Genomic DNA, 53,641 nt, shown 5'->3' on the forward strand with positions numbered 1-53,641 from the left:
TTTCAATGTCCCCTAGCCGATTTCTCGGCTTGCGCGAACCCCCCTGGGTTTTGGTGCTTGCTTGGGGTTCGCGCAACTTCAGACTACCAAAGGAACTCCGGGAAACGCAGAGCCTCTAAGAGGACGATCTCCTCTACGACTACAAACACCTCCTCAAGCTCTGGTGCAGACCTCGAGGAGCCAGCCCCCTCTTCCTGTTCGCACCTGTGGTGAGCCTGCTCGGCGTGGGGCTGTTGTATCTGCTGCTCACCGATCTGCTCTTCGCGCTGGCGGTCCTGTACGCCCGGGCTTACTGCCAGGTAACGGAGTTCGCTCCGTCGATCGAACTACCCGGGTGGGGGTTGACAAGGTATAGCTTGGGTGTTAGCGTTTGAGTTAACGTTAACTCAAAAAGTTAATCGCATAAGGACGAAACATCATTATGTCTGACGAAAAGGTTACCCTGGCTCACGTCGCCCGCCTCGCCGGTGTCTCCATGATCACGGTGTCCAAGGTGCTCAACAACAAAGGGCGCATCTCCGAGGCGACCCGGGCGCGGGTTCTCCAGGCAGCCAGCCAACTCGGCTACGTAGCCAACACCGCCGCTCGCAGCTTGCGGGGGCGCCCCACCCAGATCCTGGGGATGGTCATACCTGAACTGGTGAGCCCCTACTTTGCCGAGGTGGCACGGGCTGCGGCAGATGCGGCCAGCCAGATGGGCTACGATCTGGCCGTCTTCACCACCTCGCGTGACCCGGAGCGCGAGCGCGAACGGGTGGGCACCCTGCTAGGGGGGCTGGCCGATGGGCTGGTGTTTGTGGTTCCCATTGGAGCGGCGGGCTTTTTGGCTACCCTCGAGCGCAGCCGTGCCCCAGTAGTGCTGGTCAACCACTTCGGCCCCCCCACCCACCTCCCGGTGGTGCGTGCCGATAGCTTTGAGGGCTCTTTGGCCGCTGTGCGGCACCTGATGAACCTGGGCCACCGGCGTATCGGCTTCGTTACGGGAGCGGCTCACTCCAGCCAGGCTGCCGAGCGCCTACGGGCCTACCGGGAGTGCATGATGGCCGCCGGGCTATGGGACGAGCGGTTGGTGCGGCCTGGGGACTTTACCCAGCAGCGAGGGGTGGAGGCGGGGCATGAACTCTTAAGCCTCGAGGACCCCCCCACAGCCATCTTCGCGGCCAGCGACCTCACCGCTTTTGGGGTCATTACCGCGGCGCGCTCCCGTGGGCTGCAAGTGCCCGAAGGCCTCTCGGTAGTCGGCTTCGACAATATCCCTGCCGCTGCCCATTCTCACCCCAGCCTGACCACCGTGGCCCACCCCATTCCAGCAATGGCCCAGGCCGCTGTGGAGCTCATCGCCCGGGCGATGGCTGGGGAAAAACTGCAAGACGTGCTCATAGAGTTCCCCAGCGAGCTGGTGGTTCGGGGCTCGAGCGCCCCTCCCCCAGCGCCGAATAACCGGAGGAAAAGCCGATGAATCCTGCCTACCCCAGCAACCCCGCCCCTCCACAACGCCCGGGCTTAAAGCGCCTGGCCCGCTTGGTTTGGCGCCACCGAATCCTCTACCTCATGCTTCTGCCCGGCCTACTGTATTTTCTTATTTTCCGCTACTGGCCGCTGTGGAACGCCCAGATCGCCTTCCGCGACTTCCAGCCCACCCTAGGGGTGTGGGGTAGCCCGTGGGTGGGGCTGCAACACTTCCTCGAGTTCTTCCGCTCCTACTATTTCGGCCAGCTCCTGGCCAATACCCTCGTCATCAGCCTGGCCAAGATCGCGCTGGGCATCCCCCCCGCGATCCTCTTGGCCATCGCCCTGCACGAGACCGGCCGCCGTTTTCTCGCGCGGGTGGTACAGACCGTGAGTTACCTACCGCACTTTCTATCGTGGGTCATCGTCTACGGCATCTTGCTGGCCATGCTCTCGCCCAGCGAGGGGCTCGTCAACAGCGGGCTGCGGGCGCTGGGGCTCGAGCCGGTGCCCTTCCTCACCTCTACCGCCACCTTCCAGCCGGTGGTGGTGCTCTCGGAGGTTTGGAAGGAGACGGGGTGGAGCGCGATTTTGTTCCTGGCCGCCCTGCTCTCCATCAACCCTGCCCTCTACGAGGCTGCGGCCATCGACGGAGCCTCACGCTGGCAGCAGGTGCGCCATATCTCCCTTCCCGGGATGATGGACGTGCTGGTGCTGGTGGTGTTGCTGAAAATCGGCAGCATCCTCGACGCGGGGTTTCAGCAGATCTTTGTGCTGTATTCACTGCCCGTCTATAGCGTGGGGGACATCATCGACACCTGGGTCTACCGACAGGGCATCCAGAATTTCCAGTTCAGCTTGGCCACGGCGGTGGGTCTGTTCAAGGGGGTCATCGGTCTGGTGCTGATTGTTGTGGCCAACCGCTTGGCGCGGCGCTTCGTAGGCAGCGGGTTGTACTAGGAGGAAGCTGTGAAAAGAGCGATCTCTCGCAGCGACCGTTTGTTCGAATGGGGAATCGACGCGTTCTTGATCGGGGTGCTGGCAGTGACCCTGATACCCATGTGGTACGTGGCGATGGTCTCGCTGCTGCCTTTTGGCAAAAGCCCCAGCCTGTTCCTGCCGCCGTGGGAATGGTCCTTTGCGGCCTATGCCCAACTCATCTTTCAACCGACCATCTGGCGAGCTGCTCTCAACAGCATCTTGCTGACCTTTGGCGGAGTGGCCATCAGCCTGACGCTCACCGTCATGGCCGCCTATCCACTTTCCCGGCGGGATTTGCCCGGTAGGGGCTTCATCGTGGGCCTGATCCTCTTCACCTTCTTGTTCAATGCCGGGTTGATCCCCACGTTCTTGGTGGTCAAGGATCTGGGGTTGCTCAACAGCTACTGGGCGGTACTGCTCAACGGAGCGGTGAGCGTCTACAACCTGCTGGTGATGAAAAGCTTCTTTCAGAGCCTGCCGGAGAGCCTCGAGGAGGCTGCCCGCATCGACGGGGCCAACGACTGGCAGATCCTGCGGCACGTGGTGTTGCCTTTATCTCGGCCCATCCTCCTGACCATCGGGCTGTTTTATGGCGTGGCCAACTGGAACAACTTCTTCGAGCCTATCCTCTTTCTCTCCGACCGTAACCTCATGCCCCTACCGGTGGTGCTGCGTGACATCCTTACCGGCCTCAACGTAGCGGAGTACGTCGAGGGTGGAGCGGCTCAGGCTGCTCCGGCGGAAGCTTTGAAGATGGCGGCTGTGGTCCTGATCACGCTGCCCATGCTCTTGGTGTACCCATGGATCCAGCGCTATTTCACCAAGGGCGTGCTCCTGGGCAGCGTGAAGGAATAGGAGGTAGCGATGCGCATTGGTTTTAGGATCTTGCTTTCCTTGATAGCTTGCAGCGGCCTGGTACAGGCCCAGGCCAACCTCACCGACCTTAGTGTGGCCCTGTATGCGGCCAACCCCGAAGCGCCCGCCCCCCCGGCCAACTGGGAGGTCTACCGCACCGTGCGGGATAAGCTGGGCATCAACCTCAAGTTCACCATGCTGCCCACCGGGGCCGACGGCGACAACCGCCTGGGGGCGCTGGCGGCGGCCAACGACCTGCCCGACCTCTTCGAGGTGCGCAGCCTGGCCCTCTTCGACCGCCTGGTGCAGCAGGGCCAGCTCGCCCCGGTGAATAGCCTCTTCCCCTTGATGCCCAAACGCGCCGCCGATCGCTACGGCGACGCCAAGCGTAACCTGCTGGTCACCAGCAACGGCCAGATCTACGGCTTTTTGGAACCCGTAACCCTGAGCCGCCAGTACGGCATCTGGGTACGCAAGGATTGGCTCGACAAGTTGGGACTCAAACCCCCCGCCACCCTCGAGGAGTTCTTCGAGGTGGCCAAGGCTTTCACCGAGCGCGACCCTGACGGCAACGGACGCAACGACACCTACGGCTTTGGCGGGGTGATTGACTTCGATACCGCCGGCATCCTGCCGGGCCTGGGCCTGGGCAACCACTTCCAGTGGGTCTACGGCGCTTACGGCGTAGCGGGTACCTGGAACTATAACCCCAAGGCCTTTGCCGCCAACGTGCGCGAAGCCAATTTCCGCAAGGCCACCGAGTACATCCGGCGGCTTGTCGAGGCCAAGGTCATCGACCCGGACTGGGCCACCATGCGCCGGGCCGACCTGCGCACCCGCTGGCAACAGGGCCGTTACGGGATGTTTTTCGAGAGTGTAGGCGGCCTGCAGGCGGGTTTGCAGAACTTCCATGCCAACAACCCCAACGCCGAACTGCTCCTGCTGCCGCCGCCTAAGGGCCCCGAGGGCAAGAGCTCCATGGGCACCTACTCCTCGGCGGGGTGGCTGTATGTGGTCTCCAAGCGGGCTATGGACGCTGGTAAGGGAGCGGCCATCGCCCGCTTCCTCGAGTGGGCCCATAGCGGTGAGGGCTACTTCCTGCTGGGCTGGGGCCGCTACAAGACCGACTACACCCTGCCCAACAACGTGCCTACCGTCAACACCCAGATCCCCATCAGCGTGCGCGGGAGCTACACCCAGATGCGCTGGTTGGCCTTCAACGGTAACCCCCTGGAGATGCGGGGCCGCTACCCCGAGATCAGCGTCGGCGGGCGCAAATACGTGATGTACCAGCTTATGGCCCAGGCCCAGCGCCAGGGCAACTGGATTGACCGCACCGGCGATCTCATCGTCAAGGCGGCCCCCAACCAAGCTGACCTCGAGCGTTACGTCTCGGAGAACCTGGTGCAGTTCGTCCTGGGTCAGCGGCCCATCAACGACTCGAGCTGGAACCAATTCCTGAGTGGCCTGCGCAATGTCCGTTTCGAGCAGTACGAGGCGGCAGCCGAGAAGGCGTTGCGGGAAAGCGGATACCTGAAGTGAAGCCGAGGTGCCTGATGCGATACTTTCACACCATCCCCCAAGGTCCGGGCCTCCAGGTCCTAGCCGACGAGGCCTGCAAGCTTCTGGCTTTCGCCAAGCTCAACCTCGAGGCCGGCCAGAGCTACACCGGCCATACCGGCGGGCGCGAAGTGCTGCTGGTAGCCCTTTCCGGCCTGGCCGAGGTCGAGGTGGGGGGGCGGGTGTTCGCGCGGGTGGGGGGAAGGCCCAACGTATTCGCGGGCAACCCCCACAGCGTCTACCTGCCCAAGGGCCAGTCCTACACGGTGCGGGCCCATACCCGTTTCGAAGCCGCCCTGCCTTCAGCTCCCAGCGACCTCGAGACCGAGCCCTACGAGATTCGTCCGGAGCAGGTCAACACCGGAAAGTGGGGAACCCTGAACTTTACCCGCCACTTCCGCGAGATCCTGGTCGAGCCCGACGGACGCCCGGCCAGCCGCCTGATCGTGGGCGAAACCCTCACCCCCAGCGGCAACTGGAGCACCTATCCCCCGCACAAGCACGAAGTCGCACAGGGGGGCGAGGTCTTCCACGAGGAGATGTACTACTTCCGCATCTCTTCCCCGGAGGGCTGGGGACTCACCCGCCACTACAGCCCCGAGCGCGGCTACGACCAGACCTACGTGGTGAAGGATGAAACCCTGCTCTCCATCCCCCACGGCTACCACACCTACGCCAGCGCTCCCGGCTACACGGGCTACTACCTGTGGTTCCTGGCCGGTGACGGGCGGCGGCAGGGGGTGCGCTTCGACCCCGACCTGGCCTGGGTGCAGAAGACGGTAGGGATGGTTTAGGGCACAACGTGGCCATCGGGCATAGCAGAGGAGGATTGAGGGTGGAGATGTTTTCGATCCAAGGTCAGGTGGCCCTGGTCACTGGCGGGGCGGTAGGCATCGGGCAGGCCATCGCCATCGGCCTGGCCCAGGCTGGGGCCGACGTGGCCATCGTCACCCCTACGGCCGACGCCCACCAGACTCAGCAGGCGGTGGAGGCTGCCGGGCGACGTTTTCACGCCGTGCGTGCAGACTTGATGAAGCCGGAGTCGGCGGCGTGGGTGGTCGCCGAGGTCGAGGCTGCGCTGGGGCCCATCGGCATCCTGGTCAACAACGCCGGCATCATCCGGCGGGAGTGGGCCGAGTACTTTAGCGATACCGACTGGCAAGACGTGATCGAGCTAAACCTCAACGCGGTGTGGCGTATGTCGCAGACCGTAGGCCGGGGGATGCTGGAGCGTGGAAGGGGCAAGATCATCAACATCGCCTCGCTCTTGTCCTTTCAAGGAGGCATCCGGGTACCCTCGTACACCGCCTCCAAGCACGCCGTGGCGGGCCTTACCAAGGCTCTGGCCAACGAGTGGGCGGCCAAAGGGGTCAACGTCAACGCCATTGCGCCGGGCTATATCGCCACCGACAACACCGCAGCCCTGCGGGCCGACCCCGAGCGCTCGAGGCAGATCCTCGAGCGCATTCCCGCTGGCCGCTGGGGCGAGCCTTCGGACCTGGTAGGCGCGGCGGTCTTCCTGGCCTCGCCAGCTTCCGACTACGTCAACGGCCACATCCTGGTGGTGGACGGGGGGTGGATGGCCCGCTGAGGAGGAAGATGGAGGTTCAGGGTTTTCGTCACGAGCTGGCTCGGGTACGGGTGGTGGGGGTGCTGCGGGCCCCGTCGGCCCAGGCCGCGGTGGAAGCCGCCCTGGCGGCGGTGCGAGGGGGCCTGCGGGCCATCGAGCTCACCTTCACCACGCCGGGGGCGCTCGAGGCCTTGCACGACCTGCGCGAACAACTGCCCAAGGGGGTGCTGCTGGGTGTGGGCACGGTGACGAACGCAGCGCAGGGGCGGGCTGCGCTCGAGGCGGGCGCGCAGTTCCTGGTCAGCCCCCATCTGGGTGAAGAGTTGCTGGAACTGGCGCGCGAAGCACGGGTACCCTACGTGCCGGGCGTGCTCACTCCCACCGAGATCGCGCGGGCTAGGAGCCTGGGGGCCGAGGTGATCAAGGTTTTTCCCGCGGGCTCGAGCGGGGGAATCCCCTACCTCAAGGACCTGCTGGGGCCTTTCCCCGACCTCCAGATCCTGGCCACTGGGGGGATTAAGCCCGGTGAAGTCCCGGCCTATCTCCAAGCCGGAGTGCTGGCGGTGGGCCTGGGCTCGAACCTCTTCCCCAGGGCCGCGCTCGAGGGCGGCGACTGGGAGGGTGTGGAGGTCGCCACCCGCCGGGCACTGGAGGAGGCGGGTGTGGCATGAAGAAGCTGGATCTGATCGGCCTGGGCGAGTGCATGGTGGAGTTCTTCGCCGAAGAGCCTTTGGCCCAAGCCCGCCGCTTTACCCGCTCCTTCGGCGGAGACGTGCTCAACGCCCTGGTAGCCGCTTCCCGGTTGGGCTCACGTGCCGGATTTGTCACCCGGGTGGGCAACGACCCTTTCGGATCCGGATTGCTAGCGGCCTGGCAGGCGGAGGGCATCGACACTTGCTGTGCTCCCCTGGTCGAGGGCGAAAACGGGGTCTACTTCATCAGCCTGACGGAGCAAGGCGAACGTGAGTTCACCTACCGACGCTGGGGCAGTGCCGCCTCTCGGATTACCCCCGAGGACCTCGAGCCCGAGTACCTGGCTTCGGCCGCCATGCTACTGCTTTCGGGAATTACCCAGGCTCTCTCGCCCTCGGCCCAGGCCACTGCGCTCCGAGCCGCCGAGCTGGCCCGCTCGAGCGGGGTCTTAGTGGCCTATGATCCCAACTACCGCCCGGCCTTGTGGGATAAGCGCGGCGGGCTGGAAGCCGCTCGACAAGCTTTCCTGGAACTTGTGCCTTACGTGGACGTGCTTCTGCCGAGCTTCCCCGCCGACATGGCGTTGTTGGACACGGAGTGCCTCGACCCTCTCGCAGCCCTACAGGCTCTGAGTCATCATGTTCCAAAGGTTGGGCTCAAAGTCGGCTCTGAAGGGGCCTGGCTGGGTTGGGCGGGCCAGTTCCTGCACGTTCCTCCGGCTTTACCCCGGCATGTCCGCGACACCACCGGGGCGGGGGATGCCTGGAATGGGGTCTTCCTGCACAACCTCTTGCAGGAAACCCCACCTTTTGAAGCCGCCGCCCGGGCCAACCGCCTGGCCGCGGCCAAGCTGGCCTACAGGGGGGCCATACCCCCTAAACCCTGGCCACTGGACACACAAAGCGTCAACTGAGGGGTTTGCATGCAGTTCAACGGTGAATGGGAAACGGTTGGGCCAGGTGTCGAGCGTCGCCTGGTGGCCTTAGGTAAACGTATGATGGCGGTGCGGGTTCGCTTCGCCAAAGGCGCAGTCGGCGCTCTACACGCGCACCCGCACGAGCAACTGACCCAGGTCCTGAGCGGACGCTTTCGCTTCCAGGTAGGGGAGGAGGTGCTCGAGGTTGCTGCCGGTGATCTCTTGTGCATTCCCGGTGGCCTCGAGCACGGCACTCAGGCGTTGGAGGCAGGGGAGTTGCTGGACATCTTCTCTCCCCTGCGCGAGGATTTGCTAGGTGGCCCTACCGCCAGCCCGGAGTAAGGAGACCAGATGCGTCAGTTTCGCGATCCCCGAACCGGCCGGCTCATCACCCAGCTCACCGACCGGGGCAACAACGTGCATCTCTACTTCACCGAGAACTCCTTCGACCTCACCCGTCCCGAGATCATCTTCCGCTCCGACCGGGCTTCTAAACACCAGCGTGCTCCGCACGAAAACCCCCATTACAACCTCTTCCGCCTCAACTACCACACCGGCGAAATCACCCAGCTTACCGACGAGGATTATCCCGTCGGCAGCGTTACCAAGACCCCCGACAGCGAGCTCGTGGTCTACCTCACCGCAGGGAAGGTCAAGCTCCTGGATACCCGTACCGGGAAAATCCGCGTGCTTTACGAGGACGACGGGGGCTACAACCTCTACTCCCCCTCGATCAGCCCCAACCGCCGCTACGTGGGCTTCGCCCGCAACGAGCGGGTGCAGGCCGTCAACACCAACGTCAACTACGGGGGCTTCAAGGAAAGCTTCTACCAGATTAAAGACGGGCGCATCACCCTAGCCCGCACCGACGGCTCGGGCTGGTTCGACGCCTACTGCGACACCCACTGGCTGGGGCACTTCCAGTTCTCTCCCGACGATCCTACCCTGGCCATGTTCTGCCACGAGGGTCCCTGGAACCTGGTCACCCAACGCATCTGGCTGCTCGATCTAGTAGCCCGGCGGGTCCGGCCTATCTTCCGCCAGGATGAACCGGACTCGGTGGGCCACGAGTTCTGGACCCACGATGGACTCATCTTCTTCGATAACCGCGGGCCTGGTCATGACGGCACCATCACCTCGGGCAAAACCCAGGCGGTGGTGAGGGAGTCTACTCCGAGCGACTTCCGCCCCTATGTGGGCCTCGTAGACCGCGATGGACAGTTGGTACGCCAAATAGCGATGCCCTATTACTGCAACCACTACCACGCCAACCCCTCCAACACCTTGCTGGTCGGTGACGACGCGGATTGCTTGGTACTCATCGATATCTCTGGGGAGAAGGCGAGCCTGGAGGTGTTGTGTGAACACGGCACCTCCTGGTACACCCAGGCCAGCCACTGCCACCCCACCTTCAGTTGGGATGGGAAACGCATCCTCTACGCCTCTGACCGGGGCGGGCAGGTCAACCTGTACCTGCTCGAGCTTTGAGCACGCATCCCGCCTACCCTGCCCGGCGGTAGCGACACACCTGCGCGCCGGTGCTCGCCTGTTTGGCGGAAATGAGCTCAAACGGCAGCGGCTCGGCCATGGCCGGAAAGAGCTTCTTGCCGCTGCCGATGACCAGGGGCACGACCGTGAGCACCAGCTCGTCCACCAGATCGGCAGCCAGGAGCGACTGCACCATCGTGGGGCTGCCGTAGACGTAAATGTATCCGCCCGGCTGCGCCCGCAGGTCGGCCACGGTCTGCAGAAAGTCCTTGCCGCGGATGATCGTCGTAGGGTGCCAGGTGATGTCTGCCTCGGTGAGCGTGTCGGAGACCACGTACTTTTGCACGCGGTTGATCCAGTCGGCGAAGGCGAATCCGGACTGGCCCGGCCACGCCGCAGCGGAGACGAGGTACGTGCGGCGTCCCTGCAAGAGCGCATCGCTCTGCGCCGCGAGCTCGCCGAACGTCCCACCCATGACCTCGGGGTCGAAGTACTTTCCCATCCAGCCGCCGTGGGCGAAGCCGCTTGCCGTGTCCTCCGGCGTCGGATTGGGCGCTTGAATGACCCCGTCGAGGCTGATGAATTCGGTAATGAGCGTTTTCATGATTTCTCCATGAGACTATGGGATCTGTGCCAGCTAACCCGTCTTAAGCCGCGTTACAAAGGCGCGCCAGATTGGGACTTGTTGTTTTGCCTTTGTCTTACGCAACAACACACCTTTTGACTGTCTCCCACGTGCGGGTGGTCTGTTCTTTGCCAAAGGTCTTTTCCAATAAACTCATGAATACGGGTCCCTTGGGGTGAGGAACATAACTGGTAAATGCTTCCAGTCCCTGCACTTCGTGAATGGTGGCACCTTCATATTCTATGGGCAATTTCAGTTTTGCATCTGCCGGCTTCCACAAAAACGTCACGACCCGTTTGGCGCCTGCACGAACCTTGTGCTTGCCGAACGGATCTGAAGCAAGCAAGTTTTGCAAATGCTCCACCGACCGTACCGTAACCGGAAAACCGCGACCCATCTGCTGCTGAAGTTGTGCTTCAATTTCTTTTGCAATGGCTGCCTCATTACGGACAGAGGCATTGAAAGCCACGTTGCCGCTGGAAAGAATGGTTTTTACCTCCGTAAAGCCGGCAGATTCCATGCATCGCTTCAGGTCGGCCATCTTTAGGTTCATGGGGCTTACACCCCGGAGAAAAGCTAGATATCTTGGCATAGCATCATTTTTATCTATGATAATCAATGCTCTTGGATTTCAAACAACAGGACTTTTGTTCAAAACTGCATGTTTTTCAACCGTGTGCGCTGCGTGGTCATTCTCCGCATTAGTGGATCGTCTTGACGAGGCCGCCGTCGATGATATAGTCCGAGCCGGTAATCATCGCGGCATGGTCGGAGGCCAGGAAGACGATCAGATGCGCGATTTCGTGCGGCTCGGCGAAGCGACCAAGCGAGATGCCGCGCTCCCTAGCGAACGCGCGCATGGCTTCCTCGCCTTCGGGCAGCCTCCCCACCCACATGTCGGTTCTCGTCGGTCCCGGCGACACGGTGTTGAAGCGCGCGCCCTGCGAAGCGTAGGCTTCGGCGAGGTTTTTCGTTAGATTCGTCACCGCGGCTTTCGCGGCGCTGTAGGCGATCAGATACGGGTTCGGCATGATCGCATTCATGGTGGATACATTGACGACACTGCCGCCGTTCTTGCAAAGATGAGGCAGCGCCGCGCGTGTCACGCGAACCACGCTCATCAGGTTCACTTCAAGCATTTCGCGCCATTCGCTGTCCGTCAGCGCCGTAAAGCCGGCTCCCCTCGACGGGTCGATCGCGCCGATATTGTTCACAAGGATGTCCAGCTTGCCAAACCGGTCCACCGCTTCGGCGACCGCCTGTTCGGCTCCCGCTTCGGATGCCGCATTGACCGGAACGTGGACGACCCGCCAGGCAGACGACAGTTCATTCAGCCCATCCGACCTGCCGTGATCCAGCTCCCTAAACTTAGACACCTTTACCCTGCCTCCCGTGTGATGTCCTCAAGGTCTTTCCCCAGCGCCTCCTCCATCACCTCCCTCGGCGTCCGGTAGCCCAGCCCCGAGTGCAACCGGCTCCCGTGGTAGTAGCGTAGGCGCTCCTCTTGGTGTTTCCCTATCGGGGAAGCAGCCACCACCTCCTTTAGCTCTCCAAGGCTTTTGGCCTCCAAAAACTGGTCCCGCCCCTCCCCCTTGAACCGGGCAAAAAAGCTCTCCACCATCGGATTGCCCTTCGCCCCCCTAAGGCTGTAGGAAAGCCGCTGCCCGTCCCAGAGAAGAAGCGTCCCCACCCAGTCGTGGCTCAGAAAAGGACCCCCCTGGTCGTGGTGCACCAGGGCCTTAGGGAGCTCCCCCGTCACCTCCTGAATCCACGCCTTGGCCCGTTCCCAAACCCCTAAGGCCAGCTCCGCCGAAGGGGACGGCCCCAGACCAAAGGCCACCACCGTCCGCGTCCTGTGGTCCAGGATGGGCACGAACCAGGCCTTCCCTCCCCGGTAGGGCAGCAAGGTGAAGTCGGTGTACAGGAGTTCAAAAGGCTCCGGTTCCCTCTGCCTGAGAAGGAGGGCCCTCAGGTCTGCCCTGTCCCCGGCCAGAAGCACAATCTGCAGCAGGGGGTTGGGCTTGGGTCTCCGGGCGGTGCGCCTCAGGGAGAGGTGGAAGTCCTGCAACAGGCGGTGGACCCGTTTGTGGTTCACCGGGATGCCCTTCCTGTGGAGTTCCTGGGTGACCCGGCGGTAGCCGTACTCGGGGTGCTCCAGCAAGATCTCTTCGATGGCCCTCTTGAGGCGGAGGTCTTCCTCCTCCCGCTTCCGGTCCGCCGCCACCTTCTGCTTCTGGTAGTAGTACCAGGTGGCCCGGGGGATCTCCAGGGCGCTAAGGACGATGGGCAGGGGGGCCAAACCCTGGACCAGCGCCTCGCGGGCCAGGTTGCCCGGTTGGTCGAACCTTCCGTACGCACAAGGCCGCCAGCAACGAAGCGGCGACCAGAACCCCCAGCACCGCGTCGTAGCTGCCTGCAACTCCGTGCAGCAGCCCTGCGCCGATAGGTCCCAGGCCCTGGGTGAGCGAGACCACCAGGCTGATGCCCCCGTTGATGCGCCCGTAGCTCTCGGAGCCGTAGAGCTCGGCGACGAGCCCGGCCCTGGCCAGGGTGCCCGCGCCGTTGCTCATGCCGTAAAGCAGCACGAAAGCCCACACCCCCAGCTCGCCGGGGACCAGCAGCAGGGCCAGCGAGCCCAAGGCCTGGCAGAGCATCACGCCCAGCGTGGCACCGTAGAGCGACCAGCGCTGGCTGCCGGGCAGGAAGAAGGCTCGCCCCAGGAGCTGTACCAGCCCGATCGAGCCTACCGCCGCCGCCGTGAAGGCTGGGCTGTAGCCGCGCTCGAGCAAGAGCGGCACCCCGTGCGCTCCAATGGCGGCAGTGGTCAGCCTTAAGAGGGTAAAGGCGGTGGCCAGCCACCAGAAGGTGGCACCTGCGAAAGCGGCCCGGGCGCTCACGCTGGCTTCGGGAAGCTTTACTCCGGGGTCGCTTTCGCCGTCGGGCCACTGACCCAGATCCTGGGGGCGGCGGCGCACGACGGCGTGCAGGGGCAGGGTGAATAGCCCGAAGATCAGGGCCAGGACCACCAGGGCACTACGCCAGCCCAGGTTTTCAACCAGCAGCGTTTCCAGCGGCACGAAGACGGTGCTGGCCAGCCCGGCCACCATGGTGATGACGAAGGTGGCCCGATGGCGCCAGCGGCGAAACCACACCGCAACCACCGTGAAGGCCACCTCGTAGAGCACCATGGCCATGGCCAGGCCCATCCCCACCCACACCCCATAGAGGGCGCCCAGGCTGTGCACCTGCGACCAGGCCAGCAGCATCAGGCTGCCCAAGAGCGAGCCCAGCAGCAAGAGGCTCCGCGCTCCCCGATGGTCCACCCAGTAGCCCACCGGGATCGCCATCAGCCCCGAGACCAACAGCCCCAGCGAGTAGGCCCCCGAGGTCTGGGTCCGGCTCCAGCCCAGTTCGGCCTCCATCGGCTTGACCAGCACGCCGAAGCCGTAGTAGAGGATGCCGTAGGAAATGGTCGTGGTCAGGGCCAGCGCCCAGACGATCCTCCAGCCGTAGAAGCACCTGGGGGCTGCGTGGGGGAGCATGGAAGTGTTGTACCCCATACTCAGCAGCAGCAGTCTCGAGCCGCCACCGGGAGTTCCTGGCTTGTCTCCACGGCTGGGCCACAACAGCCCGCTGCCCGTGCCCAGTCGGCAGCTTTGCAGGTCACGCCGGGCGGGGTGAGGCGCACTACCAGCTTCTCGCCCTCTACCTCGAGCCGCCCTACGTGGTAGCGCATGGCGGGGCGGGCTGGGTTGCCGTACTCGAAGCGCACCTCCGCCTCGCCCTCTACCGCCACCGAGGCCGCCACCCGGTTGTAGATGCTCAGGAACTTCTTCACCGGCATGAACTCGGGCTTGTCCTTGGGGCTGGGGTCCATCAGCTGCACTACCGTCTCGCGCCAGGCGTTGGCCTGCCCGCCGCAGTCCATGCTCTCGTAAGTAACGTTCATGATCTCGGTGACGTGGTAGCCGGGGGCTACGCGCTGGCCGGTGTCGTACTCGAAGACCAGGACCTTGTCGGGGTGCTGGGCGAGCTTTTGCAGAAACTCCTGGGTGTTCATTACGATCATCCTCCTTCTCAGGCCACGCAGCACGTAGCCTCAACGCAACACGCACCCCCAGCCGGGGTGGACTGGGCTCGAGACCCTGCAAAAGGCAGCTTCCCCAGCAGTACTGCCCAGAGCCTCTTTCCCTGGCGCGGTACGCCGCGCAGGCGGCAGACCTCCGCACACAGCTCCCGTTGCCGCTCTCTGACTAAGACCCACATCACCTGCTCATTCATCCGCTTCCTCCTTAGATCGAAACATCGAAATCTATCGATGTGTCTGGATAAAAAAATTCACCCTCCGATGCGGGGCAAGAAAGCCCGCAGCAGGGCGAAACCCTTGGGGTCGATACGGTAATACATCCACTTGCCGCGCTTTTCCCCGATCACCAGCCTGGCCGAGATCAGGCACTTCATGTGGTGGCTGACGGTGGGCTGGGAGAGCCCGGTGACGGCCTCGAGGTCGCAGGCGCAGACCCCGCCCTTGGGGCCGCAGCAAGGCCCGGTATCGTGGCTGGCCAGATAGGCTAGGATCTTGAGCCGGGCTGGGTCGCTGAGCGCTTTGAAGACCTGGGCTGCCGCCTCGATGCTGGCTTCCGGGGTGGGGGTGGGCTCGAGTTCGATTACCGGGGGCACCGTGCTCACAGTCATAGCCTAGAACAACACATTGATAAATGTCAATATGTTGTAGTCGGTCAACACATCTGAGACTCCCTGGGGACCGACTCCTCTTGCCTCATAGCCAGGAACTCTAGGGGAGCCGGCCCGGTGGGGTCGCTCACGGTTGTAGTGGTCCAGGTAGGCCTCAAGCTCCCGCTGGAGCGCAGAAAGCTGGGCAGGCAAGGGGCGGGTGTAGAACTCCTCCCTGAAGGTCCGCTGCATCCGCACAAGGTACGCTAACGCGTGACCCACGTGCCCGTTGAGCCTGGGGCTTCTGGGCGGTAGCACAAAGAGCCGCACGCCCAGGCGTCAGCAGGTCTCCGCTCGGTGTTTCCCCCTCCGGGGGAAAGCAGCAAACTCGGCCATGAACTCGCTCCCGCCGTCCACCTAGATGGCTTTGACGGGGAAGGGGGCTTGCGCAACCGGGTGAGCACGCCAGGTTGGCCGTGGCTTTGGTGTGGACTTCCGGTCGACGGCCGAGAAGGGCTGGATCGTCTCCCCAGGGCCCAAGCTCACGGGGAGGGTATCTACTTGGACAAGATCCCCGGGGTGGTTCACCTCGTATCCTCTGGGCCTCCCCAAGGTACGGGCCTGGCCCGTGACTTGGGCGTAGGGGCGCCAGGTCTTCGGTTTTACGCAGGCGGCGACCGGCTAGCGCCAGCCGCGCCGCGCGCAGCCGCCGCTCCCCGTGCACCAGCTCGAACCCCTCCTGCGTCGGGCGCACCGGGGAAGGTGAGCAGCACGGCGGGATCGAAGTAGCGCCGGGCCTGGAAGGGCGAGGGGTGAATGGCCTCCAGCGGCGGCATCCGGTCGGCAGGGGAGGCCGGCTCGAGGGCCGCCTTGCGCTGGGCCAGCTGCATGGCCTCGCGCAGGCTGGAGGTGTCGGGGTTGGGCTTGGCGCTCACGCGAGCGCCTCGACCTCCCGGGCCGCCGCCCGCCAGTTCCAGCCCCGGTAGAACTGCACCGGCACGCCCAGCTCGGCCGCCCCCACGAAGGCGGTGGAGCTGGTCCACTCGGTGGCGAAGACCGGGATCTGCTCCTGGGTCATGGCCTCGCGCACCTTCAGCGGCATGCCCGAGCCGGTGACCACCCGGTTGATCAGCACCGCGTAGAGCAGCCCGGGGTTGCGCCGCATGGCCCGGCGCACGCTCACCGCGGTGGCCTCGACCATGCGGCGTCACCGGGATGATGGCCAGGTCGGCAGCCACCAGCGCCGCCTCCATCAGCGGAGATCCCAGCGCGGGCGGCCCGTCGATCACCACCCAGCGAGGGCTTGTTCTCCGGGGCCCGCATGACCCAGCCCACCGCCGAGGCCGCCAGGTTGACCGCGGCCGTGGTCTTGCCCACCCCGCCCTTTTGGTTGACGCCGTACCTCCCATCGACGGGCCTATCTTGACACCCCTACGCCCCCTTTTTCTATAAGCGTCGCCGAGCCTGCTCGACGAGCCGCTCCAGGCGGCTGTCGAAGCTCAAGGGCTGGGGGTCCGACCAGGTGATGCGCGAGAAGTCAGGGTGCCCCGGGTTGAGCAGGTAGTGGAAGGCCCGGGGGACGACCACCGACGGAACACGAAGCACCGCCGAGTCCCCGCCCTCGACCCAGGCGTCGCCCAAGTCCTGGGTGGAGGCCGGGTGAGGAAGGGCGTTCCAGTCCGAGGGCAGGGAGGAGGGATGGAGTTCGAGCACGGATTCGGGGGGTAGGTGGACTTCAAAGTAAACGTAGGGCTCGCCAGGGCGGGAGTTGAGGGCGTAGGCGAGCCACTCCAGCATGGCCACTGCCAGGCTCTCGCTGGTGTAGACCACCCGGGTCCCGCGGCCGTTCCAGCGGCCAGGGTGCAGCGCAGCCCCCTCCCCCGAGAAGGCCGTGGCCGCGTGCTTGAGGGCGCTGACGCGCCAGACCACCAGCGGCGCGGCCATCACTGGACGACGCCGTGCTCGAGCCCGCCCAGCAGGTCGAGCACCGCCTGGTTGCCGGCCTCAGTCCGTGCGCACTCGAGGGGCTTGGCCTGTCCCAGGGCGGGGTTGGGCGTGTCGAGCCAACGCACGGCAGCCTCCCGACTGCCGTGGAAGCGGATGGCGGCGTCAAGCAGGTTGGCGATGCGGAAGAGGTGGTCGCTGAGGGCAGGGGATAGGGTAGCCCCGGCGCGCTGCAAAGTGCGCACGTTGACCCCCAGCAGCAGGGCTAGCTGCCGCTGGGGGAGCCCCAGGATCTCGCCGATGCGCTCGAGGGAGCGGCGGGGAAAGCCCTGGCGGGTGCGGTCGCTGAGGTCGGTCAGGCTGGAGGCCTCCAGGCTCAGCAGCTCAGCCACCGGGTGGTTGTGCCGCCGGTGGCGCGGGGGCGGGGTGTAGGTCGCGAAGGTCATGTGACAAGTGTCGCCTTAAAAGCGGCAAAGGTCAAGGCTCAGGGTCACGCAGGCGCGACCTCCTCCCACGCCCGCAGGGCCCGCTCCAGCGCGTCCGGCTCCCCCAGCGCCCAACGCGCCGCGTGCTGGAGCACCTCCACCACCGCCACGTCCTCGGGGAAGCCCACCTCGTTCCCCACGATGACCTGCGGGCCGTGGTTGGCCAGGGCCTCGAGGTAGGTGCGCGCCAGCATGGCCGGGAAGGTCTCCCCCGCCGCGTAGTCGGGCATGGGCACCTGCAACCGGCGTGCCGCGCCTAGCACCGGGTGGGGGACCAGCCCCTCCCCGCCGATCTCGTTGGAGGTGTCGACCACCACCACCTTGGGGCCGAGGTCCGCGGCCAGCTGGCGCACCACGTCGCGCAGGAAGGTGGTCTTGCCCACCCCCGGCGGGCCGATCACCAACACCCCGTCGGCCCGGCGCACGAAGGGCATCACCGCATCGGCCACCCCCTCCACCACCCGCGGGTCAGCCCGGCCAGGGTGCGGTAGCGGTCGCGGATGGCGCTGATGCGGTGCAGGGTGCCGCGAACCGAAGCGCGGCTCGAACCCGCCTGCATCTTAAAGGTGCCCCCGAATGAATTCGGGGGAGGACGTCACGTACTCGAGCGGGTCCCGACCCTTCGGCTCTCGGCGGCTTGCGCGGCCAGCTGCGCGGCCTGGCGGGCGCTGGCGAAGCTAGCATCGGCCAGGAAGCCCTCCGGCCCTACCCAGTCTCCGGCCAAGAAGAGGTTTTCTAGTCCCGCTACCCGTACGCCGGGCCGACCTGAAAAGCCCCCCGTTCGGGCGGTGGGTAGAGCCCCTATCGCTGCGATGCTGGGCAGGTACTGCCGTTTGAGCGTCACCCCGCGCCAGCCCGGCTGGGCCGCATCCAAGAGGCTTTCGAGCTCTTCTTCGTCGGCTTTAGGATCGCCCGGGCTGCGCGGGTCCAGCGGTTTGAAGGCGTAAACCAGCGCCCCACCTGGCGGCGCGACCCTGGAGAATAGCGACTGCACGCTCATGAATAGCGGACGGGTGAGGTCTTGCACGACCGCGTGCAGGGAGTTGGGAAGGCGCTCGAGGGCCAGCGCCAGCGAGGCCGCCCGGGCGGGTAGCAGGGCGTCTGTGACCGCACGGAGCTCCGGCAGACCGCTTTCCTCCATCAGCTCAGCCGCTTCTTTAGGGCTGGTGGCGAGGATGATCGCGCCGACCCCCACCCGGACACCGCTTCGCAGCCGGATACCCTCCACCCGGTCTTTGCGGTGCTCGATAGCCTCCACGCGGGTACCGGTCATCACCGTGGCCCCAGCCGCTACGGCTTTTTGCCGCAGCCCGTTGACCAGGCTCTGCCAGCCGCCATCGATATACACCACTGGGTGTTTCAGCAAGCGTTGCAGCTTGTCGATCAACACCTCGGCGCTGACCAGATCCAAGGCCGCAGTGTAGACCAGGGGAATAGCCTGCGAAGCCAAAAACTGCCGCACTCGAGGGCGTTTGGCGCTGCGGTCGATCCACTCCCGCACGCTCTCGGTCCGTCAGCGGTGGGCCTCGAGCCTAGGGAGCGAGCCCAACACCCTGAGCAGCTCGAGCTTGTCGGCGAGGCTGAGTAGTGGGCTGCTCAGCAAGGATAAGGGGTCTGCCGGCAGAGGGTGCAGCCGACCCTGGTCCAGCACGAAAATCCCCTGGGGCCTGTCCCCGCTGTACGCCACCCCCAGCTCCCGGAGCACCCGCGAGGCGGCCCCCCCCGGTGTAAAGGGCGTGGATACCCCGGTTGAAAAGGTATCCCCCGCTGTCCGTTGAGGCCGACCGGCCCCCGAGTTCGGAGGCTTTCTCGAACAGGGCGACCCTGGCTCCGGCTCGGGCGAGATAGACAGCCGCCGTCAGGCCCGCTATGCCTCCGCCTACCACCGCTACGTCGGTTTGGGTAAGGTGTGCTTCCATCGCTCCTCCTTCCCTGCGCTAGGTGAGCGCGGCGATCAGAACCCGCTTGAGGTGAGCCCGCCGGGCGGCCAAGAACTCGGGGCTGCGCACCTCCAGGCCCAGCGGGGTACCTAGCGTCTGGCGATAGACCAGGTGGGCGTAGCACAGCCCGATCACGCTCATCACCATCTGGCGTGGATCCTCCCCTACCGCCTTCCCCGGCAGCACGCTTTCGACGGCCCGGAGGGCCCGTGCAATGGCCTCTTGGTGAGCCTGCACCTCGCCGATCAGGGTGTTGCCCTGTAGCTCTGACCACTGGATCAGGCGGAAGAAGTCGGGGTTCTCCTCGGCGAATTCCAGGCACGAATCCACCAGGGCCGCGATACGTTCACTCACCCCGGAAACCTCGGCCAGACGGGCCAGGGCGCGCGGTACGACCTCCATCGCGGCGCGGCTATACGCCTCTAGGACGGCTTTCCAAAGCCCCTCCTTGGAACCGAAAAAGTAGCTCGGGGTACCCCGGGAGACCCCGGCGGCGCTGGCGATCTGCGCCATGGTGGTCGCCTCATACCCCTGCCGGGCGAAGAGCCTGGAGGCGGCTTGCAGGATCGCTTCCCGGGTGCGATCGGCGTCCCTGGAGCGCGCTGTGGCCTGGCCACCTTGTTCGGGTTTTACTTGCTGAACGTTCATTTAGTAAATAGCATAGGGCGGCGAGAGCCTCAAGTCAACTCCCCTGACGCCGCTTGCCCTTAGCAACCGAAGTCGGGTAGCTGCGCCCTCTGGGTGCGCAACGCGCTCCATGACCTTTGAAAGCCCGCGGGTGGCCTGCCCGGAGCACCGCCCCAACCCCTGTAGCTTGCGGGAGTTCGGCACAAACTTTCGATGCCGCGCTTGATTTTGCGCCGAACCCCAAGTAGCATCGGCGTATGCCACAAAAACTCGTTCCCCTGACCGAGTACGCCGCGCAACAAGGCATCCCCGAGAGCACCCTGCGCTGGCAGATCAAGCAAGGCCAGCGGGAAGCAGTGCGTCATGGTCGCTACTGGTACATTCCAGTGGAGGTGGAAAAGCGCAGCCAAACCACCCAGGTCTTCACCCTCTTTACCCATGCCGGGGGCGCGGGCAAAACCAGCTTAGCCCGCGACTTGGGCTTTGCCCTCTCCACCCGTGGCTACCGGGTGTTGCTCATTGACGCCGATCCCCAAGCCAACCTCACCGCCTGGTTGGGGGTGGATCCCACCTCGGTAAGCAACCAGGAGACCCTGCTGACGGTGGTGGAAAACGACCAGCTTCTGCCCGCACCGCGCACCGGCTTGATCGGCGGCCTCGAGCTGATCCCCGCCAACATGAACCTGGCCCTGGCGGAGGTGATCATCCCCTCTAAAACCCTGGGGATGCTCCCCCTGCGAACTACCCTGCACGATATGGAGTGGTTCACCCACTATGACTACATCCTGATCGATTCCCCGCCCTCCCTGGGTCCCCTGGCCGGCATGGCTGCCTTGGCCAGCCACGGCCTGATCGTTCCGGTGGAGACCAGCGCCAAGGGAATGCAGGCTTTGCGAGGGGTCGTCGAAATCGCCAGGGATTACGTGAAGAGGCTGGCCTCGGTTCGCTTCCTCTCTCCCAAGACCCAGTTTGTCCGCATGTTGGTGCCCACCAAGTACGATCCCCGCACCAACCAGGACCGCCAGGCCCAGCAACTCCTGGAGGAGGCAGCCCGGATCGCCCCGGTCTCCCCTCCCCTCTCCTACCGTCCCGCGCCGTACAAGGAGGCCATGGATCAGTGCCTACCCATCCAGGCGGTAGGGGACCAAAAACTCTTGGAGGAGATGGAGGCGGTTTGTGCTGCTTTCGTTCGCCAGACCCAGCCTGAGGAGATGCTTCTTTCGCCGCAAAGCGGGGAGACGTCTCCTTCGCCGCGCAGCGGGGGGGTGGCCTGATGGGAACCATGGACAGGATGTTCCAGCAAGCCCAGGGCTTGCTGGAAACCCCGCTTTCCGTAGAGAGCACCCTGCCCCTTAGCGCCCTCTCCCCCACTCCCCAGCCCCGCCGCCGTTTCGAGGGGCTGGAGGAGCTGGCGGCCTCCATCAAGGAACAGGGAGTTCTCCAGCCGCTCTTGGTGCGCCCAACCAAAGACGGGTACGCCATCATCGCCGGAGAGCGCCGCTACCGAGCGGCCCAGATGGTGGGGCTCAGCGAGGTGCCGGTGGTGATCCTGGAGGTGGATGAGGCCACGGCGAGCAAGGTGGCCCTCGTCGAGAACCTGCAACGGGAAGACCTCAACCCCTATGAGGAAACCCTGGGCATTCTCTCCCTGCTCGAAATGCGCCTGAACAAGGGTAGGGAAGAGGTGATAGGGCTGCTGCATCGGATGCGGAATGAGGCTAAAGGGAGAGTTACCCATAACGTTATGGGTAACTCGGAAGCCCGGGTGGTCGAGGAGACTTTCCAGGCGCTAGGCCGCCTTACCTGGGAGAGCTTCGTGCAAAATCGCCTCCCGTTGTTAAACCTGCCCGGGGACCTACGGGAGGCGCTCGAGGAGGGGAGCATTTCCTACACCGCTGCCCTAGAGCTTAAGAAGCTCAGGGAGGAGGCAAAGCGGAAGGAACTGCTGGAGGAAGCCAAGAGCGGGCTTTCCCTGAGGGACCTCAAGGCTCGGGTACGGGAGGCCCTGAAGCGGGGGGCCTCCCCGGGGTCTTGGCACAAGGAGGTAGCGGCCAGACTCGCCAGGCTGGACCTCGAGGCCCTCCCCCTCGAGCGACGGAAGGAGCTTGAACGTCACCTCGAGGCCATCCGCCGGCTCTTGCAGGGATAAGCGATGGATAGCGGCTAGCGCAGGCGATAGGTGGGGTGGGTCGCCCGCAGAGACAGCCTGGGGCTTGTCAAGGGGATGCCGGCGATGTAGTGTGGCCCCTGAGCCCGTTAGGGCAGGATAACCCGGCCCAAAGCCCTGGTGCTGCGGCGCGTAGTTGCAGCTTAAAGTGGGGAAACCGGTGAAGCAGCGGGCTGCGTATTCCGGTACTGTCGCGCAACGGTGAGGGCGGGTCGCCGCCTCGAGTCCGAATACCTGCCAGGGCGTCTCCCAACCCGATCTGGGAGCACCTCTCGCCTGAAGGGGGAGCACTCGGGGAACTGCCGCTTTGGATGCCCCTGCTCCCGCAGGGGCACCGTTCATGCCCTGGCCTTGGCGCGAGGGTGGGCCTGGGGCCTCGAGCGAGGACGGATCAATGGGGCAGGCGTGCGAAACGGTCAAGACCGAAAAACCCTACCGCAAGCCCACCGGGGAGCGGCGGGGCCTGGTGGTCGTGTACACCGGCGACGGCAAGGGCAAGACCACCGCTGCGCTGGGGTTGGTGCTGCGGGCGGTGGGGCGCGGGTACGCCGCGCGCGTCTTCCAGTTCATGAAGCACGCCGGGGCGGCCTTCGGCGAGCACCGGGCGCTCGCCCGGCTGGGGGTGGAGATCGAGGGGCTGGGGGACGGCTTTAGCTGGACCTCGAAGGACCTCGAGCGCTCGGCGGCCCTGGCCTACGCGGGCTGGCAGCGGGCCAGGGAGGCCATGCTGGGGGGAGGGTACTTCTTGGTGGTGCTCGACGAGATCACCTACCCCATCCGCTACGGCTGGATCCCGCTCGAGGAGGTCCTGGAGGCGCTGCGCCGGCGGCCTAAAAACCTCACAGTAGTCCTCACCGGGCGGGGCGCTCCGGAGCCCCTGATCGCGCTCGCCGACACGGTGAGCGAGGTCAGGAAGCTCAAGCACGCCTTCGACGCCGGGGTTCCGGCCCAGCGGGGGATCGAGCACTAGGGGGGGGCGGATATGTGGCCGAAAACGACCCTGCGTCCTAAGGCCCTGATCGTGGACCTGGGCGCCCTGCGGCGGGTGCTCTCGAGCGCTCCCTTCCGGGGCGGCCTCAGCTACAGCCGCTACCTGGTGAACCGCAGCGTACCCAGAGACTTCTGCCCTAAGGACGTGGAGGCCTCGGTCCGGGCCGAGCTGGAAGGGCTGGGCCTTCCCCCTGGGGCCTGTGTGGCCCACCTGACCGCGGTGGACGTGGCCGCCCACGCCTACGCCGAGGCGGAAGAGCAGGGGGTGCGGGTCCAGGTCTGGCTCACCGCGGGGCTGGGCAACCTCGCCGCGCCGGGGCTTTCCCCCCTGGCCCCGGCCCTTCCGGGGACCATCAACGTGCTGGCGGTGCTCCACGCCGACCTGCGCGAGGCGGCCCTGGTGGAGGCGGTGCAGATCGTGAGCGAGGTCAAGGCCCGCAGCCTGCGGGGGCGCAGCACGCGGGAGGGCCACCCTGCCACCGGCACCAGCACCGACACCGTGAGCGTGGCCCTGCTGGTGGGGCCCCGGCAGAACTATTGCGGGGCGGTGACCCCGGCGGGGCGGGCTTTGGGGCGGGCGGTGGACAGGGCCCTGTCGGCGGCTTTGGAGGGTGCGTGAGCGTGCTGTTGGCGATGCTGCTGGACTGGCGCTTCGGCGAACCGCCCGCCGGGCTGCACCCCGTGGTCTGGATGGGCCACTACCTGCGCTGGGCGGGGCGGGGGCTCCCGGGGCAACCTCCCCGTGCGGCCTTCGTCCTGGGGGCTTTGGGGTGGCTGCTGGGGGCCTCCTTGGTGGTCCTGGCCTACGGGGGCCTCGAGCGCCTGATCGCCCCGCTGCCCTTTTGGGCCGGGGCCCTTCTGGGCGCCCTGCTGCTCAAGCCGCTCTTCGCCTTCCGCATGCTGCTGGAGGAGGTCCGGCGCGTCGAGGAGGCCCTGGGGGAGGGCCTGGAGGCGGGGCGGCGGCGCTTGAGCCGCATCGTGAGCCGGGACACCCGGGGGCTCGACGAGGCCGAGGTGCGCGAGGGGGCGCTGGAGTCGCTGAGCGAGAACCTCTCGGATTCGCTGGTGGCCCCCCTGTTCTGGTTCGCCTTGTTGGGCCTGCCGGGGGCGGCGCTCTACCGCTTCGCCAACACCGCCGACGCCATGTGGGGTTACCGGGGTGCGTGGGAGTGGGCGGGCAAGTTCGCGGCCCGCGCCGACGACCTGCTGAGCTGGCTGCCCGCCCGCCTCACCGCCCTGATCTTGTGGTTATGCCGCCCTGCCTTTAGCCTGGCGGCCCTGCGGGAGCAGGCCCGCCAGACCCCCTCGCCCAACGCCGGCTGGCCCATGGCGGCCTTGGCGCTAGGGCTGGGGGTGCGGCTGGGCAAGCCCGGCGTGTACCTGCTCAACCCCAGGGGCCGCCGCCCCACGGCGGAGGATTTCGGCGCAGGCCTGGCCTGGGTGGCTCGAGCCGGCTGGATTGGGGTAGGGGCCACAGCGCTGCTCGAGCTGGGGCGTAACCTGGGAGGGATACCGTGATCGACGACGTGCTCCGGCCCATCCACGGCGGCCCCGACGGCGGCCCCGAGCCCCGCTACGACTTCTCCACCAACGCCAACGCCCTGGGCCCCGACCCCTTTGCCCTGGAGGCCATCCGCGCCGCCGACCCCAGCCGCTACCCCGACCCGCTCTACACCCGCCTGCACGCCGAGCTGGCTGCCCATCACGGGGTAGGGGAGGGACAGGTGGCGGTGGGCTCGGGGAGCAGCGAGCTGATCCACCGCCTGGTCCGTTGGCGCTGGCTCAGGGGCCCCATGCTCATCCTGCCCCCCACCTTCTCCGAGTACGCCCGCGCGGCCCAGCCCGCCGAGCTGCCGCTGTTGCAGGCCCAAAGCCCGCGGGAGTTCCTCGAGCTCTTGCCCCGGGCCACCCTGGCCTTCCTGTGCGTGCCCAACAACCCCACCGGGGAGGTCTACTCCTTCCTCGAGGAGGCCGCCCGCCGGGCTGAGCGGGGGAAGGTGGCCTTGGTGCTGGACCTGGCCTATCACGCCCTCACCCAGGACCCGCCCCCGCTGCCCGAGGGGACCTGGCGGCTGTACAGCCCCAACAAGGCCCACGGCCTGACCGGGGTGCGGGCGGCCTACCTGCTGGCTCCCCACGACCTTGCCCACTTCCGCAACCTCGCGCCCTCCTGGGTGCTCTCGGTGCACGGCGAGGCCTTCTTGCGGGCGGCGATACAGCCGGCCTCGCAGGGCTGGCTCGAGGCCACCCGCCAGACTCTGTGGCGCTGGCGGGCTGAGCTGGCCGAGGGTTTGCGGGCGCTGGGCCTGGAGGTGCGCGAGGGGGCGGCCAACTTCCTCATGGTGCGGGTGGGGCAGGCCACCGCTGTGGCGCGGGCCCTGCGCCTGCGGGGCGTGCGGGTGCGCGACTGCACTTCCTTCGGGCTGCCCGAGTGGCTCAGGCTCTCCGCCCAGGCCCCCGAGGCCCGGCAGGCGCTGCTCGAAGGCTTGCGGGAGGTGCTCGATGGCTAAGGCCCTCATGGTCCAAGGCTGCACCAGCGGGGCGGGCAAGAGCTTTTTGGTCACCGCTTTGTGCCGCGCTTATGCCCGAAGGGGCCTCAGGGTCGCGCCCTTCAAGGCCCAGAACATGAGCAACCACGCCCGGGTGGTAAAGGGGGGCGAGATGGGCAGCGCCCAGTACTTCCAGGCCCTGGCCGCGCGGGTGGAGCCGGAAGTGCGCATGAACCCCGTGCTCGTCAAGCCGGAGGCCGACACTAAAAGCCAGGTGGTGCTGTTGGGTCGGCCCGACCCGGCCCTCTCGAGGCTCTCCTGGACCGAGCGCAAGGAAAGGCTGTGGCCGGTGGTGCGCGAGGCCCTGCACTCGCTGCTTCGGGACTTCGACCTGGTCGTCCTCGAGGGGGCGGGCAGCCCGGCGGAGATCAACCTCAAGCCGGACCTCGTGAACATGCGGGTGGCCCAGGAGGCCGGGGCGCGGGTCCTGCTGGTGGCCGACATCGACCGGGGCGGCGCCTTTGCCCACCTCTACGGGACCTATGCCCTGCTGGAGCCCGAGGAGCGGGCTTTGCTGGCCGGGTTCGTGCTCAACAAGTTCCGGGGCGACCCGAGCCTGCTCCCTCCCGGGCCCCAGCGGCTGTTCGAGCTCACCGGGGTGAGGACCCTGGGGGTGCTGCCCTTCTGGAGCGGTCACGGCCTGCCCGAGGAGGACGGGGTGTTCGACGCGAGGCCACGGGGCGAGGGCTTCACGGTGGCGGTGCTGGCCTACCCCCGCGCCTCCAACCTCGACGAGTTCGAGCCCCTGAAGCACCTCGAGGGGGTGCGGCTGTTGTGGGTCAAAAGCGCGCGGGAACTGACCGGGGACGACAGAGCACGCTCCGCGCACCGGGGGGCCGATCTCTTGGTGCTGCCGGGCTCCAAGCACACCCGAGCCGACCTCGAGTGGCTGCGCGCAGAGGGCTTGGAGGAGGCCATCCAGGCCCACCACCGCGCGGGCTGCCCGATCCTGGGCATCTGCGGCGGCCTGCAGATGCTGGGCCGAGCCCTGCACGATCCGGAGGGCCTGGAGGGCGGGGGCTCGGTGCGGGGGCTGGGGCTTTTTCCCTACGAGACGGTGTGGGTGCGGGAGAAGGTCCAGCGCCACACCACCCTGCGCCTTCCCCGCCTCGAGGGCTTCTGGTCGGGGCTGTCGGGCCTCGAGGTCGAAGGTTACGAGCTCCGGCACGGGCGGACGGGTGAGGGCGGCCTGGTCTATACCCAGGGCAACCTGCTGGCCGTCTACCTTCACGGCCTGTTCGAGAATAGGAGCGTGCAGGAGCGCCTTTTCGGAGGTCGAGCCCCTAGGCTCGAGGAGGTCTTCGAGCGCCTGGCCGACTTCCTCGAGGCCCACCTGGAGCCCGGCGTGTTGGATAGGCTGGTTTCGGAGGGGGGCCTATGAGCGTGGAAATCTGGCTGGTGCGCCACGGCGAGACCCTCTGGAACGCCGAGGGCCGGCTCACCGGCTGGAGCGACGTGGCCCTGAGCGCGCGGGGCGAGGCCCAGGCCAGGGCCCTGTTCCCCCTGCTCGCCGCCGAGCCCTTCGACAGCGTGGTATCCTCGGACCTCTCCCGGGCCGTCCAGACCGCCCGGCTGGCCTATGGCGAGCCCGGGCGGCGGCTTTGGGCGCTGCGCGAGCTGGACTTCGGCCGGCTCGAGGGCCGGAAGTGGGCCGAGCTGGCCGAATCCTATAAGGCCGCCCTGCTCGCTTTCGAGGGGTTTGAGGCCCCAGGAGGCGAGTCCACGGCGGAGCTACGCTCGAGGGTGTACGGCTTCCTCGCGGGGCTTCCCCCGGGGCGGCACCTGGCCTTCACCCATGGTGGCGTGTTACGGTTGGTGCTGCGGGATTTCGACCGGGACCGCTTCCTGCCGCCCTGTGCGGTGGTGAGGCTCGATTGGACGGGGCGTAGGGTGCGGTTTGTGCGGGGCGAGGAGGGTTCGGATGGTTGACGGAGTCCCCGCGCCAGCGGTTGACGAAGTCCCCGCACCAGCGGAGGCTAGGCTCATCCTGGTCACGGGCGGGGCGCGCTCGGGCAAGAGCGCCTTCGCCCAGGAAGAGGCCCAGAGGCTGGGCGGCGATGGGGTGAGCTTCATCGCCACCGCCCAGGCCCTCGATGCGGAGATGAACGAGCGCATCGCGGCGCACCGAGCCCAGCGCCCGCGGGAGTGGCAGACCCTCGAGGAGCCCTTGAACGTGAGCGCTGCCCTACGCCAGGCCCGCCACGAGGTGGTGCTCTTGGACTGCCTCGCCTTGTGGGTCTCCAACCTGCTCTTGCGCCAGCCGGACCCGGTGGAGAGGCTAGAAGCCCTCATCCCCCACCTCGAGGCGCTGCTGGAGGCCTGGCGGGACACGGGTAAGCGCCTCTTGGTAGTGACCAACGAGGTGGGCCTGGGCATCGTCCCCGAGAACCCTTTGGCCCGGCGCTACCGCGACCTCTTGGGCTTTGCCAACGCCCGCCTAGCCCGCGAGGCCGGCGCGGTGTACCTGATGGTCGCGGGCCTTCCCCTGAGGCTGAAATAACGCCCCCCCGTTCTGCGTTGCGCCACGGCGTGGGGTTAATACCCTTTCCTGCTGTATCCTTCGGCTATGACCGCAGCCGATAACTCCGGCGGAGGGTCAAGAGGGCTTCCGCTTCCCGGCCATCTACCACGCCCAGCGGGGCCTCACCGCCAAGATCGCCCTGAACTCTCCCTGCCGGGTGCAGGAGACCGTGCGGGGCTACAACCAGAAAGGCCCCGGGGCCCTGAAGGACCGGCGGTATCAGGTTCTCCGTCCCCGGCACCGACGGGCCGATGCCGAGGTCCGCGGAGGGTGAGGCTTCTGGCTTACGACGAGCACCGCCGCCGGTGTACCGGCGGCGGAAGCGGCCCTTGGCGGTGGGGGCGCACCGGTACCGCTTTGTGGAGCCTCATGCCCTTTTTTGAAGAGCTTGTCCGGCAGGGCTACCATGCAGTCCACCAGGTCGGCCTCGATGAGGTTCTTGCGGATCTCGCCCTCGCCGGACTGGTTGGAGGACATCGAGCCGTTGGCCAGCACGAAGCCGGCCACGCCGGTGGGGGCGAGGTGATGGACGATGTGCTGCACCCAGGCGAAGTTGGCGTTGCCCACCGGCGGCACGCCGTACTTCCAGCGCGGGTCCTCGCGCAGCCGCTCGCCGCCCCAGTCGCTGACATTGAAGGGCGGATTGGCCAGGATGAAGTCGGCCTTGAGGTCGGGGAAGCGGTCGTTGTGGAAGGTGTCGCCGTGCGCGATCTGGCCGTCGATGCCGCGGATGGCCAGGTTCATCTTGGCCAGCCGCCAGGTGGTGTAGTTCGACTCCTGGCCGTAGATCGAGATGTCGGCCTTTGCCCTGCCGCCGTTGCCGTTCCCGCTGGCGTGCGCGCGGATGAACTCCACCGACTGCACGAACATGCCCGACGAGCCGCAGCAGGGGTCGTAGACCCGCCCGCGGTAGGGCTCGAGCATCTCCACCAGCAGCTTGACCACGCAGCGCGGGGTGTAGAACTCGCCGCCCTTCTTGCCCTCGGCGCTGGCGAACTGCGAGAGGAAGTACTCGTAGACCCGGCCGAGCACGTCCTTGGCGCGGGCCTCCGCGTCGCCCACCCGGATGTTGCTAATGAGGTCGATGAGCTGGCCCAGGCGCTGCTTGTCGAGGGCGGGGCGGGCGTAGTCCTTGGGCAGCACGCCCCGGAGCGCGGGGTTGTCCCGCTCGATGGCGGCCATGGCCCCGTCCACCAGTTGACCAATCGTGGGCTGGCGGGCGTTCTTCTGCAGGTTCGACCAGCGGGCTTCGGGCGGGAGCCAGAAGACGTTCGCCGCGCGGTACTCGTCGGGGTCCTCGGGGTTGGCGCCTTGCGCGATTTCGGCCTCGAGCTTCGCTTGCTGCTCCTCGAAGGCGTCGGAGATGTACTTGAGGAAGATCAATCCGAGGACGACGTGCTTGTACTCGGCGGCGTCCATGCTCCCCCTTGCGCGGCCGGCCTACCCGCTCCCATTGGCGTTCCTCCTGTACCCCCAGGTAGACCAGCCGGTGCAGGGGCAGCCGGGTGTCGGCCTCACAGGCAAAGGTTCGAGCCGTCAGCCGGGCCCGCTCCTGGCTCTCCACCAACAGCCAGCGCTGCCGCACACCCCCGTACTCGCTCTCCACCTCCAGCCCCCGGTAGCCGGGCAGCAGGGGCCTCCAGGCCTCCTGGGACAACTCCTTGTGTAGCAGGGCCCGGGCCTCCTTGAGGGTGGCCGGCGCCCGCATGACCCAGGAGAACCCCTGCAGGGCCCCCAGGTTCTCCTGGCTGTAGCTGGCTCCGTCCAGCACCACCCCCTCCCCCAGTTCCAGGCTCTGGCGGTAGCGGGCCAGCAGGGGAACCAAAGCCTCCTGATCCGACGGGTTCCCATCCCCAGGAGCATAGAGCAGGGGAATCCCCCCGGTATCGGCGCAGATCAGGTTCATCCCCCACTGCCGCAGGTCAGGGCGGTGATCGCGGGAATAGCCGTGGGTGAGGCGGATGGCCAGGGCTTCATCCCCCGCATCGGCCGTCTGGCCTTCTTCCCCGCTCCCGTACACCCCGTGGACATGGAAGCTGGTGGTGTCCACGTGCAAAGCCCGCACGGGAAAGGGGAAGGCCTTTCGGGCCGCCTGGGCAATCCCCAGGGGCTACCTTGAAGACCTCCGTGACCCCGGCCTCCGACCCATGCGGTCGTCGTTGAGGAACTCGGGGGTGACTCCCGGTCCTAAAAGAAGTTCGGTGGGTTTTCCTTGGAAAAAGTGGCTGAACAGGTAGAGGGGGGAGGTGACGAAGCCCAGGGCATTCAGCACCGCCGCCTTCAGGGCCATGCCAGTGGAGACCTTTTCGCCCGGCCTTGGGCCCACGAACTGGTCTACGGTCTGTACCAGTTCTATCTGATCCAGGATACTGGCCACCAGGCTCAGGTGGCCCAGGTCGTACACCTGGAGCGCAGGTGTGCTTTCCATCCCAAAATCCTAAGGCCAGGGGGGAGGGGTGCGGAATGTCGGTTCCAGTACTTCATGTGGGTCCGCCTGGTGGTGCTTGAGGGCAGGGTCTTGGTGCTCAACCTATCCCCGCACCATGAGGTGGTGGTGCGGCTTCTGGGGGTGGAGCGATATTACCTGCTCACCTGAAAGAGGTGCGGAATGTGGGTGGAGGGAAGGGCGGGGCCTTTCCCCTTCCAGGTCCCCTGGGAGGCGCGAGGACCCCTGGTCCTGGAGGTGGAGGGGGAGGGGGGAAAGCGGGCCTACCTCCTCTCCGTGGACCCCACGAAGCCCCTCCTCAGCCTCCGCTTCCAGCCGCCCAGGGCCGCCTGGGGGGAGGAGGTGGAGGTGTCTTTGGAGGCCCTCTTCCCCGCCGAGGAGGCCTTCCTCCTCCTCCCCGGCGGGCGGGCTTTGCCCCTGGCCAAAGAAGGCGGGGCCTTCCGGGGACGCTTCCGCCTGGAGGAGGCCTGGGCGGGGCAGGCGGTGGACCTGGGGCCCGTCCTCGGGCTTCCCCTCCCCGCCTTCGCCCGCCAGGGGGAGAGGCGGGTGGAGGCGCAGGCGAGGCTCCTGGTGGCCCGCTAGCGGCGGGCCGGCCCTCCGGTCTGTCCCTGGACACATTCCGTGTAGGAACAACGTCCGGGACGGGCTCGAGACCGCCGACCGCGTAAAACGAAAGATAAGGCCCCTCCGGCGAGGGGCTAGGGTGAAGGCCTTGGGCGGCGGGGGGCTCGAAGCAGTCCGTCTTTGCCCGCGCCTCTTTCTGTTTCGGTCTTCAAGCCCCTGAGCAGGGCATTGCGACCTGAGGGCGCTGTAAGGTGTCATGATCCACCTCCCTTCGCCGCTGGCAGGCTTTCCGTGCGGAGCATGATCAAGTCCTGGTCAAGGCCGTGTCGCAGCACATCGAGCCGCCCGGAGACCGCAACCAGGTGATCTGCGGATATTGGGCTGAGACGGAACGGGAATAGGGTCGGGGAATCGAGGACCGTTCTCAGAGCGGTCGAACTGCCCCGATAAGCGTGCAAGAAGGCCTCGGCCAACCAAGCGATGACCTCCACCTGAGCGATGGCGGGTGAAAGCCCAGCGGTATAGATGCCTTTTTCCGATGTTTCCTTCAGAACCCCCCAATCGACGAAGCTCCGCAGCACCCGTCGTGTCGCTCTGGATACCGTGTCGCGTTCCCCATATTGCTCCCGCACACGGCGCTGTACCTGGCTGGCTGCGGCCGTTCCCTGGAGCCTGAGCAGTCGTCCCACATGGGCCGCAACATTTCCCCAGAAGGGATAAACCGCCATCGCCATACCCCAGTGGACCGCGATATGGTCTTCACGGGGCAGGAGTGAGAGCAGCTCGAGACCTTCCTGCTGAAGGGGATGGAGGTTGCGCGGGGGGCGAACCCAGATATTCATCAGGATGGTGATCACCTTCTCCCGATTGCCGCGTTTGGCATTCCCGCCGACAGACAGCTTGTCTTCGAGCAGCTCTTGGAGGGCGCCCTCGATGGACGCCTCGTCGTTTCCGGCAAGCACCAGGTTGGCCGTTCTCTCCAGCCATTCAAGACGGACCCGCTGGCTGAAACCGATCTGGGTCAGGCGACTGTTCATCGGTCCCTCCTATCGATCTGGACAAGGGGGACGAGCAACTCCTCGACACTAATGCCTCCATGACCGACGAGGGTTTTACCCTTCGGTACGAATGCCGCCCCGGGCGGCGCGATGAGGGCGAGGTAGTCCGCCGGCAGCCCCACCGGGGGCCACTCCAAGGACTCCGGGAATCGCGCCTTGATTTGAGCCCTGAGCCTGGGATCGGAGTAGACCCGCACGCGCTCGCCGCGCAAGTCGGCAACAGCACCCTCAAGTGGCTTCCCTATGCCGCTTGCCTCGATGTTGCCGTGGTCCGAGGCAAGGTAGACCTGAAAACCTTGGGTCTGAAGCAGGCCGAGAAGGTCCCGCATGAAACCCTGCCTGGCCCATTGCCGAACCTGGTTGTGCATCCCCGCCGCACCCAGCTCCATGCCGTGCATGATCCGGTCGACCTTGTCGATGATCAGTCCGACGACACGTAGCTTGGGCTGGGAGAGGCGCTCGGAGAGCTCGCTGAGGTCCCCATCGCCCAGCCCCTTGGCGTAAGCCACCTCGTTTGCGTTGAGCCCCTGATCGACCCAGAACTGCGTCCAAAGGGCCGGCTCCTTGTCTGTGGTATGGATACTCGTTGGGAAGTAGATCGGCGGCTTGCCGGCAAAGGCGGCCTGCCGGGAAACCGAGGTGATGGTGGGAATCCAAGCAAAAATGGCGTTCTCACGGAAACGCAGCGTCGAATCCTGCTCCCGGAGCACGTCGCGCAAGGCGATCCATTGATCCAGGGCGAGACCGTCCACCAGCAAAAAAGCGATCTTCGAGCCCGGCTCATCGGCAAGGCTTCGGGCGAGGAACCGAGGGATGTGATGCACCATCACCGGTGGCACGGGCGGAAGGGTGATCAGGCTCGCGTAGCGCTTCACCACCCAACCGGTGAGTGCAGAATCGATTCGGGATCTCAGTGTCTGAAAGCGCTCCTGGTATTCTTCGGGCAGGGTGGTGTCCGGCTCCAGCGCCAAGGCGACGAGCTCCGCCCACCGGTAGGCGAAATGGAGCCACTCCCCATGACGCGCTTCCACCGTGGGGATCGTCTTCTCGATGGCATCCAGCAGCCCCACCATGCGGCGGCGACGGTGCTCCCCGGGGGAGACTTTGATGCCGTAAGCCACCCAGGTCTTGGCGAGCGCATGTGATTGCTCGTGAGCAACCGGCTGGAGCAGGCCCTCGAGGAAAAGGTTGTCGAGGTAAATGCGAACATCGGGGTGGTCGAAAGGCAAAAGCCTCGGTCCTGGAAACGCAAAGCCGTAGTTCGCCGCGTCCTCTTGGACAGCGTCGTCCTTCGGCATTGCGAGCGAATCCAGGAACACCGGCCAGCGCTCCTGCAGGAACGCAAAGAATGCTTGCGCGTTGGGGATGATGGCTTCCAGAGGCCAATCCTCGAACAGAGCTTTGTGACGAAGAATCTTGAGGAAATGCTCATCGAGGATGGCCGGAATGCTCATGTTCCGGTAATGGCGGCGCAGCAAGACCCGGAGCAGGTCCTTAGGCTCTTTGATGAGTTCCGGCGCGATCTCGAACACATGACGAAGGACGAACTCCTTCGTCGCGTTGTCACCGAGCTGCCCCGGCGCGTGCCTCATCTGCGCTTCGTAAAGGGCGTCCAAATAGCCTCGGTCCAGCGCTGCGACCACCGGATAGCTGAGATTCGGGAAGAGATCGCTTAAGGAGAACGAGAGCTTGCGGCCAGCCTGCAGCAGGTCGTAAGGCAAGGCATCGAGATCGTGTGAGGCCGATCTTAGCACCACCACCAGATCGGTTTCCTCGCCACGGTCCCAGCGGGAGCGGAACTTGGATTCGTAGGCATAACGAAAGACAATAGGATCCTCGAACGGGATCAGCTCAAAGCCCCGTTCCCGGATCCCTGCAAGGAGACCTTCTTCAAGGAGAAGGCCATCCGGATCGGCGACCAGGGTAAGCCGGGCGACCTGGGGTGTGAACTCACTCAGAATTTGGTCGCGCCAAGTACCCATTCTTCTCTCCTCACTTCATGACACCCTGCCGCCTGGCGTATTCTGCTAACCGTTGGTACCGGGGATCTTGGAGCAGTTCCGGCGAGGCTTGCGAAATGGCATTCAAGCATGCCCCGAGTTCCCTAGGGGGCCACGGCTGGTTGTCGATTACAGTATCCAGCAAGCGCAGAGCGTCCTTCGGAAATTGTTTTACCAGGGCGGATTCATGCAGCCGGTGTACAACGAAATGGGGATGTTCGACTGGACTAATCCAGTCAATTACAGCGGACAGCGCAGAGGGGAACTCCCCTCGTGCAGCTATGGTTAGGAGTGCAAGTGACTCTGCAATACTATTCGAAGCCAGACTACGAGACTTAGGCCATATATCATGCCAGAAAGACTGTATCCGATTCCTCCAATACTCTTCTTGCAGTTCTCCCGCTGCCTCTAAAGCTTGTACGAGGGCTCGCGCAACTTCATTCAGTCCTTCTTGCGGCAGTGCTCCTATCGCCGTTCGAAAATCTTGTGCCGTATAGCTATCCAGGGGATTCAATGCAGCGTAAGCCAGAAACGCCGCGTATTGTCGAGCGAATTCGCCGAGTTCCGCGTAGTGACTGGCCGTGGCAAGAAACGGTTCTTTGATGGCGATCAACAGCGGTTGGTACAGCCGTGGGGACCACAAGAACCCTTGCCATACCACCTTGGCTTCGATGGGATCGCGTGTCCAGTCGAACAGTGGTAGGAGATGGGTTTCCGTCCAAGATCTGTCAACGCGGAATAACGCGATCAGGCGCGACGCCAGCAACACACGACCATGGCGGAACTGCTCTTTCTGGGTATCACAAAGCTGGGTGAAGAGCGACTTGATGTCGTCCGGCAAGCCATCATTGTCACTCGGTTTCCGATTAAACCAGATATTCAGCAGTGCCTCTGTGACATGCCCGACAGGGTGATTGATGGCGCGAGTTACAGGATCTCCATTACCTCCTTCCGGTTCATATGATAGTGCCAAAATACGGCGGCACAGATCTATAAAGATGTCTTCGTTCGAATCGATTGTTTCGGATACCTTTCTGAGCCACCATGTCAGAGCGTGCGCTAGCTTCTCAAGCTTGTCTTCGGGCATGGCCTGCACAAGAGGCGCGACGCAACGCCATGTGCGTTTAGCAAGGCGGCCCGATTCAGCCCATGCGTAAAAAACATCATTCCACCGGTCGATCGGCCAAATACCTTCTTGTGCGAGGTCACCCAAAGCTGCACCAGCGTTGGCGAAGTGTTTTTTGCACGTCTCGCGCCACGTATCCTCACGGAATGGTCTTTGTGGCGGTGGTGAGTGCTTGAGCCATTCGACTAGTTCCTTTCGCTTGCGTGGAGCGATGTCTACTTGCCGGCTTTCCTCAAAATCTGGATCACCGGTTCCGCTCATCCAGTGTGAAAACTCCTCCCGTTCGTGTTTCGACAGCTTCCATTCAGGATGAGCCTCCGTCAGTTCATTGAATCTTGTGAGTGCGGCATCTCCCAGTTGGCATCCACCTTGATTCAGTTTGGCCAAGCGAAGCCAAACTGAATGCTCCACAAGAGACTGCCACTCATCCGGTTTGAGATCATCGCGGAACATATGGCGAGGCGGGCCGGTTAGGATAGCGGCCTCCAGTTTTGTTCTGGCCTCCGGTGTGAGTGAGGTGCCCTGTAGCACCAGCAAACGCATGGTCTCGCGCCGCGTTTCCACCGACCACAGCCACCACGCGTCATCAATTGTCAACCAATCCACCCACTGTTCGGGCGCGATGCAGCCGTCTTGGCTCGCTGCGAACAGGGCCAGGCGTTTGAAAGTTGGATAGGGAAGGGCGAACCAATCCTGCGCAACCCGGCGTGCACGCGCTGGATCGGTGCTGCGTACAGACAGCCAGGCATCGCGGACGAGTTCGATCAACGTCACCCAATCGGGGAAACCCCGGTTCTGCCAATGTGGGCTGATCGATGGGAGGTACAAGAAGGAGCGGTCGCTGCGGTCGCCGGCCTCGCCCAGCTCGCGCAGCAAGTCCAGCGCGTCGCGCAGCAACTGCTGAAAATCGTCGAGCAACATAGGCAACGCGCGGCTCCAGTGGTCGGTTTCCAACAGATTACGCAGCGAGGAATAGGCATTATCGACGGCGAGGACCAGCTCCCAATCGACCAGTTGTCTCAAGCGCTGCGGTGCGGCGGCTTCGTCTCGATCCTCGTCACCCCAGCGGAAGGGTTTGCGCAGCATGACCTTGGGTGCCAGCAGGTCACGCAGCTCCAGGCGCAGCGTGGCGGTCAGACCATCGCGCCTAAACCGATCCTTCCAGCGGTACAAACCCAGGTCTTTGCTCAGCGACTTGATACGACCGGTCAGCAGTAGGCGCCACAGGATACGCATTAGCGGTCTCGGGATAGCATTGGGCGCGTTGGCGCGGATTGCATCCAGCTCGGCCGTCTTGCCTTCTCTCTCCAGACGCGCCAGGCGCCCCAGCTCGTCCTCGATCAGCCAATGCCAGCGGTCGTGCAATTGACCACCGTGCTGCGCTACCCAAAGAATCAAGGCGGGGTCATTCAGGTGACGTGTAAGCCAGCGGGCCAACTGGAACATCACATCGTCCCAGCTGCTGCCCGTGGTGATTGTAGATAGCAGCGACATCCACGGCGCATGGGTGTAAGGGGCAGGGCGGTGGATCAGACTGAATGCAAGCTTGTTGTCGGCATCCGCGCGCGACAGCACACCGAAACGGGCGAGGTCCGCGTGCCGATAGCGATCATCCGAGAAGGCTTTTAGCCAATCTAGTGAGGGGACGGGATCGAACTCCGCGAAGCGCTTGGCTGGTAGGCCTGATGGATCTGACAGCGCCCACAACATTCGGCCTACGAAATCGTCTTGTTGGGTACTGGCCGATGGGCGTGCAAGGGCATGATTCACGACGATGCGCTCCTTCCCAAGAACTCCGTCACGATAGGTGTCAGCCCAGGCTTTGAGGGTGCGTTGCAATGCAGCGTGTCCGTTTGCCGGGTCGTAGAGGATCGGCGTGACGCCTTTCGCCTCCCACTCAATGGTTTTGGCCCTTTCCTGACCGGGTGGACAATCGCCGAAGGCATAAGCTTGGGGGAGCATTTCGCCCAACATCCGGTCGGCAGCCAGGGCATCCATCATGTAGCGCATTACCGGGTCATTAATGCTGTAGCCGACAAAGCAAACGATATAGTTTCGGAACAGTTCGCTGACGAAGCGCGCCGCCCAGCGTTCGGTGAGGTAGGCCAGGCCGAAATCGCCGCTAGTCAGCACCAACTGATTCAGTGCAGCCTCGTCATTCCTGTCTGTTGGCAGCCGCCCATGTAGATACACAAGTCCATTCCATCGGCTCCTTTTCGGGATCGGCAGCATAGGCGCAACAAAGGCGTTTAATGACAGCTTGTTCGTCCTGCGTCGAGCAACATGTTCAAAGATAAGATCAAAATTGGTAGTCACTAAACGTAGTGCGTTTCCGCGGTCCTTAGCTAGTTGTAACAAGGCTTCATGGGTATAGGTAGCGCCTTTACGGCGCAGTTTTGGTTTTAGAATATCGTGCAACACCCGCCGCATCGCCAAGCGCTGGCCTGGCAACCGTCGCTCCAGCAAATCCAACGTGGCATCATATTGCCCGCGTTGATACGTCTCGTCTTCTAGGTGGGTTCGAGTAGTCCCCACGAAGTGATAAATCTTATCCACCAGTCCTTTGAACCCAGGCAAGCCTGCTGGATAAGAGACGCCAGCACCACAAAAGAACACGACACGCCCTTCCTCATGCGCATCCAACAGGGCTTCAGGTATGTCAGGACCGTTGGCTATGAACTGCATTTTTTATTCCTCTCAAACCCTTTTTTGCCCACTTCAACACGAAGTACCAGTATTGGTTGAAGTGCCGGCAAGATCTGGGCCCTGCGCTCGAGTTCTTCCCTGAAACGTTCTTCCTCCTCTTCGAGAAGACGCAAGCGATGGTTCCTGAGGTAGTGTCCCGAATTTTGTTGTACGCCCCCACCTAAGCACGGGGGTACCTGAGATCAAAGATAGCACGGAGCTCATCCTCTGCCTGCTGAAAGCCCCGGAGCTTTCTCCCCTGAAACCGCGCCTCGTAGCCCTCGGCCACAAAGTAGATCACCTTGAGCACGGCATCGGGCGTGGGAAAGGTGTTGTCCCGCGTTTTGGTGGCCCTCTTCACCTCCTTGATCATCCGCTCAAGCAGGTTGGTGCTCTTGATCACCGGCTGCAAAGCCTTCGGGTACTCAAAGAAGCTTAGAGCGCCGCAGAGTGCTGCACCCAACCGGCCATCACCTGAGGGTACTTATCCGCCCAGCGCCCCTTGAAGGCCTCCAGCGCCCTCAAGGCCTCGCTCCGGTCGGAAGCCCGCACCACGGACAAGAGGTCCCGAAGCACCGCCTGAAGTGCTGCCCCAAATTTGGACCACCCCAAGAGAGAGACCGAGGGGTGTAGCCTGAAGGGGTAGCGAGATGCGCAGGTGGTCAGCGAAGGAAAAGGTAAAAATTGTGTTGGAGGTCTTGTCGGGTCAAAGGACCGTGGCCGAAGCCTGCCGAGCTCACGAGGTCGCAGAGTCCGTGCTCTACAGGTGGCAACGGGAATTCTTGGATAACGCCCATGCCGCCTTCTCCCATAGCTGCGCAGAACAAGAGGCCCGCGTCCGCGAACTGGAACGCTTGGTCGGCCAGATGGCCCTGGAGCTGGAGGTCCTAAAAAAAGCCTCGGGACTCTACCGGCAAAGGAAAGGCGGGAGCTGGGGCCTACCCCCTCCGCCTGCTGGGCCGGGCCCTTGGGGTGCCCCGGAGCACCCTCTACTACCGGCCTAAGGGTCCCAATCCCGAGGAGGCGGTCCTCCGAGGCCGCTTGCGGGAGCTGGCGGGGGCCTGGCCCCGGTATGGATACCGGCGCCTCGCCGCTCTCTTGCGGGGGGAGGGCTTCGGGGTGGGGGAGAAGCGGGTGCGCTCCCTGATGCGGAGGGAAGGCCTGCTCCTTACCCGGAAGCCCCTCAAGCCCAGGACCACTCTCCCGGAAGAGCTTCTCCCGGAGGGGGTGCCCAACCTTCTGCTGGGGCTTGAGGTGACCGGCTTCCACCAGGTGTGGGGGGCGGACCTGAGCTACGTGCTCCTGGGGGAGGGGGTGGCCTACCTGGCGGTGGTGATGGACCTCCACACCCGCAAGATCCTGGGGGTGGCCCTGGGGCCGAGGCTGTCCCAGGGGCTTGCTCTTGCGGCGCTGGAGATGGCCCTTAGGGAGGGATGCCCCGAGGTGCACCATTCGGACCGGGGGGTGCAGTACACCTCCAGGGCCTATGTGGAGCGGCTTTTGGGGCTAGGGGTGAGGCTGAGCTACGCGGGGACGGGGAGGCCCTGGGAGAACGGGCACGCGGAGCGGCTGATCCGGACCGTCAAGGAGGAGTGGGTGGACCTGCGGGAGTACCGGACTCTGGAGGAGAGGCTTCTTTCGGCGTAAGCCGTGGCGCGGGCGTCGGTGGAGGCGTTCGTCTTTGAGGTGTACAACCGCAAGCGTCCGCACTCGGCCTTGGGGTACCTGACGCCTGAAGCTTTTGTGGACAGCCTGTTGAAAGGGGGTGGGAGCCCTGACTAAACTGACCGGTGAGGTGGTGCAAATTTAGGGGCGCAGTACAGATGTACATCCTCTCTTTCAACGCGGCCTGGTTCTGCTTGAGCGCCAATCTGGGGGGAAGCGCGCGTCTTGAGCCGGGGACCCGGCCGGGGGGGCCTCTTCGAGTCCAAGCAGGGCTGAGGCGGCGGCACGGGTTTGGAACCGCTAAGATGGGATCAGTAGAAAACGGGTGCCATCATGGCAACGAAGGTCAAGGAAAAAGGGCGGCCGAAGACGCTGGCGGAGATCCGCCGGATCTTGAAAGCGCACAAGGCAGAGCTTGCAGCCCAATACGGCGTGCAGCGGATCGCCGTCTTTGGCTCTTACGCCCGTGGGGAAGCCACGCCCGAGAGCGATTTAGACCTTCTGGTGGAGTTCTCCCCCTCTCCGGGGTTGCTCAAGTTTGTCGAGCTTGAGCGCCGCTTGAGCGAGCTTTTGGGCGTAAAGGTTGAGCTGGTCACGCCAAAAGCCATAAAGCCCCATATCGGCGAGCGGGTCCTCGAGGAGATCATCGAGGTGTGAAGCGTACCGTCTTGGATTAGAAGATATGCGGGCCTCCGCCCTGGAAGTGCTGGACTTCACCCGCGGGATGACCTTTGAGGCGTTCCTGCAGGACCGCAAGACGATCAACGCGGTCATCCGCTCGCTGGAGGTCTTTCCGCAGAACGTTCGGGTCAGACACTCTGACATCCCCTGGCGAGACGTCGCGGGGATGCGGGACAAGCTCATCCACGAGTACCACGGCGTGGACCTGGAAATCGTCTGGAGGACGGTTCAAGAGGACGTCCCCGCGCTGCTCCCGCGGATTGAGAAGGTGCTTGCCGAGGAAAGAGCGAGGGAAAGAGTGAGGAGGGAGGGCGATGGTGCTTCCGGCGGGGAGAAAGGGGGCGATCCCGTGTGAAGTGCTGCCCCAAATAAATTTGGACCATCCCAGGAGAGAGGCCGAGGGGTGTAGTGTAAAGCCAAAAGGACCTGGGTTTACCCGTGGGAAGAGGGGACCTCGAGTACCCGCGGCGTTACCGGGCGGTATCCTATCACCAAATGCAATAGCGGCTAGCGTTCCCACGGCCGAATCACAGTGGCTACAACCGCGGTAAACAAGCAGCAAACGCCCACCGACCTTCCTGCAGGAGGCGCCGCCGAAGCAGCAGCGCGTCGTTCCAGCAAAGAGGTCCCGGGGGCCCCTTGCGCTTCAAGGCGTAGCCCCCCGATACCCTGCCAGGGCCAGGTCGTCCTTGATCGCCTCCACCTCCACCTGACCGGCGTAGAGGTTGACGATCCGGCCTTCGCCATCTAAGACGAAAGTCCAAGGCTGACCCAGCACCTTGAAGCGGTTGGCGACGGTGGCCGGAGTATCCCCTCCCGGAGCAGCCACCAGGGGCAAGAAGGCGGGGTATGCCTTCATGTAAGAAAGCACTACCTGGGTGCTGTCACGGGGCTCGCGGCTGATGACCACGAAAGGAATCTGGTACTCCTGGGCCAGCCGGTGCAACTTGGGGAACTCTGCCTTACACACTGGACACCAGCTCGCCCAAAAAGTAATGACCACCGGTTTGCCCTGGAAGCTCGCCAAGGTGTAGGTGGTACCTCTCGCATCGGCCAGACGAAAGTCCGGGGCCTTCTCGCCAGGTTTAGCCGCCAAAGCCATCAGCATGGCCCCTGCCAAAACCACACCGGCGAATTTCCACCACATACTCTTCACATCTCCTGTCAGGCAAATTATACCCCAATCGGCTACGGGTTCGTGGATTTTTAATTACCCGTATAGGGTATAAAGGCAAGCCCACCCTGCTGAAAATTTCCCCTTCAAAAGGCGATTCTGGCATATGCCCGCTCCGCTAAGGCACCGGCCGATCGGGTCCTTCCGGCGCCCTCGAGGTAGGCGTTTATGCGCTCTTTGGGGGAAATAAATCACAAAATAACCCTTGACCCATATACCCCCAGGTGCTATAAAGCGTATGTACACAGGTACACCGGCTATGCGACTTGTGCGAGCGGGCATCCTCGGGCTCATCGGTGTTGCGTACCTCTGGCTCACCGCGGCGCTGGCGGTGGATTTCAGCCGCTGGTACGCCTACTCCGAGGCCGGCCAGCTAGCCCGGCAGGAGGGGCGTATCCTGATGGTCTACTTCTGGAGCCACGGCTGCCCCTACTGCGAGCAGATGAACACCTTTGTGCTCTCCGACCCGGCGGTGTTGCAGGTGCTGGAGCGCTGCTTCGTGGTGGCCAGCGTGGACAGCCAAAGCCCGGAGGGGATCCCCTTGGCCCGCCAGTTGCGGGCGCTGGGGACCCCCACGTTCGTGTTCTTGGTGTACGGCGAGGGCAGTTGGAAGGAGACCGGACGGCTTTTCGGCAGCCGTCCTCGGGCGCAGTTTCTGAAGGAGTTGCAGCGGGTTTCTGCCCAAGGAGGTAGCGGTTGTGGATAGGAGAAGGTTTCTCAAAATAGCAGGTGTGGTCGCCGGGGCCTGGCTGGCTCCCAAGCTGGCCTTGGCCCAGGGGGGTGGGCTCGAGGGAGAGGATGTCGCCCATTTAGAGCCTGCCTTGCAAAAGGTTTTGGGCAAAGGGTTCAAGGATCTCACCCCCTCAGGCCAGGTGAAGCTCACCATGCCCACCATCGCCGAGTCTGGGGCCAACGTACCCTTCGAGATCGAGGTCAACCTGCCCAAAGAGCAGGTAAAGGCCATTCACCTCTTCGTGGACAAAAACCCCTCGCCCCACATCGTCAAGGTGGAGGTGGGACAGGCCATGCCCTACTACGCCTCCCGCACCCGCATGGCCGAGACCTCGGCGGTGCGGGCGGTGGTGGAGACCCAAGACGGCAAGCTGCTCCTGGCTTCAGCCAGCACCCGCGTCACCGTGGGCGGGTGCGGCTAGCGGAGGTGGATACCCCATGGCCATTCGTACCTTAGCCCGCCTGACCCCCCCCAAGCCCAAAACGGGGGAAACCTTCAAGCTACAGGTGGTCGCCCAGCACCCCATGGAGCCGGGCACCCGCAAGGACGAGAAGGGTAACCTCATCCCCGCCTACTACATTGACCAGGTAGAGGTGTACTTCGAAGGGCAGAAGGTAGCGAGCATCCTGCCCGAACCCGGGGTGAGCGCCAACCCGCTCTTCAGCCTGGCCTTCCAGGCCGGGCAACCGGGTACCTTCACCGTCAAGCTCAAGGACAACAAGGGGGATACCGGGGAGGCCTCCGTCAAGCTGGAGCTGGCCTAGCGGAGCGCCTCTAAAGGAGGCCACATGTGGAGATGGATCTGGCTGCTGTCGCTGCTCCCGCTGGCGCTGGTGCTGGCCCAAGGGGACAGCGCCCAAAGCGCCAAGGAGGAACTGGCCCGGCAAAAAGAACTCCTGCGTCAGACCATGGGGATTCTGCCCACCGAGCTGGTCACCGAGCAGGGCAAGGAGGTCTTCTTCCGCAAAGGACCCAGCGGCAAGAGCATGGAGGCCTGCGATTTCGGCCTGGGCGCGGGGGTGATCAAAGGGGCCATGGCCCGGCTCCCCCGCTACTTCCCCGATACCCAGCGGGTGGACGACCTGGACACCCGCATCGTCTACTGCATGACCCAGGTGCAAGGGTACAAGCCGGAGGAAGCCAAGCGCCCCGATGTGGTGGCGGTGGCGTTTTACCTGGCCAGCCAGTCTCAGGGGGAGCAGGTGCAGGTGGCGCTCTCCACCCCCCAGGAGCAAACCCTGTACGCCCTTGGGGAAAAGCTCTTCTACGCCCGCAGCGGCAGCCGGGATATGGGCTGCGCAGCCTGCCACGTGGACTACGTGGGCCGGCGGGCGGGCCCCCTGTTCTATGCCGATGTGCTGGGAGAGGACCGCTCCTGGACCCACTGGCCCGCCTACCGCTACTCCAACGACCAGAGCTGGACCATGGAGGACCGCATCCGCGCCTGTTATGGCAACCTAGGCCATCCGCGCCCCGATTTCTACTCGGTCCCCATCATCGCCCTCGAGCTGTTCATGGCCCACAAGACCAACGGGGCCAAGCTCGAGGAGTCCCCCGCCTTCGTGCGCTGAGGAGCAGCCATGCGCAAAATCGTCCTGGCGCTGTTGGGCTTTTCGCTGCTGCTGGCCCTGGGGCAAAGCGGCAGCCCCTTCACCCCGGAGGAGCAAAAGCTTCTCCAGGGCGCGGGCCGGGAGTTCTACCTGGCCCTGGCCGAGCAACCCAAGGATCAGGCCCTCTGCTCGCTGTACAAGGATAAGCTCCCCGCGGATCAGCTCCCCGGGTTCTTGCAGGAGCAGAAGGCCCGCATCAAATACCCCGCGAAGCTCATGGGGGATTGGAAAAAGGGCGGGGCCATCTTCAACGACATGGCCAAGGCCAACTGCTTCAGCTGCCACTTTGGCTCCCCGGTGTACTGGGGAGGGAACGTGGGCCCCAGCCTGGAGAAGTACGGGCAGCGGGGCCAGTCCGAGGCCATCCAGCGCTATACCTACGAGGTGGTCTACAACTCCTGGGCCTACTTCCCCTGCACGGTGATGTACCGCTTCGGGGTGCACGGCCTCCTCACCCCGGAGGAGATCGCCGACGTGGTGGCGTACCTGTTGGATCCCGCCTCGGACTTCAACACCAAGCCCGCCGCCACCGGGAGCAGATGATGACCCGACGCGAGCTCATCGGCCTGCTCCTGGCCCTGGGGCTTTCCTCGCCCAAAGCCCTGGCCCAGGCCCTGGAGAAGCCGGAGGGCCTGTACGACCTCCCCCCTTACGGAGACTTCACCCTGCTGTACCTTACCGACCTGCACGGCCAGCTCCGGCCGCACCACTACATGGAACCGCCCAACCTCCTCGCGCCCCGGCCCCTGCTGGGGCAGCCCGGCTACCTGAGCGGCATGGCCTTCCTGCGCTACTACGGCATCCAGCCGGGTAGCCCTTTGGCCTACCTGGGCAGCTACGTGGACTTAGCGGCCCTGGCCGAGCGCTTCGGCCCCATCGGGGGCGCTCCGCAGATCACCCAGCTCATCCGCAGCCAAAAGGAGGCCGCGCAGGGGCCGGTGCTGGTGCTGGACGGGGGCGACAACTGGACCAACTCCGGCCCCTCCTTGCGCACCCGGGGCGAGGCGTTGGTGGACTGGATGAACCTCAGCGGTTTCCAGCACATGGTCTACCACTGGGAGTACACCCTGGGGCGGGCCCGGGTGGAGGAGCTGGAGAAGAAGCTCAAGGCCCAGGTCCTGAGCTACAACACCACCGACGACGCCTTCGGGGATCCCGTGTATCCGGCTTACGCCCTTTACCCGGCGGGGCGCTACACCGTGGGGGTGATCGGGCTCACCTACCCCTATATCAAAGTTTCCCATCCAGAGGAATTCTCCGAAGGCCTTTCCTTCGGCATCAAAGAGCAAGCGTTACAGAAAACCGTGGACGAGCTCAGGGCCAAGAAAGTGGACGCGGTGGTCTTGCTCTCCCATGGGGGATTGCCGCTGGATATGGCCCTGGCCCAGCGCATCCGGGGCATCGACCTGATCCTCTCGGGCCACACCCATGACCTCACCCCCGTACGCCTCCGGGTGGGAAAGACCTTTATCGTCGCGGGGGGGTCGGGGGGCAAGGTGCTCTCCCGGATTGACCTGGCCCTCGTGCGCGGGGGGATAGCCAACCTCCGGCTCCGGCTTCTCCCGGTGTTCTCCCGGGTGCTGCCCGAAGATCCCGAGGCCAAGGCCCTGGTCGAGCGGGTCTACCGGGAGAACCCCGACCTGCTCGAGCCCATCGCCCAGGTGGAGAGCCTGCTCTACAAGCGCGACACCCTGTACTCCACCCTAGACGAGCTGGCCTGCCGGGCCATCGAGGCGCACTACCCAGAGGCCGAGGTGATCTTCAGCCCCGGCACCCGCTGGGGCACCACCCTGCTGCCGGGGGAGGCGCTGACCCTGGACCGCATCCTGGCCTATACCGGCTTCACCTACCCCGAGGTGTACGTGTTCAAGCTCCGGGGGGAGCAGATCAAGGGCCTCCTCGAGGACGTGGCGGCCAACGTCTTTACCCCCGACCCCTTCTATCAACAAGGCGGGGACATGAGCCGGACGTATGGGATCAGCTATACCCTGGACATCGACGCCCCTCTGGGAAAGCGGATCCGGGAGCTCGAGGTCCGGGGCCGCCCGCTCGAGCCGAGCCGGGAGTACCGGGTGGCCGCTTACGGGGGCCGGCTCCAGCGGCTGGGCACGCCGGTAGAAGGGCTCACCCCGCGACCTGTCTACGAACTGATCGTGGAGTACGCCGGACAAACGGGCCGGGTGCACCTACCCCCGAGGCCCAACGTGCGCGTACCGGAGCGCAACTACCACCTTCCCGGAGGGAGCGGATGAAGCACAGAGTGATCCTGATCGGCGTCCTAACCTTTTTGGGGCTGGCCACTTCCCAGCCGAGCCCTTTCAAGACCCGCCTCGAGGGTGCGATCCGCTCCGGCGGGGATTCCTACGCCCAGGTGCTCCTGGCCCAGGACCCGGCCCAGCGGCTGTGCACCCAGTACCGCGGCCAGCTTCCCGGCGCGCTGTTGCCGCAGTTCCTCCAGGAGCAGAAGGCCCTCATCCAATACCCCGCGGGGGGAAAACTGCTGGGGGATTGGCGCAACGGGGAACAGGTGTTCACCGACCCCAAGCGGGGCAACTGCTACGCCTGCCACCAGGGCGACCCCAAGCAACTGGCCTACGGAACCATGGGTCCGAGCTTGACCGGCTACGGATCCCGGGGCGCCTCGGAAGCGGTGCTGCGCTATACCTATGAGAAGATCTACAACTCCTGGGCCTACGTACCCTGCTCGCTGATGTACCGCGGCGGGGTGCACGGGCTCTTCACCCCCGAGGAGACCGCCGATTTGGTGGCGTTCCTGGTCGACCCCCACTCCCCCATCAACCAGAGGTGAGCGATGCGCAAGCGCATGACCCTGACCCTTCTGCTCATGGCCACGGCGACGCTATTCGCCCTGTCCCAGCAGGAAAAACCCCTCGACCCCTTCGAGGAGGCCATGAAACAGCGCCAGCAGTACCTGCAAAGCTTTGGCCTCCTCCCCGGGGATCTCTTCGCCGCACAGGGAGAGGAGCTGTTCCATACCCAGCGGGGCCCCAAAGGGAAGAGCCTGGAGGGGTGTGACTTCGGCCTCGGGCCGGGCAAGCTCGAGGGGGCCTATGCCCGCCTCCCCCGCTACTTCCCCGATACCGGCAAGGTGGAGGACCTGGAGACGCGCATCGTGAGCTGCATGGAACGCCTCCAGGGCTTCAGGCCGGAGGAGATCAAGCGCGACGAGGTGGTGGCGCTGACCACCTTTGTGGCTTCCAAATCCAGCCAGGCCAAGATGGCGGTCCGCCCCCAGCACCCGGCCGAACTGGCCATGTACAACCTGGGCCGCGAGCTTTGGTACACCCGCGCCGGGCCTCGGGACATGAGCTGCGCGGTCTGCCACGACAGCTACGCCGGGAAGCGGGTGCGGCTCTCCCCGGTGATGAGCCCCAAGCAGGGCTTAGGGGGGGAGTGGCCGGCCTATCGCTTCGAGGAAGACCGGATGTACACCTTCGAAAACCGCATCCAGTTCTGCTACACCTCGGTGGGCATCCCGGCCCCGGCGTTCTACTCGGAGCCGCAGATCGCCCTCACCATGTACATCCTGGCCGAGGCCAGCAAGGCCGGGCACAGCTTCCAGGAGCTGCCTTTCTTCACCCGCTAGCCATGCTCTCCCGCAGACGGCTCCTGGCCCTCCTTCCCTTGCTTCCCGTGGACGATCTCCTTCGGGACCGGGCCAGCCCGGTACACCGGTGGGCAAGGGCCCAGGGCCGGTGTGAGGGCTGGACGGCGTGTTTTGGCGATTTCATCCGGCGGGTCCCCCCGGCCAGCTACCTGGTCTACCCCACCGAGGCGCGCGACCTGCTGCTATTCGACCCCTTTGTCCTGGACGTGCGCACCCGCGAGGAGCGGCAGCGGGGGTATATCCCGGGCTCGGTGCACATCTACGCCGGGGAGGTACCCGACCGGCTTTCCGAGCTGCCCCAGGACCACGGCGCCCTGATCCTGGTCTACTGCGGCAGCGGCAGCGTGAGCGCGGTGATCGCGGCTTACCTGCAGGCGTTGGGCTACGCCAACGCCAAGAACATCGCCCACGGCTTCAAAGGCTGGCTGGACGCCGGCCTACCTGTGGAAGGAGAGGGACCATGAAAAGCCTCTGGATTTTGGGAGTGGGGTTGGGCTTGGCCTGGGCGCAGTCGGTCCAGGTAGAGGTGAAGGGGGAGCTGGCCCAGGTCGAGGCGCAGGCCCTGGCCGCTTTGAAGGCCAACGGCCTCGAGCCCGACCGCGTCTTGAACCTGGGGGAGCAGATCCGGCAGGTCACCGGGGCCTCGTTCCCCGAGTACCACCTGGTGGTGCTCAAGCCCGAGGCCGGAAGCCTGGCCGCCGCCGCCAAAAACCCCATGGCGGCCATCGTCCTCCCCCCCACCGTCTACCTCCACGCGGCCAAGGCCGGGGTGACCACGGTGGGGACCTTCGACGGACGGCTGCTGTTCAACCTGCTGGGCGTCGCCGGTCCCGAAACCGACGCGCTCGTCTCGCGGCTCGAGGCCAGCCTGGGCCGGTTGGGCCAGCTCGAGCGCATCGCTCCGGCCGTGATGCCCGATCCCCAGTCGGGGATGAGGCCGGCCCTGCTCTACTTCGTGAGCGGGGCCAAGGCCGAGGACATGGTCCTCCTGCTCGAGGGCGAGCTCACCGCCCGCGGCCTCAACCTCACCCCCAACCTCAAGGTCGGGCCGGTCACGGTGATCCTGCCCTGCAAGAGCGAGTGGGCCCGGATCATGTTCAGCGCCCAACCCGCCGGGGGCTTTGCCGCCCCCTGCCGCTTCTTCGCCGTGGATGTACCCGGCGGAGCGCTGGTGGGGGCCATCGAGCCCATGCTCATGACCATCATGCCCGGGGTGATGGGCTCGCCCGCGGTGGCCATGCTCCAGGAGGCCAAGAAGACCATCACCGAGGTGCTGGAGAGCACCGGAGGGGTACCGTACCGTCCGGGACAGTAAAGAAAGGAGGATAAGGATGTCCAAGCTCAACCGCCGCCAGCTGCTCAAAGCAGGGGCCGCCCTCACCGCGGCCAGCGCCCTAGGCAACGGAGCCAAAGCCCAGCAGGAGTTCTACGCCACTCCCCCCACCCTGCTCCCGGCCCGCCGCACGGCCCGGGTGGTGGTGGTGGGCGGGGGCTGGGCGGGCACCACCGTGGCCCGCAAGCTCAAGCAGCAGCGCCCTGAGGCCGAGGTGGTGCTCGTCGAGCCGAAGCCCCTGTTCATGTCCTGCCCCATGTCCAACCTCTTCCTGGCGGGGATCAAGCCCCTGGAGTTTTTGGTCTTCGACTACACCCAAGTGGTCAAGGATGGGGTGGTCTTCATCCAGGAGCGGGTGCTGGACATCAACCGCGACCGGCGGCTGGTCCGGACCACGGGCGGCTACCTGGCCTATGACTTTTTGGTCCTGGCCCCGGGGATCGCCTACATGTACGAGGCCATCCCCGGCTACGCCGAGGTGAGCCACCTCCTGCCGGTGGGGTTCAAGCCCTTCGAGCACGTGGCCCTGCGCCGCATGCTGGACCAGTTCGACGAGACCGGCGGGGAGCTGGTCATGTACATCCCCAACCCCCCCTACCGCTGCCCCCCCGGGCCCTACGAGCGGGCGGCCATGCTGGCCTGGCGGCTCAAAACCAAAGGGGTAAAGGGCAAGGTCATCGTGCTGGACGCCAACCCCCAGCCCATCTCCAAGGCCCCCGGCTTCCTCGCGGCCTACAACGACCTCTACAAGGAGTATTTGGAGTACATCCCCAACACCCGCGTCACCGGCCTGGACTACGGGAAGAAGCTGGTGAAGACCGAGCTGGGGGAGGTGCCTTTTACCCTGGCCGACCTGATCCCCCCCATGAAGGCCGCGGAGATCGTGCGGCAGGTGGGGCTGGGCGAGCGCTGGGCCAACGTGCAACTCCCCTACTTCCTCTCCGAGAAGGACGAGCGGGTCTATTTGGTGGGGGACATCACCGGCAACACCCCTTACCCCAAGAGCGGCATGATCGCCTACGTCTCCGGCAACATCGTAGCCCGGCACATCGGCCAGCGGCTGGGGGGCAAGGCCCTGGCCGAGATCCCTCCGGAGCTGCCCACCAACATCTGCTACTCCTTTGTCGACTCCGAGGAGGCCATCTGGGTCTCGGCCAACTACTCCTGGGACCAGGCGGCCCAGCAGATCAAGTCCCAAAGCAGCGTGGACAACCAGCGCTCCGCGGCCAACGGCAGCGCCGCCTACGGCTGGGCCCAGAGCCTGTGGCAGGACATGTTCGGTCCGCGGGCGTGAGGAGGTGGAATGGACCGGAGGAAGTTCTTCCGGCTGCTGGGGGGAGGGATGCTCCTCTCCCCCCTTCTCAAGGCCCAAGCCCAGCCCAGAGCCTGGGAGGAGAAGACCCTCGAGCCCATGAAAACCCTGGGGTCTCCCCTCTCCGAGTACGGGGAGCGCTCCCCCTTCGAGGCCGAGGTGGTGCGCTACATCTCCCCCAACCTGCGCACCCGCACCAGCGGGGCCGACTTTGCCCCGCTGGAGCGCCTCAGCGGGGTGATCACCCCCAACGGCCTGCACTTCGAGCGGCACCACGGGGGGGTGCCCCAGGTGGACCCCCAGAGCTACCGCTTGGTGATCCACGGCCTGGTGGAAACCCCCCTGGCCTTCACCCTGGAAGAGCTCAAGCGCTTTCCCTCGCTGACCCGCACCTACTTCATCGAGTGCGCGGGCAACGGGCAGAACGGCTACCGCAACCCCCCCGACCCCAGCCTCACCGCCACCCGCAGCCGGGGGCTGGCCTCCAACGCCAGCTGGACCGGGGTGCCCCTGGCCCTGCTCCTCAAGGAGGCGGGGGTAAAGCCGCAGGCCCGCTGGCTCATCCCCGAGGGCCTGGACGCGGTGGCCTACACCCGCAGCCTGCCCCTGGACAAGGCCATGGAGGACGTATTGGTGGCCTACGCGCAAAACGGCGAGGCGCTGCGCCCCGAGCAGGGCTACCCGGTGCGGCTGGTGGTGCCGGGGTGGGAGGGGAGCATCCAGGTGAAGTGGCTCCGGCGCATCCTGGTCACCGACCTGCCCACCATGAGCAAGGACGAGACCAGCGAGTACACCGACGTGATGGCCGACGGCAAGGTCCGGGCCTTCACCTGGATCATGGACCCCGAGTCGATCATCACCTACCCCTCGGGGCTGCAGCAGATCAAACCGGGCTTTCACGAGATCCGGGGCCTGGCCTGGAGCGGGTACGGGCGCATCGCCAAGGTGGAGCTCTCCTTCGACGAGGGCCGGTCGTGGCGGCAGGCTTCGCTCGAGCCCCCCATAGAGCGCCGGGCCTTCGTGCGCTTCAAGCTGCCCTGGTACTGGCGGGGCGAGGAGGTGGTCCTCTGGAGCCGGGCCTGGGACGAGGAGGGAAATGTCCAGCCCACCCGGGAGGAGTTCTTTCAGAAGTGGGGCAGGAACAACCGCTACCACTACAACGCCATCCAGGCCTGGCGGATCGCCCCCGACGGCCGGGTGACGAACGGCGACCGCCCCCTGGGCGGGGCCGCGCAGCGCCCGGCGGGCGGCTGTGGCGGGGAGGTGTTCGATGTATAGGCGATGGGTAGGGCTCGGCGTGGCCCTGCTGGCCCTGGGCCTGGCCTCCCGCTACCAGCTGGGCACCCCCCTCAGCCCGGAAGAGGTGGCCTCGTACGACCTGCGCCCGGTGGTGCTGCCGGATGGCCGCGGCCTGCCCCCGGGCCAGGGAGGGGTGGAGGAAGGGGGGAGGATCTACGCGGAGAAGTGCGCCAGCTGCCACGGGCAGAGCGGGGAGGGTTACCCCTTCAACCGCCTGGTGGCCGAGCCTTTCCCCATCACCCCCGAGACCGAAGCCACCCAGTTCGCCATCGGCAACTACTGGCAGTACCCCACCACCCTCTTCGACTACATACGCCGGGCCATGCCCTACGGCAATGCCGGCAGCCTGAGCGCCGACGAGGTCTACGCCGTGGTGGCCTGGCTGCTCTACCAAAACGGCATCACCGACGGCAGCCAGCCCATGAACGCCCAGACCCTGCCCAAGGTGGCGATGCCGGCTCGAGCCCTGCTCCAGCTCGACCCCGAGACCCACAAGCGCTTCCCCTGGCTCGAGCTGCCCTAGGGATGAGCCCATGCTGAGCCTGCCCATCGCCCTCCTCGCGGGGATGCTCTCCTTCCTCTCGCCCTGCGTGTTGCCTTTGGTCCCCACCTACCTGCTCTACCTCGGGGGCCAGCGGGGCCGCCCGCTGGCCAACGCGGTGTTTTTCGTGCTGGGCTTCTCGGCGGTCTTCTTGGCGCTGGGGCTCCCCTTCACCCTGCTGGGGGGCCTGTTGTTCGACCACCGCGAGCTCCTGAGCCGGGTGGGGGGAGGGTTCATGGTGTGGATGGGGGCCTATATGCTAGGCCTCAGGCCGCGCTGGGGAATACACCTGCGCTACGAAGGCGATACCGCCCGCCCCTGGGGGGCTTTCCTCCTCGGGGCTGCGCTGGGGCTGGGCTGGACCCCCTGCATCGGCCCGGTCCTGGGGGGGATCCTGACCCTCACCGCCACGGGGGGCGGGCTGGGCCTGTTGCTGGCCTACATCCTGGGGCTGGCCCTGCCCTTCCTCCTGGTGGTGGCCTTCACCGACCGGGTCCGGCCCCTGCTGCGCCGGGCCGCCCGCCTCTCCCACGGGGCGGAAGTGGCCGCGGGAGTCGTGCTCATCGGGGTAGGGCTGCTGCTCCTGAGCGGGACCTACTCCGCCCTCAACGCCCTCTTCCTCAAAATCACCCCATCCTGGCTGCAGGATCGGCTCTAGCCGTCACCGCCCCTCTCCAGGCGATCGGTTAGACTGAACACCGAAGCCATGCTGCGCACCCTGGGAGCGTTGTCACTGGAGGGGTTTCGCAAGAGGAAGCCCCTGCTGCTGCTGACCTACCTGCTTTTGGAAGGCCCCCGCTCGCGCCGCCACCTGGCGGAGCTCTTCTGGCCGGGGGCCAGCGACGGCCTCAACAGCCTCTCGGTGGCCCTGACCCAGCTGCGGGCGGCGGGGGTGAGGGTGGAGGGCGAGGAGGTGCTGCGGGCCGAGGCGGCCTGCGACGCCCTCCTCCTGCAAAGCGCCCTGGAACGGGGGGAGTTGGCCGAAGCCCGCCGCCTCTACCGGGGCCGGTTTCTGGAGGGGGCCGACGACGGGCTTCCGGTGGAGCTGGAGGAGTGGGTCTGGTCCAGGCGCGAGGCCCTGGCCGAGGGGGTGTGGGCGGCCCACCGCCGCCAGGCCGAGGCCCTCTTCGGCCTGGGGTGGCCCGAGGAGGCCCAGGCCCTGCTGCGCGAGGCCCGGGCCCTGCCCGGGGTGGCCGAGGTGGTAGAGGCCGAGCCGGAGCTTCGGGCCTTCCCGCCGGAGGTGCAGCGGGCCTTCTTCGCCGTAGAGCTCGCGGGCCTGCCCCGGGCGGTGGAGCTTCTGGACCTGGGGGCCGAGGCGCTGGACTTCCTGGTGGAGCGGGGCCTGCTGGACCCCCAGGGACAGCCTGCCCTCCAGGTCCCCCTGAGCCCCGAGGGTCGCCGGGTGGCCCTAGAGCTGGCCCGCAGGCTCCCCCTCCTCGAGGCCGCCCCCCTCTACCGGCTGGCCCGGCCCCACTGGACGGAGGCCGACTTTGCCCGGGGCCGCCTGGCCCTCCTGCGCCTGGCCCGAAGCCGGGTGGAGGAGGAGCCCCAGGAGGCCCAGGCCCTGCTGGCCGAGCTGGCCCCGGACCCCGAGGTCCTGCTCCTCAGGGCCCGGGCCCTGGAGCGGCTGGGCCGCTACCGGGAGGCCCTGGACCTCCTGGAAGAGCTCTCCCCAAGCCCCGAACGAAGCGCCCTTAGGGGGAGCGTCCTCCTGCGCCTGGGCCACTTCGCCGAGGCCGAGGCCGAAGCCGA

59 protein-coding genes, 4 pseudogenes and 1 riboswitch (1 of these 64 cut by a window edge) are annotated in these 53,641 nt (G+C 65.4%); of the genes and pseudogenes, 38 read left to right on the forward strand and 25 right to left on the reverse strand.

The window, feature by feature from the left end; genetic code table 11:
- Positions 1-421 precede the first annotated feature (421 nt).
- The 10 genes from DNA98_RS15635 to DNA98_RS15680 are packed head-to-tail and all read left to right on the forward strand — an operon-like array spanning position 422 to position 9,512.
- Positions 422-1,459 (forward strand): LacI family DNA-binding transcriptional regulator, encoded by a 1,038-nt coding sequence (locus DNA98_RS15635; RefSeq protein WP_110532332.1) that lies wholly within the window; start codon positions 422-424, stop codon positions 1,457-1,459.
- Positions 1,456-2,409, forward strand: a complete 954-nt coding sequence (locus tag DNA98_RS15640; RefSeq protein WP_233493252.1) for a sugar ABC transporter permease — start codon at positions 1,456-1,458, stop codon at positions 2,407-2,409. Before DNA98_RS15635 ends, DNA98_RS15640 begins: the two co-directional genes overlap by 4 nt.
- 9 nt (positions 2,410-2,418) lie before the next feature.
- Positions 2,419-3,285, forward strand: coding sequence for a carbohydrate ABC transporter permease (locus tag DNA98_RS15645; RefSeq protein ID WP_110532333.1), 867 nt, complete (start codon positions 2,419-2,421; stop codon positions 3,283-3,285).
- A 9-nt stretch (positions 3,286-3,294) separates the two neighbouring features.
- Positions 3,295-4,827: an extracellular solute-binding protein gene (locus DNA98_RS15650; protein WP_110532334.1), complete on the forward strand. Its 1,533-nt coding sequence runs from the start codon at positions 3,295-3,297 to the stop codon at positions 4,825-4,827.
- Between the two features lie 14 nt (positions 4,828-4,841).
- On the forward strand, positions 4,842-5,639 hold the full coding sequence (gene iolB / locus DNA98_RS15655) for a 5-deoxy-glucuronate isomerase (protein ID WP_110532335.1): 798 nt from the start codon (positions 4,842-4,844) through the stop codon (positions 5,637-5,639).
- Positions 5,640-5,686: 47 nt separating this feature from the next.
- Entirely contained in the window at positions 5,687-6,436 is a 750-nt protein-coding gene (gene kduD / locus DNA98_RS15660) for a 2-dehydro-3-deoxy-D-gluconate 5-dehydrogenase KduD (protein ID WP_110532336.1), read from the forward strand.
- 8 nt (positions 6,437-6,444) lie between these two features.
- Positions 6,445-7,086, forward strand: coding sequence for a bifunctional 4-hydroxy-2-oxoglutarate aldolase/2-dehydro-3-deoxy-phosphogluconate aldolase (locus tag DNA98_RS15665; protein ID WP_110532337.1), 642 nt, complete (start codon positions 6,445-6,447; stop codon positions 7,084-7,086).
- Positions 7,083-8,021, forward strand: a complete 939-nt coding sequence (locus DNA98_RS15670) for a sugar kinase (RefSeq protein WP_110532338.1) — start codon at positions 7,083-7,085, stop codon at positions 8,019-8,021. Before DNA98_RS15665 ends, DNA98_RS15670 begins: the two co-directional genes overlap by 4 nt.
- Positions 8,022-8,030: 9 nt before the next feature.
- Positions 8,031-8,366 (forward strand): cupin domain-containing protein, encoded by a 336-nt coding sequence (locus tag DNA98_RS15675; RefSeq protein WP_110532339.1) that lies wholly within the window; start codon positions 8,031-8,033, stop codon positions 8,364-8,366.
- 9 nt (positions 8,367-8,375) lie between these two features.
- Positions 8,376-9,512, forward strand: coding sequence for an oligogalacturonate lyase family protein (locus tag DNA98_RS15680; RefSeq protein WP_110532340.1), 1,137 nt, complete (start codon positions 8,376-8,378; stop codon positions 9,510-9,512).
- Positions 9,513-9,525: 13 nt separating this feature from the next.
- Here DNA98_RS15680 and DNA98_RS15685 read toward each other — a convergent pair whose 3' ends face one another.
- The 18 genes and pseudogenes from DNA98_RS15685 to DNA98_RS18370 all read right to left on the reverse strand — a co-directional run bounded on the left by DNA98_RS15685 (position 9,526) and on the right by DNA98_RS18370 (position 19,828).
- Complete coding sequence (locus DNA98_RS15685) at positions 9,526-10,116, reverse strand: dihydrofolate reductase family protein (protein WP_110532341.1); 591 nt, start codon at positions 10,114-10,116, stop codon at positions 9,526-9,528.
- Positions 10,117-10,213: 97 nt separating this feature from the next.
- Positions 10,214-10,729, reverse strand: coding sequence for a DUF1697 domain-containing protein (locus DNA98_RS15690; RefSeq protein ID WP_110532342.1), 516 nt, complete (start codon positions 10,727-10,729; stop codon positions 10,214-10,216).
- A 109-nt stretch (positions 10,730-10,838) separates the two neighbouring features.
- Positions 10,839-11,513: an SDR family NAD(P)-dependent oxidoreductase gene (locus DNA98_RS15695; RefSeq protein ID WP_110532343.1), complete on the reverse strand. Its 675-nt coding sequence runs from the start codon at positions 11,511-11,513 to the stop codon at positions 10,839-10,841.
- Positions 11,514-11,515: 2 nt separating this feature from the next.
- Positions 11,516-12,436: an IS3 family transposase gene (locus DNA98_RS15700; RefSeq protein ID WP_158531665.1), complete on the reverse strand. Its 921-nt coding sequence runs from the start codon at positions 12,434-12,436 to the stop codon at positions 11,516-11,518.
- A complete protein-coding gene (locus DNA98_RS15705) occupies positions 12,411-13,679 on the reverse strand; it encodes an MFS transporter (RefSeq protein WP_110532429.1) in 1,269 nt (422 codons plus the stop codon). Before DNA98_RS15705 ends, DNA98_RS15700 begins: the two co-directional genes overlap by 26 nt.
- Positions 13,680-13,699: 20 nt before the next feature.
- On the reverse strand, positions 13,700-14,206 hold the full coding sequence (locus tag DNA98_RS15710) for a DUF6428 family protein (protein ID WP_233493254.1): 507 nt from the start codon (positions 14,204-14,206) through the stop codon (positions 13,700-13,702).
- Between the two features lie 269 nt (positions 14,207-14,475).
- Positions 14,476-14,826, reverse strand: a complete 351-nt coding sequence (locus DNA98_RS15720; protein ID WP_233493255.1) for a helix-turn-helix transcriptional regulator — start codon at positions 14,824-14,826, stop codon at positions 14,476-14,478.
- A 9-nt stretch (positions 14,827-14,835) separates the two neighbouring features.
- Positions 14,836-15,141 (reverse strand): integrase core domain-containing protein, encoded by a 306-nt coding sequence (locus tag DNA98_RS18555; RefSeq protein ID WP_370444454.1) that lies wholly within the window; start codon positions 15,139-15,141, stop codon positions 14,836-14,838.
- Between the two features lie 332 nt (positions 15,142-15,473).
- The gene (locus DNA98_RS15730; RefSeq protein WP_110532348.1) at positions 15,474-15,746 is read right to left on the reverse strand and encodes a hypothetical protein; all 273 of its coding nucleotides are present in this window, start codon (positions 15,744-15,746) and stop codon (positions 15,474-15,476) included.
- Positions 15,743-16,012, reverse strand: a complete 270-nt coding sequence (locus tag DNA98_RS15735; RefSeq protein WP_110532349.1) for a hypothetical protein — start codon at positions 16,010-16,012, stop codon at positions 15,743-15,745. The genes DNA98_RS15730 and DNA98_RS15735 overlap by 4 nt, the downstream gene beginning before the upstream one ends.
- Before the next feature lie 245 nt (positions 16,013-16,257).
- On the reverse strand, positions 16,258-16,755 hold the full coding sequence (locus DNA98_RS15740) for an RES family NAD+ phosphorylase (RefSeq protein WP_110532350.1): 498 nt from the start codon (positions 16,753-16,755) through the stop codon (positions 16,258-16,260).
- Positions 16,755-17,201: an antitoxin Xre/MbcA/ParS toxin-binding domain-containing protein gene (locus DNA98_RS15745; protein ID WP_110532351.1), complete on the reverse strand. Its 447-nt coding sequence runs from the start codon at positions 17,199-17,201 to the stop codon at positions 16,755-16,757. Before DNA98_RS15745 ends, DNA98_RS15740 begins: the two co-directional genes overlap by 1 nt.
- A 44-nt stretch (positions 17,202-17,245) precedes the next feature.
- Positions 17,246-17,689, reverse strand: coding sequence for an AAA family ATPase (locus DNA98_RS15750; RefSeq protein WP_129865657.1), 444 nt, complete (start codon positions 17,687-17,689; stop codon positions 17,246-17,248).
- On the reverse strand, positions 17,674-17,799 hold the full coding sequence (locus tag DNA98_RS18365; protein ID WP_255418291.1) for a hypothetical protein: 126 nt from the start codon (positions 17,797-17,799) through the stop codon (positions 17,674-17,676). The genes DNA98_RS15750 and DNA98_RS18365 overlap by 16 nt, the downstream gene beginning before the upstream one ends.
- A 36-nt stretch (positions 17,800-17,835) precedes the next feature.
- Entirely contained in the window at positions 17,836-18,741 is a 906-nt protein-coding gene (locus DNA98_RS15755; protein WP_110532353.1) for an FAD-dependent oxidoreductase, read from the reverse strand.
- Positions 18,742-18,753: 12 nt separating this feature from the next.
- Entirely contained in the window at positions 18,754-18,945 is a 192-nt protein-coding gene (locus tag DNA98_RS18235; protein WP_233493266.1) for a hypothetical protein, read from the reverse strand.
- 28 nt (positions 18,946-18,973) lie between these two features.
- Positions 18,974-19,159 (reverse strand): annotated as a pseudogene (locus DNA98_RS18240) (FAD-dependent oxidoreductase); the annotation flags it as partial.
- Between the two features lie 18 nt (positions 19,160-19,177).
- Positions 19,178-19,828: a TetR/AcrR family transcriptional regulator gene (locus DNA98_RS18370; protein ID WP_110532355.1), complete on the reverse strand. Its 651-nt coding sequence runs from the start codon at positions 19,826-19,828 to the stop codon at positions 19,178-19,180.
- 236 nt (positions 19,829-20,064) lie between these two features.
- On the opposite strand from DNA98_RS18370, the gene DNA98_RS15770 reads away from it, so the two are divergent.
- From DNA98_RS15770 to cobU, 9 genes are all read left to right on the forward strand, one after another.
- Positions 20,065-21,081 carry a ParA family protein gene (locus DNA98_RS15770; protein WP_110532356.1) on the forward strand — a complete coding sequence of 339 codons (1,017 nt, stop codon included), beginning with the start codon at positions 20,065-20,067 and terminating at the stop codon, positions 21,079-21,081.
- A gap of 17 nt (positions 21,082-21,098) precedes the next feature.
- On the forward strand, positions 21,099-21,956 hold the full coding sequence (locus DNA98_RS15775) for a ParB/RepB/Spo0J family partition protein (protein WP_254431560.1): 858 nt from the start codon (positions 21,099-21,101) through the stop codon (positions 21,954-21,956).
- Positions 21,957-22,075: 119 nt separating this feature from the next.
- Positions 22,076-22,231: riboswitch (cobalamin riboswitch) on the forward strand.
- Positions 22,232-22,368: 137 nt separating this feature from the next.
- On the forward strand, positions 22,369-22,944 hold the full coding sequence (cobO, locus tag DNA98_RS15780) for a cob(I)yrinic acid a,c-diamide adenosyltransferase (protein WP_110532358.1): 576 nt from the start codon (positions 22,369-22,371) through the stop codon (positions 22,942-22,944).
- Positions 22,945-22,956: 12 nt separating this feature from the next.
- Positions 22,957-23,583: an adenosylcobinamide amidohydrolase gene (locus DNA98_RS15785; RefSeq protein WP_110532359.1), complete on the forward strand. Its 627-nt coding sequence runs from the start codon at positions 22,957-22,959 to the stop codon at positions 23,581-23,583.
- On the forward strand, positions 23,580-24,482 hold the full coding sequence (gene cbiB / locus DNA98_RS15790; RefSeq protein ID WP_199489408.1) for an adenosylcobinamide-phosphate synthase CbiB: 903 nt from the start codon (positions 23,580-23,582) through the stop codon (positions 24,480-24,482). The genes DNA98_RS15785 and cbiB overlap by 4 nt, the downstream gene beginning before the upstream one ends.
- Positions 24,479-25,474, forward strand: a complete 996-nt coding sequence (locus DNA98_RS15795) for a histidinol-phosphate transaminase (RefSeq protein WP_110532360.1) — start codon at positions 24,479-24,481, stop codon at positions 25,472-25,474. The genes cbiB and DNA98_RS15795 overlap by 4 nt, the downstream gene beginning before the upstream one ends.
- Positions 25,467-26,894 carry a cobyric acid synthase gene (locus DNA98_RS15800; RefSeq protein WP_110532361.1) on the forward strand — a complete coding sequence of 476 codons (1,428 nt, stop codon included), beginning with the start codon at positions 25,467-25,469 and terminating at the stop codon, positions 26,892-26,894. The genes DNA98_RS15795 and DNA98_RS15800 overlap by 8 nt, the downstream gene beginning before the upstream one ends.
- Positions 26,891-27,442 (forward strand): histidine phosphatase family protein, encoded by a 552-nt coding sequence (locus tag DNA98_RS15805; RefSeq protein WP_110532362.1) that lies wholly within the window; start codon positions 26,891-26,893, stop codon positions 27,440-27,442. Before DNA98_RS15800 ends, DNA98_RS15805 begins: the two co-directional genes overlap by 4 nt.
- Positions 27,435-28,013: a bifunctional adenosylcobinamide kinase/adenosylcobinamide-phosphate guanylyltransferase gene (gene cobU / locus DNA98_RS15810; protein WP_110532363.1), complete on the forward strand. Its 579-nt coding sequence runs from the start codon at positions 27,435-27,437 to the stop codon at positions 28,011-28,013. The genes DNA98_RS15805 and cobU overlap by 8 nt, the downstream gene beginning before the upstream one ends.
- 240 nt (positions 28,014-28,253) lie before the next feature.
- Here the strand turns inward: cobU and DNA98_RS15815 are convergent, their stop codons facing one another.
- Together DNA98_RS15815 and DNA98_RS15820 are read right to left on the reverse strand one after the other, a co-directional pair.
- Complete coding sequence (locus DNA98_RS15815; protein WP_233493256.1) at positions 28,254-29,453, reverse strand: class I SAM-dependent DNA methyltransferase; 1,200 nt, start codon at positions 29,451-29,453, stop codon at positions 28,254-28,256.
- Positions 29,383-30,462: pseudogene (locus tag DNA98_RS15820) on the reverse strand (IS1634 family transposase); the annotation flags it as partial. The pseudogene DNA98_RS15820 and the gene DNA98_RS15815, both read right to left, overlap by 71 nt.
- A 180-nt stretch (positions 30,463-30,642) precedes the next feature.
- Between DNA98_RS15820 and DNA98_RS15830 the strand changes: the two are divergent.
- Positions 30,643-31,062, forward strand: a complete 420-nt coding sequence (locus DNA98_RS15830) for a hypothetical protein (RefSeq protein ID WP_110532365.1) — start codon at positions 30,643-30,645, stop codon at positions 31,060-31,062.
- A 236-nt stretch (positions 31,063-31,298) separates the two neighbouring features.
- On the opposite strand, the gene DNA98_RS15835 is transcribed toward DNA98_RS15830, so the two are convergent.
- The 4 genes and pseudogenes from DNA98_RS15835 to DNA98_RS15850 all read right to left on the reverse strand — a co-directional run.
- Complete coding sequence (locus DNA98_RS15835) at positions 31,299-32,081, reverse strand: hypothetical protein (protein ID WP_110532366.1); 783 nt, start codon at positions 32,079-32,081, stop codon at positions 31,299-31,301.
- Positions 32,078-34,084 (reverse strand): BREX-3 system phosphatase PglZ, encoded by a 2,007-nt coding sequence (gene pglZ, locus DNA98_RS15840; protein ID WP_110532367.1) that lies wholly within the window; start codon positions 34,082-34,084, stop codon positions 32,078-32,080. Before pglZ ends, DNA98_RS15835 begins: the two co-directional genes overlap by 4 nt.
- Before the next feature lie 10 nt (positions 34,085-34,094).
- Positions 34,095-37,913 (reverse strand): anti-phage defense-associated sirtuin Dsr1, encoded by a 3,819-nt coding sequence (gene dsr1 / locus DNA98_RS15845; RefSeq protein ID WP_110532368.1) that lies wholly within the window; start codon positions 37,911-37,913, stop codon positions 34,095-34,097.
- Positions 37,914-38,094: 181 nt separating this feature from the next.
- Positions 38,095-38,492: pseudogene (locus DNA98_RS15850) on the reverse strand (transposase); the annotation flags it as partial.
- Between the two features lie 71 nt (positions 38,493-38,563).
- Here DNA98_RS15850 and DNA98_RS15855 point away from each other — a divergent pair.
- The 3 genes and pseudogenes from DNA98_RS15855 (at position 38,564) to DNA98_RS15865 (ending at position 40,614) form a co-directional block, all read left to right on the forward strand.
- Positions 38,564-39,695, forward strand: a pseudogene (locus DNA98_RS15855) (IS3 family transposase).
- 216 nt (positions 39,696-39,911) lie between these two features.
- The gene (locus DNA98_RS15860; protein WP_110532369.1) at positions 39,912-40,235 is read left to right on the forward strand and encodes a nucleotidyltransferase family protein; all 324 of its coding nucleotides are present in this window, start codon (positions 39,912-39,914) and stop codon (positions 40,233-40,235) included.
- Between the two features lie 25 nt (positions 40,236-40,260).
- Positions 40,261-40,614, forward strand: coding sequence for a DUF86 domain-containing protein (locus DNA98_RS15865; RefSeq protein ID WP_110532370.1), 354 nt, complete (start codon positions 40,261-40,263; stop codon positions 40,612-40,614).
- A 291-nt stretch (positions 40,615-40,905) separates the two neighbouring features.
- Here the strand turns inward: DNA98_RS15865 and DNA98_RS15870 are convergent, their stop codons facing one another.
- Complete coding sequence (locus DNA98_RS15870) at positions 40,906-41,406, reverse strand: TlpA disulfide reductase family protein (RefSeq protein WP_110532371.1); 501 nt, start codon at positions 41,404-41,406, stop codon at positions 40,906-40,908.
- Positions 41,407-41,692: 286 nt separating this feature from the next.
- Here DNA98_RS15870 and DNA98_RS15875 point away from each other — a divergent pair, with 286 nt between their 5' ends.
- The 15 genes in view from DNA98_RS15875 to DNA98_RS15945 are tightly spaced (at most 48 nt apart) and all read left to right on the forward strand, a layout consistent with a single transcriptional unit that may run on beyond the window.
- Entirely contained in the window at positions 41,693-42,139 is a 447-nt protein-coding gene (locus tag DNA98_RS15875) for a thioredoxin fold domain-containing protein (protein WP_110532372.1), read from the forward strand.
- Complete coding sequence (gene soxY / locus DNA98_RS15880) at positions 42,132-42,587, forward strand: thiosulfate oxidation carrier protein SoxY (protein ID WP_110532373.1); 456 nt, start codon at positions 42,132-42,134, stop codon at positions 42,585-42,587. Before DNA98_RS15875 ends, soxY begins: the two co-directional genes overlap by 8 nt.
- Positions 42,588-42,603: 16 nt before the next feature.
- On the forward strand, positions 42,604-42,930 hold the full coding sequence (soxZ, locus tag DNA98_RS15885) for a thiosulfate oxidation carrier complex protein SoxZ (protein ID WP_110532374.1): 327 nt from the start codon (positions 42,604-42,606) through the stop codon (positions 42,928-42,930).
- Between the two features lie 24 nt (positions 42,931-42,954).
- On the forward strand, positions 42,955-43,737 hold the full coding sequence (soxA, locus tag DNA98_RS15890; protein ID WP_110532375.1) for a sulfur oxidation c-type cytochrome SoxA: 783 nt from the start codon (positions 42,955-42,957) through the stop codon (positions 43,735-43,737).
- Positions 43,738-43,746: 9 nt separating this feature from the next.
- Entirely contained in the window at positions 43,747-44,319 is a 573-nt protein-coding gene (gene soxX / locus DNA98_RS15895) for a sulfur oxidation c-type cytochrome SoxX (RefSeq protein WP_110532376.1), read from the forward strand.
- Complete coding sequence (gene soxB / locus DNA98_RS15900) at positions 44,319-46,028, forward strand: thiosulfohydrolase SoxB (protein WP_110532377.1); 1,710 nt, start codon at positions 44,319-44,321, stop codon at positions 46,026-46,028. Before soxX (DNA98_RS15895) ends, soxB begins: the two co-directional genes overlap by 1 nt.
- On the forward strand, positions 46,025-46,585 hold the full coding sequence (gene soxX / locus DNA98_RS15905; protein ID WP_110532378.1) for a sulfur oxidation c-type cytochrome SoxX: 561 nt from the start codon (positions 46,025-46,027) through the stop codon (positions 46,583-46,585). Before soxB ends, soxX (DNA98_RS15905) begins: the two co-directional genes overlap by 4 nt.
- 3 nt (positions 46,586-46,588) lie before the next feature.
- Positions 46,589-47,383, forward strand: a complete 795-nt coding sequence (gene soxA / locus DNA98_RS15910; RefSeq protein WP_110532379.1) for a sulfur oxidation c-type cytochrome SoxA — start codon at positions 46,589-46,591, stop codon at positions 47,381-47,383.
- 2 nt (positions 47,384-47,385) lie between these two features.
- Positions 47,386-47,868 carry a rhodanese-like domain-containing protein gene (locus DNA98_RS15915; protein ID WP_110532380.1) on the forward strand — a complete coding sequence of 161 codons (483 nt, stop codon included), beginning with the start codon at positions 47,386-47,388 and terminating at the stop codon, positions 47,866-47,868.
- Complete coding sequence (locus DNA98_RS15920) at positions 47,865-48,719, forward strand: translation initiation factor 2 (protein WP_110532381.1); 855 nt, start codon at positions 47,865-47,867, stop codon at positions 48,717-48,719. The genes DNA98_RS15915 and DNA98_RS15920 overlap by 4 nt, the downstream gene beginning before the upstream one ends.
- 16 nt (positions 48,720-48,735) lie before the next feature.
- Positions 48,736-50,031 carry an FAD-dependent oxidoreductase gene (locus DNA98_RS15925; RefSeq protein WP_110532382.1) on the forward strand — a complete coding sequence of 432 codons (1,296 nt, stop codon included), beginning with the start codon at positions 48,736-48,738 and terminating at the stop codon, positions 50,029-50,031.
- Between the two features lie 9 nt (positions 50,032-50,040).
- Positions 50,041-51,327, forward strand: coding sequence for a sulfite dehydrogenase (gene soxC, locus DNA98_RS15930; RefSeq protein ID WP_110532383.1), 1,287 nt, complete (start codon positions 50,041-50,043; stop codon positions 51,325-51,327).
- The gene (locus DNA98_RS15935; protein ID WP_110532384.1) at positions 51,320-51,871 is read left to right on the forward strand and encodes a c-type cytochrome; all 552 of its coding nucleotides are present in this window, start codon (positions 51,320-51,322) and stop codon (positions 51,869-51,871) included. Before soxC ends, DNA98_RS15935 begins: the two co-directional genes overlap by 8 nt.
- Before the next feature lie 10 nt (positions 51,872-51,881).
- Positions 51,882-52,547, forward strand: a complete 666-nt coding sequence (locus tag DNA98_RS15940) for a cytochrome c biogenesis CcdA family protein (RefSeq protein WP_110532385.1) — start codon at positions 51,882-51,884, stop codon at positions 52,545-52,547.
- Between the two features lie 48 nt (positions 52,548-52,595).
- Positions 52,596-53,641 carry the 5' portion of a tetratricopeptide repeat protein gene (locus DNA98_RS15945; protein ID WP_110532386.1) on the forward strand. It continues 637 nt past the right edge of the window, so 1,046 of the gene's 1,683 nt are visible here — the first part of the coding sequence; its start codon is at positions 52,596-52,598; the stop codon falls past the right edge of the window.

The organism is Meiothermus sp. Pnk-1 (genome assembly GCF_003226535.1).
In the GTDB taxonomy this organism is placed as follows: Bacteria; Deinococcota; Deinococci; order Deinococcales; family Thermaceae; genus Allomeiothermus.

What these genes read in the sequence shown, in the direction of transcription:
- DNA98_RS15635 (WP_110532332.1), top strand. Translation starts at nt 422, where the DNA reads ATGTCTGACGAAAAGGTTACCCTGGCTCACGTCGCCCGCCTCGCCGGT.
- DNA98_RS15640 (WP_233493252.1), top strand. Translation starts at nt 1,456, where the DNA reads ATGAATCCTGCCTACCCCAGCAACCCCGCCCCTCCACAACGCCCGGGC.
- DNA98_RS15650 (WP_110532334.1), top strand. Translation starts at nt 3,295, where the DNA reads ATGCGCATTGGTTTTAGGATCTTGCTTTCCTTGATAGCTTGCAGCGGC.
- iolB (WP_110532335.1), top strand. Translation starts at nt 4,842, where the DNA reads ATGCGATACTTTCACACCATCCCCCAAGGTCCGGGCCTCCAGGTCCTA.
- kduD (WP_110532336.1), top strand. Translation starts at nt 5,687, where the DNA reads ATGTTTTCGATCCAAGGTCAGGTGGCCCTGGTCACTGGCGGGGCGGTA.
- DNA98_RS15665 (WP_110532337.1), top strand. Translation starts at nt 6,445, where the DNA reads ATGGAGGTTCAGGGTTTTCGTCACGAGCTGGCTCGGGTACGGGTGGTG.
- DNA98_RS15670 (WP_110532338.1), top strand. Translation starts at nt 7,083, where the DNA reads ATGAAGAAGCTGGATCTGATCGGCCTGGGCGAGTGCATGGTGGAGTTC.
- DNA98_RS15675 (WP_110532339.1), top strand. Translation starts at nt 8,031, where the DNA reads ATGCAGTTCAACGGTGAATGGGAAACGGTTGGGCCAGGTGTCGAGCGT.
- DNA98_RS15680 (WP_110532340.1), top strand. Translation starts at nt 8,376, where the DNA reads ATGCGTCAGTTTCGCGATCCCCGAACCGGCCGGCTCATCACCCAGCTC.
- DNA98_RS15685 (WP_110532341.1), bottom strand. Translation starts at nt 10,116, where the DNA reads ATGAAAACGCTCATTACCGAATTCATCAGCCTCGACGGGGTCATTCAA.
- DNA98_RS15690 (WP_110532342.1), bottom strand. Translation starts at nt 10,729, where the DNA reads ATGCCAAGATATCTAGCTTTTCTCCGGGGTGTAAGCCCCATGAACCTA.
- DNA98_RS15705 (WP_110532429.1), bottom strand. Translation starts at nt 13,679, where the DNA reads ATGCTCCCCCACGCAGCCCCCAGGTGCTTCTACGGCTGGAGGATCGTC.
- DNA98_RS15710 (WP_233493254.1), bottom strand. Translation starts at nt 14,206, where the DNA reads ATGATCGTAATGAACACCCAGGAGTTTCTGCAAAAGCTCGCCCAGCAC.
- DNA98_RS15735 (WP_110532349.1), bottom strand. Translation starts at nt 16,012, where the DNA reads ATGGTCGAGGCCACCGCGGTGAGCGTGCGCCGGGCCATGCGGCGCAAC.
- DNA98_RS15740 (WP_110532350.1), bottom strand. Translation starts at nt 16,755, where the DNA reads ATGGCCGCGCCGCTGGTGGTCTGGCGCGTCAGCGCCCTCAAGCACGCG.
- DNA98_RS15745 (WP_110532351.1), bottom strand. Translation starts at nt 17,201, where the DNA reads ATGACCTTCGCGACCTACACCCCGCCCCCGCGCCACCGGCGGCACAAC.
- DNA98_RS18365 (WP_255418291.1), bottom strand. Translation starts at nt 17,799, where the DNA reads ATGCAGGCGGGTTCGAGCCGCGCTTCGGTTCGCGGCACCCTGCACCGC.
- DNA98_RS18370 (WP_110532355.1), bottom strand. Translation starts at nt 19,828, where the DNA reads ATGAACGTTCAGCAAGTAAAACCCGAACAAGGTGGCCAGGCCACAGCG.
- DNA98_RS15770 (WP_110532356.1), top strand. Translation starts at nt 20,065, where the DNA reads ATGCCACAAAAACTCGTTCCCCTGACCGAGTACGCCGCGCAACAAGGC.
- DNA98_RS15775 (WP_254431560.1), top strand. Translation starts at nt 21,099, where the DNA reads ATGTTCCAGCAAGCCCAGGGCTTGCTGGAAACCCCGCTTTCCGTAGAG.
- cobO (WP_110532358.1), top strand. Translation starts at nt 22,369, where the DNA reads ATGGGGCAGGCGTGCGAAACGGTCAAGACCGAAAAACCCTACCGCAAG.
- DNA98_RS15785 (WP_110532359.1), top strand. Translation starts at nt 22,957, where the DNA reads ATGTGGCCGAAAACGACCCTGCGTCCTAAGGCCCTGATCGTGGACCTG.
- DNA98_RS15800 (WP_110532361.1), top strand. Translation starts at nt 25,467, where the DNA reads ATGGCTAAGGCCCTCATGGTCCAAGGCTGCACCAGCGGGGCGGGCAAG.
- DNA98_RS15805 (WP_110532362.1), top strand. Translation starts at nt 26,891, where the DNA reads ATGAGCGTGGAAATCTGGCTGGTGCGCCACGGCGAGACCCTCTGGAAC.
- cobU (WP_110532363.1), top strand. Translation starts at nt 27,435, where the DNA reads ATGGTTGACGGAGTCCCCGCGCCAGCGGTTGACGAAGTCCCCGCACCA.
- DNA98_RS15815 (WP_233493256.1), bottom strand. Translation starts at nt 29,453, where the DNA reads ATGGACGCCGCCGAGTACAAGCACGTCGTCCTCGGATTGATCTTCCTC.
- DNA98_RS15830 (WP_110532365.1), top strand. Translation starts at nt 30,643, where the DNA reads ATGTGGGTGGAGGGAAGGGCGGGGCCTTTCCCCTTCCAGGTCCCCTGG.
- DNA98_RS15835 (WP_110532366.1), bottom strand. Translation starts at nt 32,081, where the DNA reads ATGAACAGTCGCCTGACCCAGATCGGTTTCAGCCAGCGGGTCCGTCTT.
- pglZ (WP_110532367.1), bottom strand. Translation starts at nt 34,084, where the DNA reads ATGGGTACTTGGCGCGACCAAATTCTGAGTGAGTTCACACCCCAGGTC.
- dsr1 (WP_110532368.1), bottom strand. Translation starts at nt 37,913, where the DNA reads ATGCAGTTCATAGCCAACGGTCCTGACATACCTGAAGCCCTGTTGGAT.
- DNA98_RS15860 (WP_110532369.1), top strand. Translation starts at nt 39,912, where the DNA reads ATGGCAACGAAGGTCAAGGAAAAAGGGCGGCCGAAGACGCTGGCGGAG.
- DNA98_RS15865 (WP_110532370.1), top strand. Translation starts at nt 40,261, where the DNA reads ATGCGGGCCTCCGCCCTGGAAGTGCTGGACTTCACCCGCGGGATGACC.
- DNA98_RS15870 (WP_110532371.1), bottom strand. Translation starts at nt 41,406, where the DNA reads ATGTGGTGGAAATTCGCCGGTGTGGTTTTGGCAGGGGCCATGCTGATG.
- DNA98_RS15875 (WP_110532372.1), top strand. Translation starts at nt 41,693, where the DNA reads ATGCGACTTGTGCGAGCGGGCATCCTCGGGCTCATCGGTGTTGCGTAC.
- soxZ (WP_110532374.1), top strand. Translation starts at nt 42,604, where the DNA reads ATGGCCATTCGTACCTTAGCCCGCCTGACCCCCCCCAAGCCCAAAACG.
- soxA (WP_110532375.1), top strand. Translation starts at nt 42,955, where the DNA reads ATGTGGAGATGGATCTGGCTGCTGTCGCTGCTCCCGCTGGCGCTGGTG.
- soxX (WP_110532376.1), top strand. Translation starts at nt 43,747, where the DNA reads ATGCGCAAAATCGTCCTGGCGCTGTTGGGCTTTTCGCTGCTGCTGGCC.
- soxB (WP_110532377.1), top strand. Translation starts at nt 44,319, where the DNA reads ATGACCCGACGCGAGCTCATCGGCCTGCTCCTGGCCCTGGGGCTTTCC.
- soxX (WP_110532378.1), top strand. Translation starts at nt 46,025, where the DNA reads ATGAAGCACAGAGTGATCCTGATCGGCGTCCTAACCTTTTTGGGGCTG.
- soxA (WP_110532379.1), top strand. Translation starts at nt 46,589, where the DNA reads ATGCGCAAGCGCATGACCCTGACCCTTCTGCTCATGGCCACGGCGACG.
- DNA98_RS15915 (WP_110532380.1), top strand. Translation starts at nt 47,386, where the DNA reads ATGCTCTCCCGCAGACGGCTCCTGGCCCTCCTTCCCTTGCTTCCCGTG.
- DNA98_RS15920 (WP_110532381.1), top strand. Translation starts at nt 47,865, where the DNA reads ATGAAAAGCCTCTGGATTTTGGGAGTGGGGTTGGGCTTGGCCTGGGCG.
- DNA98_RS15925 (WP_110532382.1), top strand. Translation starts at nt 48,736, where the DNA reads ATGTCCAAGCTCAACCGCCGCCAGCTGCTCAAAGCAGGGGCCGCCCTC.
- soxC (WP_110532383.1), top strand. Translation starts at nt 50,041, where the DNA reads ATGGACCGGAGGAAGTTCTTCCGGCTGCTGGGGGGAGGGATGCTCCTC.
- DNA98_RS15935 (WP_110532384.1), top strand. Translation starts at nt 51,320, where the DNA reads ATGTATAGGCGATGGGTAGGGCTCGGCGTGGCCCTGCTGGCCCTGGGC.
- DNA98_RS15940 (WP_110532385.1), top strand. Translation starts at nt 51,882, where the DNA reads ATGCTGAGCCTGCCCATCGCCCTCCTCGCGGGGATGCTCTCCTTCCTC.